The organism is Lelliottia sp. 489, from assembly GCF_050435885.1.
GTDB classification, from domain to species: domain Bacteria; phylum Pseudomonadota; class Gammaproteobacteria; order Enterobacterales; family Enterobacteriaceae; genus Enterobacter; species Enterobacter nimipressuralis.
Genome location: NZ_JBNDLC010000003.1, coordinates 459,692 through 516,645 on the forward strand (window position 1 = coordinate 459,692; position 56,954 = coordinate 516,645).

Here is a 56,954-nt window from a genome sequence, read left to right on the forward strand (position 1 = left end):
AGCAGTGTGTTGGACATCAATAGCGGCTGATAGACGTAAATAAAGAACGGCGCCATCAGGGCCGACATGGCCACCACAAAATAGAGCAGATATTTGCTCATCCCGATTTTATCGAGAATATAGCCGTAAATAGGTTTAAGAATAACGGAGAAGACACCGTTAACCGCAAATACCGTACCAATCACCGAACCGCTCAGGTTCGCTTTTTGGCCGAGCCAGATGGCCAGCAGGCCAATACTGGCCGACCAGGTAAAGAAATAGAGAAAAATAAAGGTACTGATTTTGTAATATTCGGTTTTATTCGTTGAGCTGATTTTCATAGAATCCTCGCCAACAGGTAGGGTCCAGAGTGTTTATATAAAGAACGACAACTGACGTTCGCTGCCCGGTTCGTGAATCACGACCTGGTTATTGTTTATTTTCAGCTGCGGCGTGACCGCGTAGTTTTTCTGCTCTCCGGAAGCGGTGACAGCGCAGCAGAGCCAGCTTTCCCCGACCGGGAGTTGTGTGGCAAGCACAGGAATCGATGCGCATTGCGCAAACATCACGCTGCTGTTCGGCGGCGTAACGATGCTGTCGGGCTGGCGCGAAAGATCGGGCGACAGATCGACAATCACGCTGCTGCCATTTTCCGCATTCAGAACACAGCCGCGCGCCTGCAGGCGATGCGCCGTTTTGATCACAGCAAAGCCCCCTTCCACCGTCTGCAAGGTGCGCGCGCTATTGATGCGATGCAGACGCAGATGCCACTCGCCGAACGGCACCAGCCAGGTGTCGATCTGCACGTCGTGCCACGGCGACCAGCGCGAGAAAATGAAGTTCTCATCAACGCGCACCGCGTCGCAGTCGCGCCGACCACGGAAATAGTTATCGCCATCACTGAGCAGCAGCATCGAGTCGCAGGCCGCGTGTTTAATGCCGTAGCGTCCGCGCTCAATGGTGAAACCAAAGCGGCTGGAGTAGGCAAATTTGGTGTACTTCGCCTCGGTGTTGACGTAATTGTTCAGCTCCAGCTGTCCGGCGGTGAGCAGGGTCGCGTGCTGTGAATTGTCGGCGTGGATCAGGATCTGCTGCGCGTTGGGGATAACGTGTTTTTCAGCGCGTTCCGGCAACGGTTGTTCCTGTGCCTGCCAGAACGGATGATCTTCACCCAGCGCAAGGATCAGGTAGGTTTTCAGCGCCCAGTACGGCGATCCCGGCGAGTTGTAATCCTCGCACATCGCCAGATTGGGATAGGCAAAACCGAGCGTCAGAATGCCGTCGCGATCGAGGATCGGCTGCTGCTGCCACCAGCGCAGATGACGCAGAATGATCCCTTTCACAATGCCCGGTGTGAACACATCCAGTTCAGAAAACGCCACCGCGCTCCAGAACGCGACCATTGCAAAACGGTAGGTCAGGCTGCGGCCAAAGGGGATCGATGCCCCGTCGGCTGCGGACATAAAGATAAAATCGTCGGCAAACTGGCGGGCGCGATCGCGCAGCACTGCGGCCCGCGCCTCGTCGCCGCTCAGGGTGGCGTAGATCAGGCCATAGAAGTGGAACGCCATCGAGATGTAATAGTCTTTCGGGCGGCCCACGCCATCGGAATACCAGCCTTCGCCGAGGTAGTAAGCGTCCATCAGCGCAAAGCGACGATCGATGGCAGACTGGTTGAACGGCAGTCCAGCGCGTTTAAAACCAAGCTGGACCATAATGGCAAAATAGTTCCAGTTGCTGTCCGGCATCTGAGCATCGGTGATCTGATTCAGCCAGGCGTGCAGGTTCTGCACCTCCCGCTCGCTGAAGAGATCCGTGAGCCGGTTTTGCAACAGCGCAAGCCCAAGGCCATAGGCCGCCATCTCCACCAGACGCTGATCGTAAGGCGCGGTTTCGCCCCAGTAACCGGCGCTTTGCGGGTCCGTCCCCTGTTTAATCGCAGTGATGTATTTCTCGCTGTAAGGCGTGCGCTCGCCGGAAGCCAGCAGCGGAAACAGCCCCCACAGGGCACGCGACAGCCCTTCCATTTCAGCAATATCCGTCGCGTAGTGCGCGCAGGTATCACCCAGAGAAATGTGTGAACTGCCCGGCGCAAACTGCTTGTCCAGCGAGCCTAACAGGGTATTTAGCTCCGCCACCACATCCTGACGGGAAGACAACGGATTTGATGTTTCTTTCTTTGCCGCCCACATACGCTCGTCCTCGTAATCATCTGCGGCAAAGAATAGTGAATGCATAACCCTCAGAAATGTTAGCCGTGTCACAGGGAAGAGAGATGAATAAACCTGAAGTTGAGAAAATTTAAAAAGGTGGTTTATAACGAGAAAGAGACGGGCAAAAGTTGAGTTTTATTGCACTATGCGCGACACGCCAAAATCCGACCATCTGGAGCTGATCGCCCTGAATGACACCATCGTGTCGTTCAGCCGCCTGTTCGCCAATACGGTGCGCTACCACCACTGGCATCAGTGTCTGGAAATTCTCTATGTCGAAGAGGGATTTGGCGTGGCGATTGTCGATAACCGCCACTACACCATGCGCCCCGGACGGCTGTTTTTATTCCCGCCGTTCACCCTGCATAAGGTGATGGTAGATGAACAGGCCGAAGCGATTTATCGCCGCACCATTATTCATCTCGATCATCACGCCGTACTGAAAGTGCTGCGCGATTTTCCCCAGGCGCAGCAGCGGCTGCAAAAACTGTCACGACGCGGCGGGCCGGCCTGGGTCGCTGATGTTGCTCACTGTCAGGTGCACATCCATCACCTGCTGAGCTGCTACCAGCCGCCGATGAACAGTGAAAGCATCGCCAGCCTGCTGATTGCGCTGTTTGCCATGCTGCCGGACGACAGCGACGGCGCGCCCGGCAGCAGCCACGGGATCGCCAGCCAGGTGATGTTCTGGCTGGATGAGAACTATCAGGTTAAATTTAGCCTTGATGCGCTGGCGGCGGAACTGGGTAAATCCCGCAGCTACGTTTCCCGCAAATTCCATCTGGAAACGGGCGAGAAAATTCATGATTACCTGAACACGCTGCGGCTGCGAAAAGCCTGTGAATGCCTGTTACACAGCGAAGAGAGCGTGCGGGATATCGGTGCGCGGGTCGGGTTTTCTGACGTGACCTATTTTATCAGCGCCTTCAGGAAGGGCATCGGCGAGACGCCCCTTCAGTACCGGAAAAATCATTCGGGCCGTTGAGCGGTATTTTGCCCGGCAGCTTCACGCGCTTTTCTTACCCGGCTTTAATCCACGGTGAAATTCATTGATACGCTTCATGGACTTAATCGTGCGCTGCGGCGCGGTGGAGGCCACCGACAGCACAATCATCTCCAGACACAGCATCACCGTACCATGCAGCGGGATTTTGCCTTTCTCATTGCCGCGCGGAACGTGGATCACCACGCTCGCCTCTTTGCTGAAACGCGAATCGACGGCGTTGGTGAGCAGGATGGTTGGGATCCCCAGACGCCGCGCTTCACGAAGGGTCGTCTGCCCTTCCCGGTGCGCGGATTTTTGCGCCATCATCACTAGCACATCCCCGCGCTGGAGTTCGATCAGCTGCTCGGCAAGGTTAATTCCGGTGCGGTTCAGTGCCGTCGCCGGCAGGCCAATGCGGCTGAACAGTCGCGCGGTATATTCCGCCAGAATTCCCGACGCGCCGATGCCAAAAATCGCCACCTGCCGCGCTTCGCCCAGCAACGCCACCGCCTGCGCCAGGGCGTAGCGGTTGGTCGGTTCAGACAGCACTTCGCAGGTGTGCTGATGCCCTTCGAGGACGAAATCGATGCTGGAATTGACGTCGCTGGTCAGCGCTTTCACCGTGGTGGTGATCTTTTCGCTGGAGCTGAGCGTGGGGCCAAACCAGTGCTCAAGTGTCTGTTTGAGGTCGCGTAAACCGGCAAAGCCCAGCGCCTGAATCGCCCGCACCACGGTGGCGTCAGAGGTTTTCAGCAGCGCGGCAATTTCCATCGCCGTCTGCTCCATCACCGCTTCGCGATTGTCGTTGATGTAGCTGGCCACCAGCAGCAGACGCGGCGTCAGCTGATGCCCGCGAGCACGAAAACGCTCGCCGTAGAGATCGACCCGCGATTTGTCTTTTCTGATCATTTCGCCTCCGGCAGCGGACGCCCGGCGATTTGTGACTGCACCTGCGCCGCCATTAATCCCAGCGAGGCAAAGGAGTTGGAGATTGCCTCCTCGCGTGAGATCAGCACGTAATGCCCGGTGCGACAGGCATTGAGGAACTGACACCAGCCGGGCATCACCGCCTCCATCGCTGCCAGCTCATCCTGCGGTTTACCGCCCGAATCGCCGCGCCAGGTGGCGAAGACGAAATCCGCATCCAGCTCCGGCAGACGCTCAGCGCTGACGTCGATACGCCCGCCTTCAGGAATCGCGTCGATAAGTTTCGGGAAGGTGAATCCGGCATCACGCAGCACGCGCCCTAAAGAGTGATAGCTGTGCATCACGGTGATTTTGCCCTGATTAGCCTGAATCACCGCGACGCTGATTTTGTGCGTATCAATCGTCGCTTTTAGCGCCTTGATCTGCTCCTGATAGCGACGTTCAAGAATTTTCAGCCGCGCCTGCGTGCCGGTTAACTGCGCCAGCTTGCGGTAGATTTCCGGCGCCCCGCCGTCGAGGTGATCGATGCTCACCGTTGGCGCGATTTTCTCCAGCATCGCGACAGGCGTATTGCGGGTTGGCTCGGTGATGATCAGATCCGGCCTGGCGGCGGCGATGGCTTCAATATCGATATCCGCAGTGCCGATAAACTGAATCGCAGAGTTATCAAAATCCACGCCCGTCAGCAGCCCGCCGGAGCGAATAAAATGGCTTCCGTCCGGGCGCGTACGTCCGTGGCTCGCCACCGGCGGCACGCCGAGTTCAATCAGCGGAATGGTGATGTCGAGATCGTGCAGCGAGACGATGCGTTTCGGGTGCAGCGGCACCGTGACCGTGCGCCCCAGATCGTCGGTAAAGATCTGAACAGGTTCAGCGGCGCTTGCGGAAAAGCCCGCCAGCAGCAGCAACATTAACACTACGCGCATAACATTCCCCTTTTAAAACCGGTCCCGGCGCGCCCAGAGCAGCACCAGGAAAAACGGCCCGCCAATCAGCGAGATAACAATGCCCGCAGGCAGTTGCAGCGGCAGAAACGCCAGCCGCCCGACATTATCTGCCAGCAGAACCAGCAGCGCGCCCAGCGCCGCACTGCCCACAAGCAACGTGGTCTGGCCGCCGCGCAGCAGAAAACGCGCCATGTGCGGCGCAATCAAACCGACAAATCCAATGCTCCCGACGCATGACACACAGGCGGCCGTCAGCAGCACCGGGGCCAGCACGCGAATCAGCGCCAGACGTGAGGTGCGCACGCCCAGCCCGGTGGCCGTCTGGTTACCGAGCAGCGCGACATCTGCCGCGCGGGCCGTTAACAGCAGCAGCGCAAACCCGGGCAGCGCCCAGCCTGCCGCCACGCTCACCAGCGGCCAGCTGGCGGCATGCAGGCTGCCAGCCAGCCACAGCAGCGCGGTCTGCACGTCGCGCACGTCTGCCGTTGTCATAAAGACGCCCATTCCGGCGGCGAAGGTCCAGGAGACGCCGATGCCAATCAGGATAAAACGCGGACGAGAAATATCGCGGGCGAGCACCACCACCAGCAGCGCCGTCATCAAGCCGCCCGCCATCCCCACGACCGGACGCCAGAACACTGACATCGCCGGGAATTGGAAAATCAGCAGCAGTACCGCCACGCTACACCCCTCTTTCACGCCGATCAGCCCCGGATCGGCCAGACCGTTGCGGGTGATGGACTGCATCGCTGCGCCCGCCATGCCCAGCATCGCCCCGCAGAGCACTGCCATCAGCAGGCGCGGCAGACGGATATCCTGCACGATGTAGCGCGCGTCGGGGCTAAGAGCGTCAGGAGAAAACAGCGCGCGCGCCACGTCTGAGGTGGGAACCGGAAGTGTGCCGTGGGTCAGGCCCATGACCAGCAGCGCGGAGATCAACGCGGTTAAAACGGCTAACCATGCCAGCGCTTTGGGGCGGATAAGGGTTGAAAATCGGCCCCAACGCAGCGGGCGTAATTCGGCGCGCAGCACAGCCCGGCTCATCGGAACATCCTCGCGGCAATCAGAATAAACACGGGCGCGCCCACCAGCGCGGTCATCACGCCGGTCGCCAGTTCGTGGGGCATAAACAGGGTGCGCGCGGCAATATCTGCCAGCAGTAACACCAGCGCGCCGCAGCAGGCCGAGAGCGGCACCATGACGCGCAAATCCACCGACACCAGACGGCGAATCAGCTGCGGAACGACGAGGCCGATAAACCCAATTGGCCCGGCGATCGACACGGCGGCACCGCACAATAAAGCGATAGCGATCAGCGCGAGTATCCGCGTGCGGATAAGGGACACGCCTAGCCCCTGCGCCATGCGATCGCCCAGCGCCAGCATGTTCAGGGAAGGTGAAATGGCTATGGAAAGGGCCAATCCGCCCGCCGCGACCCAGGCGGCGTTTTGCGTGGCCGCCCAGCTTAAGCCTGCCAGATCGCCCGCCAGCCAAGTGCGCATCGCCAGCAGGGTTTGTTCATCAAGGATCAGCACCGCTGCGGTGATGGATGAGGCGAACGCCGACAGCGCTACGCCGCAGAGCGTCACTTTCATCGGCGTTAGGCCAGTGCGACCGGCAGACGACAGCGCGAGCACCAGCAGGAACAGGAGTGCCGCGCCCGCCGCCGCAATCAGCGGCCGCCCAAACGGCAGCGCCAGCCCGAGGGCGCTGGTTAAAACCACTGCCAGTGCGGCTCCGGCGTTTAGCCCCAGAATATGCGGTTCACCCAATGGATTGCGGATCACCGCCTGCAGCAGTACACCCGCCACGCCGAGCGCAGCGCCGGTAGTAAGCGCTGCCGCCAGACGCAGCAGGCGCAGATTAATGATCACATTGTGATCGAAGTTGTGCGGGTCAAACGCCAGAAACGCCTGCACCACGGTCTGCGGGGCGATAAACCGCGCGCCGAGGCCCAGATGGACAATCGCGCTCATAAGCAGCAGCGCCAAAAACAGAGCAGAAGCCAGTCCTGTGCGCATCATGCTTTTTCGCTACCGCGACGAAACGGGATAAAGAACGGTTTGCCGGTCATCGGGTTGATCGACATTTGCACATCGACATCAAACACCGTTTTGATGAGTTCCGGCGTGCAGACGTCGTCCTCATGAAGCACGCCCTGCACTTTGCCTTCGCGTAAGAAGACCAGCGTATCGCCGTAGTTCACCGCAAAGTTCAGATCGTGGAGGACTACCACCACCGTCCGGCCGTGGTGACGGGTGAGATCGTGCAGGAGTTCGAGGATCTCCACCTGATAGCGCAGATCGAGAAAAGTCGTCGGCTCGTCCAGCAGAATCACTGGCGTTTGCTGCGCCAGCGCCATAGCGATCCAGCAGCGCTGGCGCTGACCGCCCGAGAGACTCTCGACAGGCAGATGGGCGAAGGCTTGCGTGCCGGTCAGACGCAGCGCCTCTTCCACGGCCTGTTCGTCGGCATCGGTCCACTGGCGCATAAAATTCTGCCAGGGAAAACGCCCGCGCGAGATCAGCTCAAATACCGTCAGCCCTTCCGGCAGCAAAGGCGATTGCGGCAGAATGCCCAGTTCGCGTGAAACTGCTTTGGTTGGCTGATCGTGCAGGACTTTACCGTCGAGCAGCACCGCGCCGCCCATCGGCTGCAACAGACGCGCCATCGTACTAAGAAGCGTCGATTTCCCGCAGCCGTTCGCCCCGACCAGCACGGTCATTTTTTCAGAAGGGATAGTGAGGGAAATATCATCGATGATGATTTTTTTCTGATAGCCAGCAGAGAGGTTTTCGACAACCAACCCCTGCTTTGTCGCGTTATGAGCCACGTGTGCGCCAACTTAATCAAATAACAAATAAATAAAAATAAATCTCATTCTCTTTTGTGAGTTTGCCGCTGCGCCATGTAGTAGTCAAGGGGATAAACACCCTGAAAAAACCAGGGATTAGTCGACCGATACGCATGTTCCAAGAAAGTCATTAATTGATTATTTTCAGTGAATTACATTTTTTACAGGCATCTCATATCAGGCGATTTTTTGCTGTAGCCGAATTTTGATTTTTTCCATTTACTACTACATTCCTGCATGATTGAATGATTCTCAATTACATACCCGACTCCGCACAGGCAAACGGGTAGCGCTTTACGGGCAATGACACACCATCTTCACTCGCGACCATGCGCGGGTATTTCGGGAAAACAGATCCAATGGCTATGTACACACCTTCATTCTCTGGGATTAAAGGGCGCGCGCTCTTTTCACTGCTGTTCCTCGCGCCACTGGCGCAGGCGGCTGACAGCACCACCGCGAAAGACGGCGAAACGCTGACCGTCACCGCCGATCCTTCTGCGAAAACCGATGCCACTAACGGCTATCAGCCGCTGAACACCTCCACCGCCACGCTCACGACTATGCCGATGCTGGACATCCCGCAGGTGGTCAATACCGTGAGCGATCAGGTGCTGGAAGATCAGCACGCCACTACGCTCGACGAGGCGCTGTACAACGTCAGCAACGTGGTGCAAACCAACACCCTCGGCGGGACGCAGGATGCGTTTGTGCGCCGTGGTTTTGGCGCAAACCGTGACGGGTCGATCATGACCAACGGCCTGCGCACCGTGCTCCCGCGCAGCTTTAATGCCTCGACGGAGCGCGTCGAAGTGCTGAAAGGCCCGGCGTCGACGCTGTACGGGATCCTCGATCCAGGCGGGCTGATTAACATAGTGACGAAGCGCCCGGAAAGAGAGTTCGGCGGTTCGATCTCGGCGACCTCCACCAGCTTTGGCGGCGGCACCGGGCAGCTCGATGTGACCGGCCCGATTGAAGGTACACGTCTGGCGTATCGCCTGACGGGTGAGTATCAGAGAGAGGATTACTGGCGTAATTTCGGCAAAGAGCGCAGCACCTTTATCGCGCCGTCTCTGACCTGGTTTGGCGATGATGCCACCGTCACGGTGCTCTATTCTCATCGCGATTATCAGACGCCATTCGATCGCGGCACGATCTTCGACTTAACGACCAAACAGCCGGTCGATGTGGATCGCAAGACGCGCTTTGACGAACCGTTCAACATTACCGACGGTGAATCCGATCTGGCCCAGCTGAACGCGGAGTACCGTCTCAATAGCCAGTGGACCGCCAAATTCGACTACAGCTTTAGCCAGGATAAATACACGGATAACCAGGCGCGCGTGATGGCCTACGATTCCGCCACCGGCAATCTGACCCGCCGCGTGGACGCCACGCAAGGCTCGACTCAGCGTATGCACTCCACCCGCGCGGATCTGCAGGGGAACGTGGATATTGCCGGGTTTTACAATGAGATCCTGACCGGCGTCTCTTATGAGAATTACGATCTGCTGCGCACGGATATGATCCGCTGTAAGAACGTTAAAGATTTCAATATCTACAACCCGTCCTACGGCAATCTGAGCAAATGCACGACCGTGTCGGCGTCGGACAGCGATCAGACCATCAAGCAGGAGAGCTATTCCGCCTACGTACAGGATGCCCTCTATCTGACGGATAAATGGATCGCCGTCACCGGCCTGCGCTATCAGTCCTACACGCAGTATGCGGGGAAAGGCCGTCCGTTTAACGTCAATACCGACAGCCGCGACGACCAGTGGACGCCGAAAGCGGGGCTGGTTTACAAGCTCACGCCGTCGGTGTCGCTGTTCGCCAACTACTCGCAGACGTTTATGCCGCAGTCGTCCATCGCCAGTTACATTGGCAACCTGCCGCCGGAAACATCCAATGCCTACGAAGTGGGCGCGAAGTTTGACCTGTTCGACGGCATTACCGCCAATATCGCGCTGTTTGATATCCATAAACGCAACGTGCTCTACACCGAGAGCGTCGGTGATGAGACGGTGGCGAAAACTGCCGGGCGCGTGCGTTCGCAGGGCGTGGAAGTGGATCTGGCAGGCCGTTTAACCGAGAACACCAATGTGATCGCCAGCTATGGCTACACGGACGCAAAGGTGCTGGAAGATCCGGATTACGCCGGTAAACCGCTGCCAAACGTACCGCGTCACACAGGTTCTCTGTTCCTGACTTACGACATTAACAATGTGATCGGCGGGAATACCCTGACGCTCGGCGGCGGCGGGCATGGCGTGAGTCGTCGCTCCGCCACTAACGGCGCGGATTATTATCTGCCGGGCTACGTGGTGGCCGACGCTTTTGCCGCGTACAAACTGAAGCTGCAGCATCCGGTGACGCTCCAGCTGAACGTGAAAAACCTGTTTGATAAGACTTATTACACGTCGTCGATTGGTACCAATAACCTGGGGAACCAAATTGGCGATCCGCGTGAAGTGCAGTTTACGGTGAAGATGGATTTTTGATGTAAAAAAGCCCGGTAGCGCGCTACGCTTACCGGGCTTAGAATTTATTCCCACTCCCTTTCGGGAGTGAGTCAGCATGAGGACATCAGGCCTCAATATCCGCCATATCGCCTTTTTCCTGCAACCAGTTACGTCGGTCTTCGGAACGCTTCTTGGCTAACAGCATATCCATCATTGCGTTGGTCTGCTGCTCGTCTTCGTCGCTGATAATCAGCTGCACCAGACGACGAGTATTGGGGTCCAGCGTGGTTTCACGCAGCTGCATCGGGTTCATTTCACCCAGTCCTTTAAAGCGCTGCACGTTAGGTTTGCCTTTCTTGCGCTTCAGCTGCTCCAGCACACCCGCTTTCTCTTCTTCCGTCAGGGCGTAATAGACCTCTTTGCCGAGGTCGATACGGTACAGCGGCGGCAGCGCAACGTGAACGTGACCGTTCTTCACCAGCGCGCGGAAGTGTTTCACAAACAGGGCGCACAGCAGCGTGGCGATGTGCAGACCATCGGAGTCCGCATCCGCGAGGATACAGATCTTGCCGTAACGCAGCTGGCTTAAATCGTCGCTGTCCGGATCGATGCCGATCGCAACCGAGATGTCATGCACCTCCTGAGACGCCAGTACCTCATCGGAGGAGACTTCCCAGGTGTTGAGGATCTTACCCTTCAGCGGCATGATCGCCTGATATTCACGGTCGCGCGCCTGCTTGGCTGAGCCGCCCGCCGAGTCACCTTCGACGAGGAACAGTTCGGTGCGATTCAAATCCTGCGCCGTGCAGTCGGCCAGTTTACCCGGCAGAGCCGGACCGCTGGTCAGCTTTTTACGCACCACTTTCTTCGCCGCGCGCATACGGCGCTGGGCGCTGGAAATCGCCATTTCAGCCAGCATTTCTGCCGTCTGAATGTTCTGGTTCAGCCACAGGCTGAAGGCGTCTTTGACCACGCCGGAGACAAAGGCCGCGCATTGGCGCGAAGAGAGACGCTCTTTGGTCTGACCGGCAAACTGTGGGTCCTGCATTTTGACCGACAGGACATACGCGCAGCGATCCCAGATATCTTCCGCCGACAGCTTCACGCCGCGCGGCAGGATATTGCGGTATTCGCAAAACTCACGCATCGCATCCAGCAGCCCCTGACGCAGACCGTTGACGTGCGTACCGCCCTGCATTGTCGGGATCAGGTTGACGTAGCTTTCTGTCAGCAGTTCGCCGCCTTCTGGCAGCCACAAGAGCGCCCAGTCGACCGCTTCCGTATCACCGGAGAAGTTACCGAGGAACGGTTTTTCTGGCAGGGTTGGCAGGCCATTAATCGCTTCGCCCAGATAGTCGTTCAGACCATCCTGATAGCACCAGCGCTGCTCGCTGCCGTTCACTTCGTCTTTGAAGGTAATTTCAACGCCAGGGCACAGCACCGCTTTCGCTTTCAGAATGTGCGTTAAGCGCGAAACGGAGAAACGTGGGCTGTCGAAGAAGCTTTCGTCGGGCCAGAAATGGACGCTGGTCCCGGTATTGCGTTTGCCGCAGGTGCCGATGACCTGCAGGTCCTGAACTTTGTCGCCGTTTTCAAAGGCGATGTTGTAGACCTGGCCGTCGCGGCGCACGGTCACTTCCACGCGCTTAGAGAGGGCGTTAACCACGGAGATCCCCACGCCATGCAGGCCGCCGGAGAACTGGTAGTTTTTATTGGAGAACTTACCGCCCGCGTGCAGACGGCAAAGGATCAGTTCAACAGCAGGGACACCCTCTTCCGGGTGAATATCGACCGGCATACCACGCCCGTCGTCGATCACTTCGAGGGACTGGTCGGCATGCAGGATCACATCGATGCGTTTGGCATGGCCTGCCAGCGCTTCGTCCACACTGTTATCAATAACTTCCTGGCCCAGGTGGTTTGGGCGAGTGGTATCGGTGTACATCCCAGGGCGGCGGCGAACCGGCTCAAGCCCGGTGAGTACCTCAATGGCATCAGCGTTATAGGTTTGCGTCATGATTTAGCTAGCAATTCGCATTGGTTGTCAGAGGCTGTGCAGCCCAAGAAAATCGACAATCTGGGTGAAATGATTCTCAAAGTCCGTGAAAGCATGGTTTCCGCCTTCTTCTACAGTCTGGCGGCAAGAGGCGTAATACGCCACCGCCTGGCGGTAATCCAGCACTTCATCACCCGTCTGTTGCAGCAGCCAGAGGAGATCCGGCGCGTCAAGCGGGTCTATTTGCATCACTTTGAGGTCGTAAATATGGCGAGACTCTAGCACATATTGCTGCCCGGTGTAGGGGTTCTCGTTCTGGCCGAGAAAGTCCGTCAACAGCTCAAACGGGCGTACCGCCGGGTTGACGACGACCGCTGGCAGCATAAAGCATTGGGACAACCAGGTGGCGTAATAACCACCGAGCGACGAGCCGACAACGCCGAAGGATTCCCCGCCGTGTTCCATCACGATGGACTCCAGCATCTCTGCCGCATCCGCCGGATACGGCGGCAGCTGCGGGACTATCATCTCGATATGCGGATGATGTTCGCTGAGCCACTGGCGAAACTGGGTCGCCTTCGCGGAGCGCGGCGAGCTGTTAAACCCGTGCAGATAAAGGAGCGTAGACATCAGTATCCTTCTGAAGCGGTATCTGGACGGAACTGTGCCCCTTCCAGACGACACACTTCCGTGGTCAGCCGGCCATCCGCATGGAGTTCCAGCCAGCGCCATCCCGGCGCGATGGTATCTAAGGTGAAGTTGGCGCAGTGCGGTTTAAACTGCACACAGGTCGACGGCGTCGCCAGCAGACGGCGGCCATTCCAGTCGAGATCCTGTTCCTGATGAATGTGTCCGCACAGCAGATTGTTCACATGGGGATATTTCGACAGCACGCGGTCGAGCGCGGCAGAGTTGCGCAGGCTGTGCTGATCGAGCCAGCTGCATCCCGCCGGGAGCGGATGGTGATGCAGCAAGAGCAGGGTATGGCGTTCGGGTGCGTCGATGAGTTTGCTTTCGAGCCACTCCAGCTGGAAATCGCTCAGCTCGCCGTGCGGCACGCCGAAGACCTGGGTATCCAGCAGCAGAATTTGCCAATGATCGCCCACGAACACACGCTTGGCCGGTGAAATACCCGCGTCCTGAAGCGCGCTGTACATGGCGGGCTGAAAGTCATGATTACCCGGTAACCAGACGCAAGGCACGCTGAAGCTCGCGATCCCTGTAGCAAAATGCTGATAGGCCGCGGCGCTTTGATCCTGTGCCAAATCCCCCGTCGCAACGATCAAATCACAGTCGCGATTTTCGAGGTGAATGGCATCAAGTACAGCCTGATAACTCTCCCAGGTATTCACACCCAGCAGCGTTTCATGCTTTTCGGCGAACAGGTGAGTATCAGTAATTTGTAATATCCTGACTGGCGCCCCACCAGCAACAGTCAGGTTCAACAGGCTTTCCAAATGGTGTCCTTAGGTAGGTTTATGACGCTAACAAACCGGAATAGCCATTGCTCCATGTGCTAAACAATATCTTAGCCAGTCAGCTAAAAACTGGTTAATTTGATGCTTTTCGTCGCGTTGATGCAACTTTTTATTAGGATAATCATATCGCGCTTTGAAGCGAAAGATCTGCTGACTCGAACACACTTCAGCCACCATCGCGTCGTGATAAAGCCTGACGGTCATCGACGGCAGGCTCCAGTAGCTGACGGACGGCGCCGTTTGTTTAATCTCGACCAGCGTAGTGTAGCGAGTGGATTCCACAATCGTTAATCGATATTGCGCATTGCTCACCTGATAGCTCACCGTTTCGCCGGCCGCATCGGTGCGCGGCAACAGGCGACGTAATTGTGCGAAGTTGGTCTCGCACAGACGCATCATTTCTGGGAAGTCAGGTGTATAACGCTTCATTTTTTCCACTCTTTTCGTAAGTCTTGATAATGCAGCTGTAGCCATTGCAAAGCGATGACAGACGCTGCGTTGTCGATTTTCCCCTCATTGACCCATTGATAAGCCTGCTCCCGACTCACCACATGAACACGAATGTCTTCGTTTTCATCTGCCAGACCGTGAATACCTTGTGCGGTCGTGGCGTCCACTTCACCCACCAGAATGGAAGAGCGCTCGGTGGTTCCACCTGGGCTTGCCAGGTAGCTCAGCACCGGTTTGGTCCGGCCGACAATCAGCCCGGCTTCTTCCTGCGCCTCGCGGCGGGCGACCTCTTCCGGCGTTTCGCCCTCTTCGATCATTCCCGCGACGATCTCCAGCAGCCATGGGCTTTCGCTGGTATCCAGCGCGGCAATCCGGATCTGTTCAATCAATACCACTTCGTCACGCACTGGGTCAAAGGGTAGCAAGACTGCGGCATGCCCGCGCTCAAAAATTTCACGTCGAACTTCGCCACTCATTTCACCGTTAAACAGGCGATGCCTAAAACGGTAAAGTTCCAGTGAAAAAAAACCGCTATAAAGCGTTTCCCGTGCAATAATTTCTACATCGTTTTTAGAGAGCGTCACTGGCAACTTATCTGGTTTTTGCATGGCGATATCCTGGTCACAATTGTGTTGAAATCATGAATTTCAAGGCTGTTTGGCTGCCGTTTGACAGGCTATATGATAGATTGGTGCAAATTACCGCCAGATGGCACGTAACGCCAACCTTTTGGCGTGGATGATTCTGTTAGAATCGGCAATTATTTTTAATTAGATCAGCGCTAATACTGCTTCACAACAAGGAATGCAAATGAAGAAATTGCTCCCCATCCTTATCGGCCTGAGCCTGACGGGCTTCAGCGCGATGAGCCAGGCAGAAAACCTGTTACAGGTTTATCAGCAAGCACGTCTGGGCAACCCTGAGCTGCGTAAGTCAGCCGCCGACCGTGATGCTGCGTTCGAAAAAATTAATGAAGCACGTAGCCCGCTGCTGCCGCAATTGGGTTTAGGTGCAGATTATACCTACAGCAATGGATTCCGTGACAGCAACGGTGTGAACTCCAATGTCACCAGCGCCTCACTGCAATTAACGCAGACCTTGTTTGATATGTCCAAATGGCGTGCCCTCTCCTTGCAGGAAAAGAGCGCCGGTATTCAGGACGTAACCTATCAGACCGATCAGCAAACGCTGATCCTGAACACCGCTACCGCTTACTTCAACGTGCTGAGCGCGATCGACTCGCTCTCCTACACCGAAGCGCAGAAACAGGCGATTTACCGTCAGTTGGACCAAACCACCCAGCGTTTCAACGTAGGCCTGGTCGCCATCACTGACGTGCAGAACGCCCGTTCACAGTACGACAGCGTGCTGGCGAACGAAGTAACTGCCCGTAACAACCTCGACAACGCACTCGAATCTCTGCGTCAGGTGACCGGCAATTACTACCCAGAGCTGGCGTCTCTGAACGTTGATAACTTCAAGACTGACAAACCGCAGGCGGTTAACGCCCTGCTGAAAGAAGCTGAAAACCGTAACCTGGCGCTGCTGCAGGCTCGTCTGAGCCAGGATCTGGCGCGCGAGCAAATCCGCCAGGCGCAGGATGGTCATCTGCCAACCGTGGGGCTGACCGCATCGACGGGTGTTTCTGATACTACCTACAGTGGCTCAAAAACCAACACCACCCAATTCGATGACAGCAACCAGGGACAGAACAAAATCGGCCTGAACTTCTCTTTGCCTCTGTACCAGGGCGGCATGGTGAACTCTCAGGTGAAACAGGCACAGTACAACTTTGTTGGCGCAAGCGAGCAGCTTGAAAGCGCGCACCGCAATGTGGTTCAGACCGTTCGTTCTTCCTTTAACAACGTGAACGCCTCCATCAGCAGCATCAACGCTTACAAACAGGCCGTTGTGTCTGCGCAAAGCTCCCTGGATGCGATGGAAGCAGGTTACTCCGTCGGTACGCGTACTATCGTTGATGTGCTGGATGCGACCACCACGCTGTATAACGCGAAGCAACAGCTCTCCAGCGCTCGTTATAATTACCTGATTAACCAGCTGAATATTAAATCCGCGCTGGGTACGCTGAACGAGCAGGATCTGCAAATGCTGAACAGCACGCTGGGTAAACCGGTTTCAACAACGCCTGAAAGCGTTGCTCCGGAAAACCCACAGCAGGACGCCAGCGCTGATGGCTACAATGGCAACAGCACCGCCCCTGCCGCTGAGCCAGCCGCGGCTCGCACCACCACAACAAATAGCACCGGAAACAACCCGTTCCGTAACTAATTGTTGAATAATCCCTCTCCCTTTCGGGAGAGGGTCACATTTGAACGTAAGCCAACGTAAAGATCCCCCCGAATCCCCCTCTGCGCTTCATTTTCGACCACTCATCCTCTATCCTGAGCCTTATTTACTTCGTTCTACCACTGGGTCCTGGAAGACAAAATGAAACGGACAAAAACGATTAATCACGCTTCGTTCCGCAAAAACTGGAACGCTCGCCATCTCACCCCTGTCGCCCTGGCGTTCACCGCCGTATTTATGCTGGCAGGCTGTGAGCAATCCGATGAAACAGTATCGATGTATCAGAATGCCGATGACTGCTCGTCAGCCACCGGTAAAAGCGCGGAATGTACCACTGCCTATAACAATGCCCTGAAAGAAGCAGAACGAACCGCGCCGAAATACGCCACCCGTGAAGACTGTATCGCCGAGTTCGGTGAAGGTCAGTGCCAGCAGGCACCGGCTCAGGCTGGCATGGCACCTGAAAACCAGGCGCAGGCCCAGTCCAGCGGCAGCTTCTGGATGCCGCTGATGGCAGGCTACATGATGGGCCGCATGATGGGCGGCGGAATGGGCTTCCAGCAGCAGCCGCTGTTCAGCTCCAAAAATCCGTCCAGCCCGGCCTACGGTAAATACACCGATGCGAGCGGCAAAAACTACGGCGCAGCGACGCCAGGCCGTTCGATGACGGTTCCGAAAACCGCGATGGCGCCAAAACCTGCGACCACCAGCACCGTGACGCGCGGTGGCTTTGGCGACTCCGTAGCGAAACAAGCGACCATGCAGCGTAGCGCGACAGGTTCCACCACTCGCTCAATGGGCGGCTGATAATGGAACGAGTCAGTATTGTCGAGCGCCCGGACTGGCGCGAAAAAGCCACCGAATATGGTTTCAACTTCCACACCATGTACGGCGAACCGTACTGGTGTGAAGATGCCTATTACAAGCTCACCCTCGCCCAGGTCGAAAAACTGGAAGAGGTAACTGCCGAACTGCACCAGATGTGCCTCAAGGTGGTGGAAAAGGTGGTTGCCAGCGATGAGCTGATGACCAAATTCCGCATTCCAAAGCATACCTGGGGTTTTGTACGTCACGCCTGGCAGACCCACCAGCCTTCACTCTATTCACGCCTCGATCTGGCGTGGGACGGCGTAGGCGATCCTAAGCTGCTGGAAAATAACGCCGATACGCCGACCTCCCTGTACGAAGCGGCGTTCTTCCAGTGGATCTGGCTTGAAGATCAGGCGGCGGCGGGCAACCTGCCGGAAGGCAGCGATCAGTTCAACTCCTTGCAGGAAAAATTGATCGAGCGCTTCGCTGAACTGCGCGAGCAGCACGGATTTAATTATCTGCATCTGGCCTGCTGTCGCGATACCGTTGAAGATCGCGGGACCGTGCAGTATCTGCAGGACTGCGCAGCCGAAGCGGAAGTGGCGACTGAGTTCTTGTATATCGAAGATATCGGTTTAGGCGAGCGCGGCCAGTTTACGGATACGCAGGACCAGGTGATCAGCAACCTGTTCAAGCTCTATCCGTGGGAATACATGCTGCGTGAAGTATTCTCCACCAAGCTGGAAGACGCGGGCGTGCGCTGGCTGGAACCGGCCTGGAAGAGCATTATCTCTAACAAAGCGCTGCTGCCGATGCTGTGGGAGATGTTCCCGAATCACCCTAACCTGCTGCCTGCGTATTTCGCCGAAGATGATTATCCGCCGATGGATAAATACGTCATTAAGCCGATCTTCTCCCGCGAAGGGGCGAACGTTTCCATTATTGAAAACTGTAAAACCCTCGAAGCGGCGGAAGGCCCGTACGGCGAAGAAGGGATGATCGTGCAGGAGTTCTATCCGCTGCCGAAATTTGGCGACAGCTATGTGCTGATTGGCAGCTGGCTTATCAACGATCAGCCTGCGGGGATTGGGATTCGCGAAGATCGCGCGTTGATCACCCAGGATCTGTCGCGCTTCTATCCGCATATTTTTGTGGAGTGATGGATTTGCCGGGTAGTGGCTTCGCCTTACCCGGCCTGCAAATCGCACGAACCTGAAGCCCGGTAAGCGCAGCGCTACCGGGCTTTTCGTTAGCCAATTTGCACCGACAGCATACTCAAACTGCCCATCTCGATCCCATCCACCGGCACGGTCACCGGTTCACTGCCGTCCCACGCGCCCAGCACGTACAGCAGCGGCAAGAAGTGCTCCGCCGTTGGATTAGAGAGCGAACCGCCCTCGTGATCCAGATAGTTCACCAGCGGATGTTCTTCCGCAGGTCCTTGCCAGGTGAGATTGGCTTTTACAAAATCATTGAACGACGTGGCCCATGGGTATGGCGTGTTTTCACCGTGCCAGCGGGCCGTGCGCAGGTTGTGCACCACGTTACCGCTCGCCACCAGCATGATGCCTTCATCGCGCAGTTTTGCCAGCTTGCGACCGATCTCAAGGTGCCACGCCGCCGGTTTGGTGCTGTCGATGCTCAGCTGCACCATGGGGATATCGGCGTCCGGATACATTTTGATCAGCACGCCCCAGGAGCCGTGGTCGAAACCCCAGGCCTCTTTATCCAGCGTCACCGGAACAGGCGCCAGCAGCTCCACCAGTTGTTGTGCCAACGCTGGCGAACCCGGTGCAGGGTAATGGGTGTCATACAGCGCCTGCGGGAAGCCGCCAAAATCATGAATGGTTTTCGGTGCTTCCATGGCCGTGACGCCGGTGCCGCGCGTAAACCAGTGTGCAGAGATCACCACGATGGCTTTCGGACGCGGCAACGTCTCGCCCAGGTGACGCCAGGCACGCGTATAGACGTTATCTTCCAGAACGTTCATCGGACTACCGTGGCCCAAAAACAGTGCTGGCATACGAGAAGAAGTCATGGTGATATCCTTACATAGGGTGTTTATTTAATGTCACTACATTACCCGCTATCTGCACAACAAGAACTCAAATAAGCGTGATGAAGATCTTCAGAAAATTTGAATGTAAGAAATATGTAAAGCCGTGAATGCCCTCTCGCTTTGCAGCAGATTAGTCATTAACATTAATGAGAATCATTATCATAAGGAGCATTGAATGTCAGTACCCTTGATTCTGACGATACTTGCGGGTGCCGCCACCTTCATCGGTGCCATTCTTGGCGTGCTCGGACAAAAGCCTTCGAACCGCGTGCTGGCGTTTTCTCTCGGCTTTGCCGCCGGGATTATGCTGCTGATCTCCCTGATGGAGATGCTGCCTGCGGCACTCGGTACCGAGGGGATGTCGCCGGTTCTCGGCTACGGCATGTTCGTCGTGGGCCTTCTGGGGTATTTCGGTCTCGACCGGATGTTACCCCATGCGCATCCGCAGGATCTGATGCAGAAAAGCGTCAAACCGTCGCACGGCAACATCAAACGCACGGCCATTTTGCTCACCCTCGGCATCAGTCTGCACAACTTCCCTGAAGGTGTCGCCACCTACGTGACGGCGAGCAATAACCTTGAACTGGGCTTTGGGATTGCGCTGGCGGTGGCGTTGCACAATATTCCTGAAGGACTGGCCGTCGCTGGCCCAGTTTATGCGGCCACAGGCTCAAAACGCACGGCGGTCTTTTGGGCCGGGATTTCGGGTCTGGCGGAGATATTAGGCGGCGTGCTGGCGTGGCTGATTCTGGGTAGCATGATCTCCCCGGTGGTAATGGCCGCAATTATGGCTGCGGTGGCGGGGATTATGGTCGCGTTGTCCGTAGACGAACTGATGCCGCTGGCGAAAGAGATCGACCCTAACAATAACCCCAGCTACGGCGTGCTATGTGGAATGTCGGTGATGGGATTAAGTCTGGTACTGCTACAAACAGCAGGAATTGGATAAAAAAACGCCGGGATAACCCGGCGTTTTTTATTTAGCTGGCTTTACGTTCATGCGCCTGGCGGTAGGCCACCAGATCTTCGATGGTCACCACAGCCATATTGTGTTTCTTCGCAAACTCGATGCACTCTGGCGCGCGCGCCATGGTGCCGTCATCGTTGGTCAGTTCACACAGCACACCCGCAGATTTAAAGCCTGCCAGCGTCACCAGATCGATGGTCGCTTCAGTGTGGCCGCCGCGCGTCAACACGCCGCCCGGCTGCGCGCGCAGTGGGAAAACATGGCCAGGACGGTTCAGGTCTGATGGCTTAGCATTATCCGCGGTGGCGGCACGCACGGTCGTCAGGCGGTCAGCAGCAGAAACGCCGGTGGTCACACCGTGCGCAGCTTCGATGGTAACGGTAAAACCGGTACCGAATGCGCTGGTGTTGTTTTCGACCATCATCGGCAGATCGAGCTGTTTACGACGTTCGTCGGTCAAACAAAGACACACGATGCCACTGCCGTGACGAATGGTCAGCGCCATCTGTTCAACGGTCATGGTTTCAGCGGCGAAAATCATATCGCCTTCGTTTTCACGGTCTTCATCATCGAGAACCATCACACCGCGATGTTCACGGAGTGCGGTAAGAGCAAGCTCTACACGGTCAGTAGAGGTGCCAAAAGCGGAAAGTAGCGTCTGATTCATGGTAAAAAAAACCTCATTAAAATTATGGTTACCAGAATCAGGGCAGTCTTAGGAGCACCGCGTAAGCGGTAAAAAAATAACGTGAGCGGGCCTTGCCCGGCTTGATCGTTACTCTCTCCCATCCGGACTCTAACCGTCGGCTCCGGAATTACACCGGATCTGCTGACCTTTGAGTTTTCACCCAAAGCGCTCGCGGGCTTTCAGCGCAAGGCTGATTTACCGCCGGTGGGGAATTTCGCCCCGCCCTGAGAATAAGCGAGATAACTATAACGCTATTGATTATGCTGGGCAATGCATAAGCATCAAACAATTCTGGATTTGCATTTCATCATCCAAATTGCCTCTGCGTCGACGGCCCCCTCAACCCCCGTTCACATCGTTAATGTGACTTTGGGTGGATTTCACGCTTACCGCATCGCAAATGATTTTGTGCAAAAGATCGCGGGTAACGCGCTACAATGTTCGCTAACACCTTCTGATCAAGGGAAACGACCATGATTGACCCGAAAAAAATTGAACAAATTGCCCGTCAGGTTCATGAATCTATGCCGAAAGGTATTCGTGAGTTTGGCGATGACGTCGAGAAGAAAATCCGCCAGGTGCTGCAGTCGCAGCTGACGCGTCTTGATCTGGTGAGCCGTGAAGAGTTCGACGTGCAGACGCAAGTGCTGCTGCGCACCCGCGAAAAGCTGGCGCTGCTGGAGCAACGCCTGACCGAGCTGGAAAACCGCAGCCAGCCCGCAGAAGTGAAACCGGCACCGGCGATTCCGCCCGTCGACGAAGCATAAAAAAGCCGGGTGGCGCCTGCGCCTAACCCGGCCTGCAAATCGGAAAACAAAACGGCAACCTCAGTTGCCGTTTTTTGTATTTGCACCCTCTCACTGTGGAGAAGGTTAAGTGGGAGCATCAGCCCGCACCAATCCCATTTTACTGGCTGTCTTTCTGGATCTTCTTAATGATGTTGGTGGTGGAACACCCGTCCTCAAAATTGAGTACCATCACTTCGCCGCCGTTGGCCCAGACCTCTTCACTCCCCGCAATCTGCTCCGGCTTATAGTCGCCGCCCTTCACCAGCAGATCCGGCAGAATGCCAGCAATCAGACGCTGTGGCGTGTCTTCTTCAAAAGAGACCACCCAGTCGACCGCTTCCAGCGCGCCGAGCACAATCATGCGCTGCTCCAGCGGGTTCACCGGACGCGTTTCGCCCTTCAGATGTTTGGTAGACGCATCGCTGTTCACCGCGACAATCAGACGATCGCCAAGCTTACGCGCATTCGCCAGATACGAAACGTGGCCGGCGTGCAGAATGTCGAAGACGCCGTTGGTCATGACCACTTTCTCGCCGCGCTTGCGCGCCGCAGCCACCGCAGTTTTCAGCTCGTCTTCGCTCATCACACCAAAACCGGTATCCGCACGTCCGCGTACCGCATTTTCCAGCTCGATCGGCGAAACGGTAGACGTCCCCAGCTTACCGACCACGACGCCTGCCGCCGCGTTGGCAAAGTAGCAAGCCTCTTCCAGTGAATTGCCCGCCGCCAGCGTCGCCGCCAGCACGCCAATCACCGTATCGCCTGCACCGGTCACGTCGTACACTTCCTGCGCCTGGGTCGGCATATGCAGCGGCGCTTTGCCCGGCTGCAGCAGCGTCATGCCCTGCTCAGAGCGGGTCACCAGCAGCGCGGAGAAGTCGAAATCGGCGATGATTTTCATCCCGCGCTCGACGATCTCTTCTTCGTTTTTGCACTTGCCCGCCACCGCTTCAAATTCGGAGAGGTTTGGCGTCAGCAGCGTCGCGCCGCGATAGCGTTCAAAATCGGTCCCTTTCGGGTCGATCAGCACCGGCACACCCGCTTTACGCGCCAGCTGAATCATCTGCTGTACGCTAGCAAGCGCGCCTTTGGCGTAGTCAGACAGCACCAGTGCGCCGATATTGCCCAGCGCCTGCGCGATACGCTCGTGCAGCGGCTCAGGATCCACGCCCTCAAAACCTTCTTCAAAGTCGAGGCGGATCAGCTGCTGGTTGCGGGACAGCACGCGCAGTTTGGTGATGGTTGGATGCGTTGGCACAGAAACGAAATCACACTTCACGTTCACGTCGGCCAGCGTTTTGCTGAGCGCGCGTGCCGCATCGTCAATGCCGGTTAGTCCTACCAGACGCGAATGCGCGCCGAGAGAAGCAATATTCATCGCCACGTTTGCCGCGCCGCCGGGACGCTCTTCAATGGTATCGACCTTGACGACCGGGACCGGTGCTTCCGGGGAGATGCGGCTTGTCGGCCCGTACCAGTAGCGGTCCAGCATCACATCACCGACAACCATAACCCCAGCACGTTCAAACTCTGGCAGTGTTACTTTCATTCCTGACTCCAGAAAGATTCACAATTTGCGCGCGATAATATCACACTTGTTTTGTTACGCACGGTTCCACCAGCCACTTCTGCCAGCTGGTTCGAACGCGTTCTCGCTCAATGCTGAAACATTCCGCCGCCACATGGCCCGGCTGCTCCTGTAACGCCAGATGATGCAATTCATCGCGAAGCGTGGTGTAGGCGTGGGTTAACGCCTGCGCTTCTTGCTCATCCATAATGTCGTTTTGCGCCAGCAGTTCCAGAATGCGCACGTTATCAGACCAGCGCGTCAGCTTCGGCTTGTCGTGTGCATGACGAAGCACCAGATACTGAGTAATAAACTCGATATCGGTGATCCCGCCCTCATCGGCTTTGATATCAAAGCGATCGCGATGCTTGTTTCCGAGATGAGCGCGCATCTTCTCACGCATCTCTCGTACTTCGGTTTGCAGGGTTTGGCCCTCACGCGTTGCGGTAAGCACATCACGGCGAATGGCGTCGAACTGCGTTTTCAGCTGCGGATCGCCGTACACCACGCGGGCACGCACCAGCGCCTGATGCTCCCACGTCCAGGCTTCGTTTTGCTGGTAATCCGCAAACGATTCGGTGGACGTGACCAGCATCCCCGCCGCGCCGGACGGGCGCAGGCGCGCATCCACTTCGTACAAAATCCCGGAGGAGGTGCGGGTGCTGAAGAGGTGCATAATGCGCTGCGCCAGTCGCAGGTAGAACTGACGCCCGTCGATTTCGCGATCGCCATCGGTCATGACATCCACCGGGCAATCGTGCAGGAAAATCAGATCCAGATCGGAGCTGTAGCCCAGCTCCCAGCCGCCCAGTTTGCCGTAGCCGACCACGGCAAAACCCCGTCCTTCGCGATCCGCCAGGTGTTTTGGCTGACCGTAGCGCACGACCATTTGGCTCCAGGCCTGCTGGACTACCGCGTCGATGATCGCTTCCGCCAGCCAGGTTAAATGGTCGCTGACTTTCATCACCGGCAGGGTGCCCGCGATATCGGCCGCCGCCACGCGCAGCATCTGGGCCTGTTTAAACTGACGCAGCGCTTCGAGCTGTTGCTCTTCGTCCTCTTCCGGCACGCGCAGCAGATACTGACGCAGTTCGTCGCGATACGCATCCATCGCTGTCGGTTGATAGAGGGTGTTAGGGTCAAGCAGCTCATCCAGCAGCAGCGGGTAGCGCGCCAGTTTGCTCGCCACCATCGGCGACGCGGCGCAGAGTGAAATTAAATGTTTGAGCGCACCGGGGAATTCACTCAGCAGCTCAAGATAGGTCGTGCGGGTGATGATGCCGGTGAGCAGCGGCGTCAGGCGCGACAACGGGATCGGCGCATCCGCCCGCGAGCAGACGTTGCTCAGCAGGTGCGGCATCAGGTGGTCGAGCACCTGCCGTCCGCGCGGGCCGATGGCGCGTTTGTTCATCTCCATGCGGAAATCGGCGATCAGCGCCACCACACGATGACGGTCGTCGTCGCTCAAATGCGCCAGCACTGGCGTGGTGTCATCTTCCTGCAGCGCATCCTGCCACAGCTCGCGCCAGTGTTCGGACAGCGTGTCGTCCGGCGATTCGCTCTCGTCATCGCCAATCAAATCATTAAAGATGCGTCGAACGCCCGCCATATGGGCGTCCAGCGTCTCCGTCAGCCTCTGCCAGTCGTCAACGCGCATGCCCCAGGCCAGCCGCGCGCGGTTCAGATCGTCGCCCGGCAGCGTCTGGGTCTGTTCGTCATTGATGCTTTGCAGCAGGTTTTCGAGGCGACGCAGATAAAGATAGGCATCGTGCAGAGTCTGCGCGTCACCCTCCGGCAGCAGATGCAGCTGTTCGATGGCGTTCAGCGTCGGCAGCAGCGAGCGGGACTGCAGGGACGGCTCACGCCCACCGCGAATCAGCTGGAACACCTGCACGATAAATTCGATTTCACGGATACCGCCCGCGCCGAGCTTGATGTTGTCTTTCAGACCCCGGCGGCGCACCTCGCGGGCAATCATCCCTTTCATATTACGCAGGGACTGAATAACGCTGAAATCGATATAGCGGCGGAACACGAACGGGCGCAGCATGGCGCGCAATTCGCTGGCGTAGATGTCGTCTTTGTCGCCCATGATCCGCGCTTTGACCATCGCGTAGCGCTCCCAGTCGCGCCCCTGCTCCTGGTAATAATCTTCCAGCGCGGCAAAGCTCAGCACCAGCGGGCCGCTATCACCGAACGGGCGCAGGCGCATATCCACGCGATAGACGAAACCGTCCTGGGTTGGCTGATCCAGAGCTTTGATCAGCCGCTGGCCGAGACGGGTGAAGAACTGCGCGTTATCCAGTTCGCGGCGGCCCCCACGGGTCGCGCCCTTTTCCGGCCAGGCGAAGATCAGGTCGATATCCGACGAGAAATTCAGCTCACCGCCGCCCAGTTTCCCCATGCCTAAAATCATCAGCGGCTGCGGCGTGCCCTCTTCACTGCACGGCGTGCCCCACTCTTTGCAGCAGGCGTCGTACAGCCAGTCGCGCGCGGCGACAATCAGCGTTTCCGCCAGACAGCTCAGCTGCTGCAGAGTGCTCTCTTCGCTCACCAGCGCCAGCGACTGCGCCCAGGCAATACGCACCATCACGCGACGGCGGAACTGGCGTAAAACGCGCATCAGCGTCGGCTCGTCTGCCACCTCTGCCAGCGCGTCGTTCAGCCACTGAGCATAGTGCTGCCACTCGTCGGCCTGCGGCGGTGCCACTTCCAGTTCAGCCAGCCAGTCAGGATTCGCGGTGATGCTCTCCTGCACAAAATCACTAAAAGTAAGCACTTGCTGCGCCTGCTCACTCAGTGAGGCGGCGGGTAATGACTCCGGCAGACGCGCACAAACCGTCTGCCAGTGCTGCTGAAGCTGTGAAGAAAGCGGCATCATGGGGTTCCTTGCCTGAGTTAACGTTTTCCGCTGTGCAGCCAGAACGGCTCTTGCGAAATAGCCTCGTTACGGAAATGTTCGATTTCAATACGCTGGCGCGTCTCAATGGCATGGCGAAGCCCCTGCCAGTTCTCCAGCCACGCCTGCGCTTTCGGCCCATCGTAGCTTCCCGATAACAGCAGAACGCTGTCGATATCACGATTCAGACGTACCAGCTGATCGCTGTACTGATCGCCCAGCGGGCGGTCAAAAATGGTTTTCAGCTCGGAGTTGCTGCGGGACAAATGGGTATCCGCAAAACGCTTAAACGACTCGGCGATTTTCTTCTGGGTTTTATCATCCAGAAAACGCTGCCAGCCGCGCGTCACCAGGAATTCCGTTAACGCCAGTTTGGCGGCCGCGGTTTGCGGGCTGTAGACCGCAGTTTCGGCAGAGACGTCAGTGGCCATCAGCGTTTCGGTCTGGGTCAGGAAATCACGTAAGTGAGTGCTCGCTTTACGCGGTACGACGCCGCCAAACAGCGTCAGGGTGCTGCGTACCAGGCCCATCGCCGCAATCACATGTTTTTTCGCGTCGCTTACGCCGCGTACCCACAGCTCCTCGTGGTACTGCCACTGGCTCAGGGCCAGCTCCAGCGAGGCTTCCAGACCCTGCTCAACGCTTGATTTAGGTGCCACGTGCAGGATGGTGGTGGCTTTCACCTGACGCGGCGCATTTCCCGCCGCCAGATGGTAGCCGCGCGCGGCCTTGCTCAGGCTGCCCTGACGCAGACCCGACTGGCCCACCAGCTTACGTGCCAGTTTGAGCACGTCGTCAGCGCTGCCTTCCAGCAGTTCAAGCTCCAGCTCGCAAATCGGTTCCTGGAACTCGCCCGCTTTCACTTCGCCCCGATCGAGGGCAATTTCGATGCGGCTTTTACCTTCGTTCACCAGCCATTTTTCACGCCAGAAATCGGTGCTAAACAGCGGCTGAACCTGCGCTGACAGACCGTCCGGCAGTTCACCGTTCGGCCAGACTTCCGCCGGAAGACGATTCAACTCAAGTTCTGGCTTTTCAATGTCGATATTGTATTCAGGACGCTGATGCAAACCACCTACCACACGCCCGGCAATTTTCATCGTCATTTCATAGCGCCCGTTCGCACCACGGATGCGCAGCCCCATATCGTGACGACGCAGCCAGTTATCCGCCGTTTCGTAATAGATATTGAGGAGTTGCACCGGCTCGTGGTGCTCGCTGGTCAGTTGATTCAGATGGTTACGCAGCGCATCAACGCTGCCCGTTTCGACGATAAATTTTAATTCGATCTCTTGTGCCATAGCCCTGTACTTTCGGTTGCGTCACAGCCGCGTCAATGAAGGCGAACTTCCTCGCCATTTGTTTGTCAGTACATAGTATTTTGCGCCAAATTGCCACGCAATGAGCAATTTGAGGGGTGTAAAAGTCTGATGCCGTGACACAGATGATTCCGATTGCTGACGAATGCTTTGCGTGGAGACACTGTTGCCACTACTATCGTTCCACTTTTTATGAAAATAACGACTAATGATGCTTAAATTACGCCTGATTGGACTGACTTTACTTGCTTTCAGCGCCGCGACTGCGGTCCACGCTGAAGAGAAACGTTATGTTTCCGACGAATTGAACACCTGGGTACGTAGCGGCCCTGGAGATAATTATCGCCTCGTGGGTACGGTGAATGCCGGCGAGGAAGTGGTTCTGTTACAAACAAATCAGGACAGTAATTACGGTCAGGTGCGCGACAGTACCGGCCGTACTTCATGGATCCCGCTGAAAGAGCTGAGCACCGTGCCAAGCCTGCGCACCCGTGTGCCGGATCTGGAAAATCAGGTGAAAACCCTGACCGATAAGCTGACTAATATCGACACCACCTGGAACCAGCGCACGGCTGAAATGCAGCAGAAAGTGGCCCAGAGTGACAGCGTGATCAACGGCCTGAAAGAAGAGAACCAGAAGCTTAAAAACGAGCTGATTGTGGCGCAGAAAAAAGTGAGCGCCGCCAATCTGCAGCTCGATGACAAACAGCGCACCATCATCATGCAGTGGTTTATGTATGGCGGCGGCGTGCTGGGCGTAGGTCTGGTACTCGGTCTGGTTCTGCCACATCTGATCCCAAGCCGTAAGCGTAAAGATCGCTGGATGAACTAATTCGTCTTATTCACCATACTTACGTATTATCAGGTGAAAAGAGAATTGGGGAGTTTACGGCGTGAAGATTTATCTGGTCGGTGGTGCGGTTCGTGATGCGTTGTTAGGTCTGCCGGTCAAAGATAAAGACTGGGTCGTGGTGGGCGCCACGCCAGAAGAGATGCTTAACGCGGGCTACCAGCAGGTAGGCCGCGATTTTCCTGTGTTTCTTCACCCTAAAAGCCGCGAAGAGTACGCCCTGGCGCGCACGGAGCGCAAAGCCGGTTTTGGTTACACCGGTTTTACCTGCTATGCCGCGCCGGACGTTACGCTCGAGCAGGATCTGCTGCGCCGCGATCTGACGATTAACGCCCTGGCACAGGACGACGACGGTCATATCGTCGACGCCTACGGCGGCCTGGACGATCTGCACAACCGAATTTTACGCCACATCTCCCCGGCCTTCTCTGAAGATCCGCTGCGCGTCCTGCGCGTGGCGCGCTTCGCTGCCCGTTATGCCCATCTGAGCTTCCGCATCGCCGACGAAACCATGGACTTAATGACCGCCATGACCGACGCGGGCGAGCTGGAACATCTCACGCCGGAACGCGTCTGGAAAGAGACGGAGAACGCCCTTACTACCCGCAATCCGCAGGTCTTTTTCCAGGTGCTCCGTGACTGCGGGGCGCTGAAGGTGCTGTTCCCGGAAATCGACGCCCTGTTTGGCGTCCCGGCTCCGGCGAAGTGGCATCCGGAAATCGATACCGGCGTTCATACCCTGATGACGTTAAGTATGGCGGCGATGCTCAGCCCGGACGTGGATGTGCGTTTCGCTACGCTCTGTCACGATCTGGGCAAAGGATTAACGCCGAAAGCGCTCTGGCCGCGCCATCACGGGCACGGCCCGGCGGGCGTCAAACTGGTAGACAATATTTGCCAGCGCCTGCGCGTGCCCAATGAGATCCGCGATCTGGCGAAGCTGGTCGCTGAATTCCACGACCTGATCCACACCTTCCCGATCCTCAAACCGGCCACCATCGTGAAGCTGTTCGACAGCATTGACGCGTGGCGAAAACCGCAGCGCGTCGAGCAGATCGCTCTGACCAGCGAAGCAGACGTACGTGGGCGCACCGGCTTTGAAGCCTGCGACTATCCGCAAGGACGTTTGCTGCGCGAAGCGTGGGAGATCGCCAGAGCGGTGCCGACGAAAGACGTGGTTGAAGCCGGATTTAAAGGCCCGGCAATCCGCGACGAGTTAACTAAACGGCGGATTCAGGCGGTAACGGACTGGAAGGAAACGCGTTGCCCTCAGCCAAAAGACTGAGGGCAGTGAGTGGCTTAGAAGAAGACCACGTAAACGGCCGCTGCGACGATAAAGCGGTAGATCGCAAACGGGATGAACGAGATACGTTTGATGATCTGCAGGAAGGTTTTGATCGCTACCAGCGCGACCAGGAACGCGGTCACAAAGCCCACGGCGAACATCGGAATGTCACCCACCGTCAGGAAGTGGAAGCTCTTATAGAGATCCAGCGCGGTGGCACCCATCATCATCGGCACTGCCAGCAGGAACGAGAACTCGGACGCCGCATAGCGGCTCACGCCCATCAGCATCCCGCCGGAAATGGTCGCCCCTGAACGGGAAAAGCCCGGCCAGAGCGCCAGACACTGGAAGCAGCCGATGATAAACGCCTGGCGGTAGGTCATATCGTCCAGACCCGGCGCTTTCGGCTCTTTGGGTTTCAGCAGTTCCGCCGCTATCAGCAGCACACCGCCGACCACCAGCGCATACATCACGTTAATTGGGTTAAACAGCGATTTGATCGTGTCGTGGAAAACCAGCCCCAGCACCACCGCCGGAACCATCCCAAGCAGGATGTGAATCAGCGTCAGACGCCCTTTCCCCTCGCCTTCGTGCTGCGGCGGGCGGCCAAAGTGAATGCCGATAAGACCGAACAGGCGACGCCAGAACATCACCACCACGGCCAGAATGGAACCCAGCTGAATGACCACTTCAAACGTCTTTGCCGTTTCGCCTTCAAAGCCGAGCAAATGACCGACAATGATCATGTGTCCGGTACTGGAAACGGGCAAAAATTCCGTCAATCCTTCGACCACACCCAGTATTGCCGCCACCAGCAGCGAGTGTACATCGCTCATCTATTAACCCTTCTAAAAATGTAAAAAACGGCGAACCTCAATGGACGCCGTGAAAGAGACAGCTTTAAGACCGGTATAACCGAAAATGGTTTAGCGATTATGACGTTAAATCTTTGCTTTAAGATTTTTGCCACGCTCAATGATCACGCCGACGTTCGCCGCGCGCGCCACGGCACCCGGTTTGCTGAGTTTAATGCGCACCCACGGCGAATTAAAACGGCTTAACAGCAGTTCGGCCACCTCTTCCGCTACGCGCTCCACCAGCGCGAAACGTTGCCCTTCGACATGCTTCACCACCGTTTCGCTGATATCCGCATAGCTCAGGCAGTCTTTAACATCATCACTTTTTGCGGCCAGGCGGTTATCCCAGCCCATTTCGATATCGAACACCAGCTTCTGCTCGATGGTCTGTTCCCAGTCGTAAACACCAATTGTGGTGATTACCGAAAGTTGCTCTATAAATACAATATCCATCACGACCTGCCTGCTTTTTGGCTAAACCGGATACCACTTCCGGCGAATTATGCGTATTATCCACAGATGCAGAGAATACAGATACATTTTCAAAACGGAACAGCGTTATGAGTGCAATCGCGCCTGGAATGATCTTCCTCGCTTACCTTTGCGGCTCAATCTCCAGCGCCATTCTGGTCTGCCGCATCGCCGGATTGCCTGACCCTCGCGTCAGCGGTTCCGGGAATCCAGGGGCGACCAATGTATTACGAATTGGCGGCAAGGGAGCAGCCGTAGCGGTATTGATCTTTGATGTTCTGAAAGGGATGTTACCCGTCTGGGGCGCCTATGCGCTGGGCGTCACGCCGTTCTGGCTGGGGCTTATCGCCATCGCTGCCTGTCTGGGCCACATCTGGCCGATATTCTTTGGTTTTAAAGGCGGCAAAGGTGTCGCCACTGCGTTTGGCGCAATCGCCCCCATCGGCTGGGATTTGACCGGCGTGATGGCTGGCACCTGGCTGCTAAGCGTATTGTTGAGCGGCTACTCGTCGCTGGGCGCAATTGTCAGTGCGCTGATCGCCCCGTTTTATGTCTGGTGGTTTAAACCCCAGTTCACCTTCCCGGTCTCCATGCTCTCCTGCCTGATTCTCCTGCGTCATCACGACAACATTCAGCGTCTGTGGCGCCGCCAGGAAACAAAAATCTGGACCCGATTTAAGAGAAAGAAAAAAGATCCGCAATAGTTCGGACCACGAGAATCCCAGAAACCGGCTCAGAAATGAGCCGGTTTTTTTTCATCTATCCATAAGCGACTCATATGACAGGGTTCATTTCTGCCAGGGCATACTGAAGCAGAAAATGGCGAGCGGATGGATGCAGCATGTTAGCAACCCAGGTGACTGATAACGCGTATAAAGGCTGGCAGGCGTCGCTTGCGTTGCAGTTTCGCCACACCCCGCAAAAAACCGTCCTGCACTCGGCGCGACACATCGGCCCCCTTACCGTTCAGCGTCCGTTTTATCCCGAAGACGAAACCTGTCATCTCTATCTGTTGCACCCGCCCGGTGGCATTGTCGGCGGCGATTCGCTTGATATTTCAGTCCAGCTCGCAGCGAACAGCCATGCGCTGATCACCATGCCGGGTGCCAGCAAGTTTTACCGTAGCGGCGGCGCGCAGGCGCATCTTAATCAGCATTTTTATGTTGAGGAGCAGGCGACGCTTGAGTGGCTGCCGCAGGACACGATTTTTTTCCCCGGCGCTGACGCCCGGCTTCGCTCGGTGTTCCATCTGCATCACTCCAGTACCCTGCTGGCGTGGGAGCTGCTGTGCCTGGGCCGTCCGGTGATCGGTGAAACCTTCAGCCACGGCAACCTGGAAAGTCGGCTGGAGGTGTGGCTCGACGATGAACCGTTGCTCGTGGAACGTCAGCATCTGCGCGACGGCGATCTCACGCCGGTGGCGGCTCATCCGTGGACAGGCACCCTGCTCTGTTATCCGGCGAACGAAGCTCTGCTGGACGGCGTGCGCGAACGGCTGGCAGCCCTTGGGAATTTTGCCGGAGCAACGCTCACCGATGGCCTGCTGTCGGTGCGTTTTCTCTCTCACGACAACCTGATTTGCCAGCAGGCGATGCGCGACATCTGGCGATACCTGCGACCGCAGGTTACTGCTAAAGCGCCTCACGCCCCCCGAATCTGGCAGACCTAAGAGAATCCTATGGAACTGACTCCCAGAGAAAAAGACAAGCTGTTGCTGTTCACCGCCGCGCTGGTCGCGGAGCGCCGCCTCGCACGTGGCGTCAAACTTAATTACCCGGAATCGGTCGCGCTGATCAGCGCCTTCATTATGGAAGGGGCGCGCGACGGGCAAACCGTGGCGGAGCTGATGGAAGCGGGTCGCCATGTGCTGACGCGCGCGCAGGTGATGGAGGGCGTGCCGGAGATGATCCCGGATATTCAGGTGGAAGCCACCTTCCCGGACGGCTCTAAGCTCGTCACCGTTCACAACCCGATCCTGTGAGGGGAAACCGATGATCCCAGGCGAATATCAGATTAAACCCGGCCAGATTGCCCTTAACGTGGGGCGCAAAACCCAGCGCACGATCGTCGAAAATCACGGCGATCGACCGATTCAGGTGGGATCGCATTACCACTTTTACGAAGTGAACCCGGCCCTGAAATTCGATCGCGAATCCACAAAAGGCTATCGCCTTAACATTCCGGCGGGCACTGCGGTGCGCTTCGAACCGGGGCAAAAGCGCGAAGTGACGCTGGTACAGGTCGCCGGGGCGCAGCGCATTTTCGGTTTTCGCGGGGAAGTGATGGGCGAACTGGAGGACCACAATGGCTGAGATTTCGCGTCAGGCGTATGCCGATATGTTTGGCCCTACCACGGGCGATAAAGTGCGGCTGGCCGACACCGAACTGTGGATCGAGGTGGAAAACGATCTCACGATTTACGGCGAAGAGGTGAAATTTGGCGGCGGGAAAGTGATCCGCGACGGCATGGGACAGGGGCAGATGAAGGCGCAGGCGTGCGTGGATCTGGTGCTGACTAACGCGCTGATCGTCGATCACTGGGGGATCGTGAAGGCGGATATCGGCGTCAAAGATGGCCGGATCTTCGCCATCGGCAAAGCCGGGAACCCGGATATCCAGCCCGGCGTGACGATCCCGATTGGCGCGGCGACAGAAGTGATCGCCGCCGAAGGTAAGATCGTCACCGCCGGCGGGATCGACACCCACATTCACTGGATCTGTCCGCAGCAGGCGGAAGAGGCGCTGGTCTCCGGCGTCACCACCATGATAGGCGGCGGAACCGGCCCCGCGGCAGGCACCAACGCCACTACCTGTACGCCGGGGCCGTGGTATATCGCGCGGATGTTACAGGCCGCCGATACCCTGCCGGTGAATATCGGCCTGCTGGGCAAAGGCAACGCGTCTAATCCTGACGCCCTGCGCGAACAGGTTGCAGCGGGCGCTATCGGGCTGAAAATCCACGAAGACTGGGGCTCGACGCCCGCGGCGATTAACTGCTCGCTGGAGGTTGCCGAAGAGATGGACATTCAGGTGGCGCTGCACAGCGACACGCTGAACGAAGGGGGCTTTGTCGAAGATACGCTGGCGGCGATTGGCGGGCGAACCATTCACACCTTCCATACCGAAGGGGCGGGCGGCGGCCATGCGCCGGATATTATTACCGCCTGCGCGCATCCGAATGTTTTGCCCTCCTCCACCAATCCGACCCTGCCGTACACGGTCAACACCATCGATGAGCATCTCGATATGCTGATGGTTTGCCATCACCTCGATCCGGATATCGCCGAGGACGTGGCTTTTGCCGAATCACGTATCCGCCGGGAAACCATAGCCGCCGAAGATGTGTTGCACGATATCGGCGCTTTCTCGCTGACCTCTTCAGACTCCCAGGCAATGGGCCGCGTGGGCGAAGTGATTATCAGGACCTGGCAGGTGGCGCACCGCATGAAAGTGCAGCGCGGGCCGCTGGCGGAAGAGTCCGGGGAAAACGACAACTTCCGCGTCAAACGCTATGTCGCCAAGTACACCATTAACCCGGCACTGACCCATGGGATCGCCCACGAGGTCGGTTCGATTGAAGCGGGAAAACTGGCGGATCTGGTGGTCTGGTCACCCGCGTTTTTTGGCGTTAAACCCGCCACCATCGTTAAAGGCGGAATGATCGCCTGTGCACCGATGGGTGATATCAACGCATCAATTCCCACGCCGCAACCGGTGCACTATCGCCCGATGTTTGGCTCGCTGGGCGCCGCACGCCACGCCACGCGGCTGACGTTTGTCTCCCAGGCCGCAGCAACCGGCGGCATCCCGCAGCAGCTTAACTTACAAAGCGCCATCGCCGTGGTGAAAGGCTGCCGGACGGTGAAAAAGGCCGACATGATCCACAACAGCCTGCAGCCGAACATCACCGTGGATGCGCAAACCTACGAGGTGCGCGTGGACGGTGAACTGATAACCAGCGAACCGGCAGATGTCCTGCCGATGGCGCAACGCTATTTCCTGTTCTGAGGAGAGATGATGATCTACTTAACCCAACGCCTTGATCACCCGCACCCGGTCACCGCAAGCGTCACGCTGCCGATTGATGTGCGGGTGAAAAGCCGCGCCCGCGTGGCGCTGAACGACGGGCGCGAAGCGGGGCTAATGCTGCCGCGCGGGCTGCTGCTGCGAGGCGGCGATCTGCTCACCACCGATGACGGTCTGGAAGTGATCGAAGTGATTGCCGCGCCGGAGTCGGTGTCGGTAGTGCGCTGCGCCGATCCCTATCTGCTCGCGCGCGCCTGTTATCACCTCGGCAACCGCCACGTTCCGCTGCAAATCATGCCCGGCGAGCTGCGCTACCACCACGATCACGTGCTCGATGACATGTTGCGCCAGTTTGATCTCGACGTGACTTTTGCTCATCTGCCGTTTGAACCGGAAGCCGGGGCCTATGCCAGCGAAACCCACGGTCATGCGCATGCACATTCCCATTAAGGTGCCCTGAAGGAATGGAGCACAACCGCCAGCAGTTACGCCTGATGCAGCTCTCCAGCAGCAGTCTGCCGGTCGGCTCTTTCACCTGGTCCCAGGGGCTGGAGTGGGCGGTGGAAGCGGGCTGGATTTCCACCGCGGCTGAGTTCAGGCAGTGGCAAATTCAGCAGATGGAGCGGAGCTTTTTGTGCGTCGATCTGCCGCTGTTTATCCGTCTGTACCGCGCCTGTGAGCAGCACGACATTGCCGCCGCAAAACGCTGGACGGCGTATTTGCTCGCCTGCCGCGAAACGCGTGAGCTGCGTGAGGAAGAGCGCAATCGCGGCGCGGCCTTTACCCGGCTGATTAAGAGCTGGGAGCCGGAGTGCCCGCCCGAGTGGTTACCGCTGTTTTCCAGCAGCCAGCTGTGCGGCATGGCTTGGCTCGGTGTGCGCTGGGACATTGACGTCCAGTCTTTAGCGTTGAGCCTTGGCTACAGCTGGATGGAGAGCGCCGTCATGGCGGGCGTAAAACTGGTGCCGTTCGGACAGCAGGCCGCGCAGCAGTTAATTATCGAATTGAGCGACCATTTTGCTGCAAAGCTCGGTCAGGCGTGGGAGCGCAGCGATGACGAGCTGGGGGCGGCGACGCCGCTCTCGGCCATCGCCTCTGCGCGTCACGAAACACAATATTCACGGTTATTCCGATCCTGAGGATTTTTTATGGCTGAATACAAACATCCCCTGCGCGTGGGCGTGGGTGGCCCGGTCGGGTCGGGTAAAACCGCTCTGCTGGAATCCCTGTGCAAAGCGATGCGCGACACCTACCAGCTCGCCGTTGTGACTAACGATATCTACACCAAAGAGGATCAGCGCATCCTGACGGAAGCCGGGGCGCTGGAGCCGGATCGCATTGTCGGCGTGGAGACTGGCGGCTGCCCGCATACCGCGATCCGCGAGGATGCCTCCATGAATCTCGCCGCCGTTGAGGCCTTGAGCGAGAAGTTTGGCAATCTGGATCTGATTTTTGTTGAAAGCGGCGGCGATAACCTGAGCGCCACCTTTAGCCCGGAGCTGGCGGATCTGACGATCTATGTGATTGACGTTGCCGAGGGGGAAAAGATCCCGCGCAAAGGGGGGCCGGGGATCACCAAATCGGATTTCCTGGTGATCAATAAAACGGATCTGGCGCCGTACGTCGGGGCGTCTCTTGAGGTGATGGAGCGCGACACAAACCGGATGCGCGGTGAACGCCCGTGGACCTTTACCAACCTGAAAGCAGGCGACGGATTAGCGAAGATTATAGATTTTTTAGAAGTGAAAGGGATGCTGAAGGTTTAAGCGGGATTCGCAGGCATTGCAGGCCGCACATTTGTTGGCCCGGTGAGCGTTGCGCCACCGGGCAAGACAGACACTTACGCCGCAGGCAGCTCCGCCAGCGGCCAGCGTGGGCGCACAGAAACGCTCAAATCCGCCGTCGCGCCTGCTTTCGCACGCACCATGCCCGCGTAAGCGATCATCGCGCCGTTATCGGTGCAAAATTCCGGACGCGCGTAAAACACTTCGCCGCGACGTTTTTGCATCATCTCCGCCAGCTTCGCGCGCAGCGTACGGTTAGCGCTCACGCCCCCCGCCATCACCAGGCGCTTAAAGCCTGTCTGATCCAGCGCGCGTTTGCACTTGATCATCAGGGTATCCACCACCGCATCCTCGAAGGCGCGAGCGATGTCAGCGCGAGTCTGATCGTCATTTTCATTGTTGCGAATGGTATTCGCCGCAAACGTTTTCAGGCCTGAGAAGCTGAAGTCCAGCCCGGGGCGGTCGGTCATTGGACGCGGGAAAACAAAACGTTTTTCAACGCCCTGAGACGCCAGTTTCGACAACATTGGGCCACCCGGATAATCCAGGCCCAGCAGTTTGGCGGTTTTATCGAAAGCTTCACCGGCGGCGTCATCAATGGACTCGCCCAGCAGTTCGTACTCGCCAATACCGGTCACGCTGATCAACTGGGTATGACCGCCGGAAACCAGCAGCGCCACAAACGGAAACTCTGGCGGATTCTCTTCCAGCATCGGTGCCAGAAGGTGCCCTTCCATGTGGTGAACCGCAATCGCCGGAACATCCCACGCAAACGCCAGCGAACGCCCTACGGTGGCGCCAACCAGCAGCGCACCGACCAGACCCGGGCCTGCAGTATAGGCAACCGCATCGATATCTTTTGGGGTCAAACCGGACTCTTTCAGCGCCGCCTGAATCAGGGGAACTGTTTTACGCACGTGGTCGCGCGACGCCAGCTCCGGCACCACTCCGCCGTAATCAGCGTGTAATTTCACCTGACTATACAGTTGGTTGGCTAACAGACCTTTTTCGTCGTCGTAAATGGCGATGCCGGTTTCATCGCAGGATGTTTCAATACCCAGTACACGCATGGCTTAATTTACCTCTTTTCTGTACCGCGCAGTGTAGGGCGAATGCGGGTCGATGTATACCCTGAGGGGTGAGTTCGTGTATACTCTTACCCCTTACAAAAGTCCCGTTCAAAAACGGCATTGGTGCTTTACAAAGCAGCATGAGTTGCAGTAAAATTCCGCACCATTTTGAAATAAGCTGGCGCCGATGCCAGCGGCAAACCGAATTTATCAAAGGTGAGAGTTACATGCCGGTAATTAAAGTACGTGAAAACGAGCCGTTCGACGTAGCACTGCGTCGCTTCAAGCGTTCATGCGAGAAAGCAGGTGTTCTGGCGGAAGTTCGTCGTCGTGAGTTCTATGAAAAACCGACTACCGAACGTAAACGCGCTAAAGCTTCTGCTGTGAAACGTCACGCGAAGAAACTGGCTCGCGAAAACGCACGCCGTACTCGTCTGTACTAATCTGTTGAGGGCATACGCCCTCAATGGTCAGACTGAGTTATAGTCGTAAGGCCGTGCTTCCGGAAGGAATGCGCGGCTTATTTTCGTTTATGCGTTAGCAAATACACAAAATCATTCAAGACGCATCACGGCGGCAAGGGAGTGAATCCTCAGCGCTTACATCAGTAAGTGACAGGGTTAACGAGCGCAGCCAACGCAGAAGCAGCTTGAGGGATAAGGTGTAATTTTACGGGGCCTATGGCTGGACGAATTCCACGCGTATTTATCAATGACCTGCTGGCCAGAACCGACATCGTCGATCTTATCGACGCGCGGGTAAAGCTCAAAAAGCAGGGCAAGAACTACCATGCGTGCTGTCCGTTCCATAACGAAAAAACCCCCTCTTTCACCGTAAACGGTGAAAAACAGTTTTACCACTGCTTTGGCTGTGGCGCCCACGGGAATGCTGTCGATTTCCTGATGAACTACGACAAACTCGAGTTCGTGGAAACCGTCGAAGAACTGGCGGCGATGCACAACCTTGAAGTGCCTTACGAAGCAGGCAGCGGTCCGAGTCAGATAGAACGCCATCAACGACAAACGCTTTACCAGCTGATGGACGGTCTGAATTCGTTTTACCAACAGTCTCTTAAGCAACATGCAGCTGAACCTGCGCGTCAGTATCTGACACAGCGCGGATTGAGCGACGATGTGATTGCGCGTTTCGCTATTGGTTACGCCCCGCCCGGCTGGGACAACGTATTAAAGCGTTTTGGTGGCAATAGCGAAGATCGTAAATCTCTGATCGATGCCGGCATGCTGGTGACAAACGATCAGGGACGAAGCTATGACCGTTTCCGCGAGCGGGTGATGTTCCCCATTCGCGACAAACGAGGCCGGGTAATTGGTTTTGGTGGACGCGTGCTGGGTGACGGCATGCCGAAATACCTCAACTCCCCGGAAACCGATATTTTCCACAAAGGTCGCCAGCTGTATGGCCTTTATGAAGCCCAGCAGGATAACGCTGAACCCCGGCGTTTACTGGTGGTCGAAGGCTATATGGACGTGGTCGCGCTGGCGCAGTACGACATCAACTACGCGGTTGCGTCGTTGGGAACGTCCACCACCGCCGACCACATTCAGCTCCTGTTCCGGGCGACGAACAATGTCATCTGTTGTTATGACGGTGACCGTGCCGGACGCGATGCCGCCTGGCGTGCGCTGGAAACTGCACTACCTTATATGACCGACGGGCGCCAGCTGCGCTTTATGTTCCTGCCCGACGGTGAAGACCCGGATACGCTGGTGCGTAAAGAGGGCAAAGCGGCGTTTGAAGCGCGGATGGAGCAGGCTCAGCCACTCTCCACGTTTCTGTTTAACAGCCTGATGCCGCAGGTGGATTTGAGCACACCAGACGGACGCGCCCAGCTGAGCACGCTGGCACTGCCGCTGATTTCTCAGGTTCCGGGAGAAACGCTGCGCATTTACCTGCGCCAGGAGCTCGGCAACAAGCTCGGCATTCTGGATGACAGTCAGCTTGAACGTTTAATGCCTAAACTGGCTGAAAGCGGTGCGGTTCGCCCCGCGCCACAGCTAAAACGCACAACCATGCGTATACTGATAGGGTTACTGGTGCAAAACCCTGAGCTGGCGCCGCAAGTCCCGCCGCTCGCGGGGTTGAACCATGAAAAGCTGCCAGGACTTGGCTTATTTTCAGAACTGGTCAACACGTGTCTGTCGCAACCAGGTCTGACTACCGGCCAACTGTTAGAGCACTATCGCGGCACAAAAGAGGCCGCCACCCTTGAAAAACTGTCGATGTGGGACGATATAGCTGATAAGGACATTGCAGAAAAAACGTTCACCGACTCACTCAACCATATGTTTGATTCGATGCTTGAACTGCGCCAGGAAGAGCTGATTGCTCGCGAGCGTACACATGGCTTAAGCAGCGAAGAGCGCCGGGAACTCTGGATGTTAAATCAGGAACTGGCAAAGAAATAAACGGAACAAAAACCGTTCACGTTGTATCAAAGCAGAGACAACGTGAAGGATGCAGCATTTAACGGCTTAAGTGCCGAATATCGATCGGGAAGCCCCCGGCAGCCGCACTGAGAGGCAGCGGCAAAAATATAAGTACGCCCTCGCTTCAAAGGTTGGCAGCGACACCGCCGACACCAATTAAACGAATTAAGTGTGGATACCGTCTTATGGAGCAAAACCCGCAGTCACAGCTGAAACTTCTTGTCCAACGTGGTAAGGAGCAAGGCTATCTGACCTATGCCGAGGTCAATGACCATCTGCCGGAAGATATCGTCGATTCAGATCAAATCGAAGACATCATCCAAATGATCAACGACATGGGCATTCAGGTGATGGAAGAAGCACCGGATGCCGATGATCTGTTGCTGGCTGAAAACTCCAACAACACCGACGAAGATGCAGAAGAAGCCGCTGCACAGGTGTTGTCCAGCGTTGAGTCTGAAATCGGGCGTACCACTGACCCGGTGCGCATGTACATGCGCGAAATGGGCACCGTTGAACTGTTGACCCGCGAAGGCGAAATCGACATCGCGAAACGCATCGAAGATGGGATCAACCAGGTTCAGTGCTCCGTTGCCGAATACCCTGAAGCGATCACCTATCTGCTTGAGCAGTACGATCGCGTCGAAGCCGAAGAAGCGCGTCTTTCTGACCTGATCACCGGTTTTGTCGATCCGAATGCTGAAGAAGATCTGGCGCCAACCGCGACCCACGTCGGTTCTGAACTGTCTCAGGAAGAGATGGATGATGACGAAGACGAAGAGGAAGAAGACGGCGACGATGACAGCAGCGATGACGACAACAGCATCGATCCTGAGCTGGCGCGCGAGAAGTTTGGCGAACTGCGTACCCAGTACGAACTGGCTCGCGACACCATCAAAGCCAAAGGTCGCAGCCATGCCGCCGCTCAGGCCGAGATTCAGAAACTGTCTGAAGTTTTCAAACAGTTCCGCCTGGTGCCGAAACAGTTCGACTACCTGGTGAACAGCATGCGCGTCATGATGGACCGCGTTCGTACTCAAGAACGTATCATCATGAAGCTGTGCGTTGAACAGTGCAAAATGCCGAAAAAGAACTTCATCACCCTGTTCACCGGCAACGAAACCAGCGAAACCTGGTTCAACGCGGCTATCGCGATGAACAAACCCTGGTCTGAAAAACTGCACGACGTGGCTGATGATGTTCAGCGCGGCCTGCAGAAACTGCGTCAAATCGAAGAAGAGACCGGCCTGACTATCGAGCAGGTTAAAGATATCAACCGTCGCATGTCCATCGGCGAAGCGAAAGCCCGCCGTGCGAAAAAAGAGATGGTTGAAGCTAACTTACGTCTGGTTATTTCTATCGCGAAGAAATACACCAACCGTGGTCTGCAGTTCCTGGATCTGATCCAGGAAGGTAACATCGGTCTGATGAAAGCGGTTGATAAGTTTGAATATCGTCGCGGTTACAAATTCTCCACCTACGCAACCTGGTGGATCCGTCAGGCGATCACCCGCTCTATCGCGGATCAGGCGCGCACCATCCGTATTCCGGTGCATATGATTGAGACGATCAACAAACTCAATCGTATCTCCCGTCAGATGCTGCAAGAGATGGGCCGCGAACCGACGCCAGAAGAGCTGGCTGAGCGCATGCTGATGCCAGAAGACAAGATCCGTAAAGTGCTGAAAATTGCCAAAGAGCCTATCTCCATGGAAACGCCAATCGGCGACGATGAAGATTCGCATCTGGGTGATTTCATCGAGGATACCACCCTCGAGCTGCCGCTGGACTCTGCGACTACCGAGAGCCTGCGTGCTGCCACTCACGACGTTCTTGCGGGCCTCACCGCGCGTGAAGCGAAAGTCCTGCGTATGCGTTTCGGTATCGATATGAATACCGACCACACGCTGGAAGAAGTGGGTAAACAGTTCGACGTTACCCGCGAACGTATTCGCCAGATCGAAGCGAAGGCCCTGCGCAAACTGCGCCACCCGAGCCGTTCTGAAGTTCTGCGTAGCTTCCTCGACGATTAATCGGCCCTGAAAAGTAAAAAGCTCCCAACCGGGAGCTTTTTTTTCATCTTTTTTCAGCACAGCAGAACCACAACCCCCTAGCGCCCTCGCACCATCAACGCCTCATCGAGTTCGCGATAGGCTTCGACCAGCTTGTCGAGCGTCGCCCTGTTTAGCCCACTCGGATTTGGCAGCACCCACACCTGCGTCATGCCAATCGTAATCCTCTGTTTTCCCCACTGCGCACCGCGCTGGCTAAAGGCCTGCTCGTACGCCTGCTTGCCAAGGATCGCTAGCGCCGAAGGCTGGTAATCTTCTATTTTCTTCACCAGTTCCCGCCCGCCGCTGCGCAGCTCATGCAGATTCACCTCTGTAGCCTGGACTGTCGGGCGCTCCACCAGCATGGTAATCCCGCAGCGGGTATCCAGCAGATGCTGCTCCTCTTCAGGCTTGAGCAGCCGATCGGTGAATCCTGACTGATGAATGACCTTCCAGAAACGATTTCCCGGATGGGCGAAGTGAAAACCCGTATGGGCGGAGGACTTGCCTGGGTTGATCCCGCAGAACACCACCCGCAGCCCCGGTGCCAGAATATCGTTGATCATCTCACTCCCCAATGAATGTATCTTGTAGTTAGTATAAAGGATTGATAATGCGTTGTTTATAAAAACAGCAGGCAGGAGGGAATGGCTGGATTGCAGCAGGGAGTTACTTTATAATTCACCGCCACGGCCCCTTAGCTCAGTGGTTAGAGCAGGCGACTCATAATCGCTTGGTCGCTGGTTCAAGTCCAGCAGGGGCCACCAAATTTAAGCAGTAAATACATACAGTTAGGCCACTTCCGCGAGTGGCCTTTTTGTTATCTATCAGCCGTGTGTCGCAAAAGTGTCGCAGCAGTAAAAATCCTTCCATCGCATAAGCTCTTTTTTTAGCGCCCTAAAAAACAAGAAACCCGCACAAGGCGGGTTTCGGTTACATCCACAATTGTCTCTGACCACTAGATGACGGATGGGGTGGTACTGGAGTGATATCACCGGGAGTGACAATAAATCGCTCAATTGACTCCATTGTGACAAACGTACAACTGCAATTTATGTTTGTACATTGGTGGTATCGCTCTTTGGTATTCTCGCTAAGGTAGCGACTGGTTCGCGCATGTGCCGCGTACTGACATTTTGGGCAATGGAACATGAACACCTCGAATTCTCAAAAAGAGAAACAATAATACCTAAAATTCTCTTTTTGCGAAATCAATTTAATCGAGATCTTCAGCCAAGTATTCAACATCTGAAATCTTCACCTCAAGCTCTAAGCCCGTCGTGTAGCCGTTCCCGTTGAGGTTATGCACCACCCGGCTGATTATCCACGCCTGCTCGTCTATAACGCGCTTAAAGCCTTTCACCGCAACCGGCGTTTCAGGAAATAAATCTGCCCGCCCAGTGGCGAGCGTAATCGAAAACTCCGCCACCCCGCGCTGCAATTTATCCCACTTCGCCTGAGCCGCGCGCATCGCCTGCGCCTTTGAAGCAAAAATGGTCGTGAGCTCCAGCACGTTGTCAGACTCACCGGCCATATACTCCCCCTCTCGCGCCTCCTGCTCCTTTTTCACCTGGCTCTTTGCCGGTGCTTTGACGGCTTTCGGGTGTTGCAGCGCGCGCAGGTGTTTCTCTTTCGGTTTGCGTTTCAGCTTCACCTTTTGCTTTTGCGGTTTCGGGTCTTTGGTATGCAGCCATTTCGCCGTCACGCCGGAGTACGCCTCCCGGTCAGCAATAGCGAACTGATGCCGGTCGCCGTCGCCACGTTCGACGGTCATTTGCGGGATAGACCTGCCGCTGGCCGTCATCGCGCTACCGGCTTTCAGGAATAACAGTTTCCCGTATTTCATCGAGACCGATGCGCCGTTACGCTCCGCCAGCCTCGCCATAAACGCCGCGTCGGATTCCTGCGACTGGTCGATATGCGGCACGGCGATCGCTTTCAGGGTCTCAGCGACGTAGGCCGTGAGTTTGTTACGCTGCGCGATGGTATCGACAATTACCCCGAGCGTGGTGTCATGCCATGACTGCTCGCGGCGTGAATTCAGCGTCCCGCGAAAATCTGCGCTGCGCCCCCGGATGGTCAGCGTATCGGGCGCGCCCCGGTGCTCGATTTCATCGACTGTAAAGCTCCCCTTGTTCAGCAAGGCCGAGCCCTCCCAGCCTAACCACAACGTCAGCGATGCGCCGCGCGGCGGCAGCTCGACCAGTCCGTCAGCATCATCGAGCTCGATATCGAGCTGGTCAGCCTCGAATCCGCGATTGTCGGTCATGGTCAGACTGATGAGCCGGTCGCTGAAATTCTGCGTAATATCCGCGCCATCGAGCGTGAGCATATACCCAGGCGCTATCTTCGCCCCGGCCTGTACGTTCATTCCCGTTATCATCCCGCCAGCCCTCCGAGCAAGTTACCGGAAGACGTGACCAGATTGTCGGCCTGCGTTTTCAGGTCGCCATAAATGGCCGCGACAGAATCATCGACGCGTTTCAGCGACAGGCTAAAGTCGATTTTGCGCGCCTGGCCATCGCTGAAAAACTCGGTGTGCGTATGGGTTACTTTCTCGATGACATACATCCCGAGGATTAGACCCGTCCCGTCAATCAGCGGCCACGCGCGCCCCTCGTTCGCCATCAGTTCGACCGCCGTCAGCGACAGGCGACCGCCGGTGATTTCAGGGTAAAGCGTGCCTGACAGGGTGCGGGAGGTTTCCCCCTCCCCGAGAAACTGATACGCCGGTGACTTGCCGATGCGGTCATTAGACGCCCAGCGGTAATCCTTCGAATACTGCATAGACTGATACGGCAGGGTATGCCGTTCAAACACAAAAAAGCCCAGCACCATTAGCATGTGTTTCCCTCCCTTAATCGTGTCTCATGCTGGAGCGCTGGCGTGCCCGTTTTTCACGGTCGACTTTTTCGACGGCCTCGCGTAGCTGGCGGTCGAGGTCACTGCCCGGCGCTGCCCCACCCTGCAGGTTAAAGTGGTACTCGCTTTTGCTCTGGTCGATATAGGACTGCCCGGCAGAGGCCGTCACTGGCCGGTAAGCCTGATAACCACCATACCCTGCGGTCTGCGGGATGTACCCGCCACCCGGTGCAGCCTTGTCTGCTTTCGCCGCCGTCTGGTCAAGGTCGCTGGATTCCTTTTTCACCACCCCGAGCTTTTCCAGCAGCCAGCTGACTTTGCCGCTTATGCTGTTAAAGATATTGAGCGGTAACATCAGCGCATCCGCCAGCGCCTTACCAAAGGCCACCCCGACATTTTTGCAGCTGTCGAGCGTCTCCTGCGTGGCTTTCACTGGCTCAAGCAGGTCCTTAAACCACTTCCAGACGACACCGAGTTTTTCGGCGATGGTGTCAAACACCGGCGCGAGCGGGGCAAACATTTCCCCGACCGGCGCAAAGGCCGCTTTGAGCCCCTCCACCACACCCGAGAAAAAGGCGCTAATCGGCTCCCAGTATTTACGAATCAGCAGCGCACCCGCCACGACAGCCGCGACAACGGCCACCACCGGCAGAGTGATTGCACCAAGAGCTGCGACAATCGCGCTACCCACAGCCGAAAAAATCCCACCCAGCAGACCGGCAGCGGCGATGATGCCGTTAATCCCCGCGATGACCGGCCACGCAATCAGGCCAATCCCGCCCATCACGCCAATCAGCGCCAGCGCACCACCCACCACCACACCGATAGTGGTCGCCAGTCCCTTGTTTTTCGTTATCCAGCCATCGAGCCTGAGCACATACTGCGTGGCCGTCTGCGTCAGCTTACGCAGTGAACCCTCCTGCTGGTCAAAAAGGTCAGTGCCGACCGCCTCATACGCCGACTGGAACTCTTTAAAGTCGCCGCCGAGGTTGTCCTGCATCACCTTGACCAGTTCCTCCGTCTTGCCGTCCGAGGCTTTAAACGCAGCGGTAAGCTGGTCGAGTTTGCCGGTCGACGCGGCCGCCATTAGCACCGCTGCCGACGAGCTGGCTTCCTCACCGAAAATGGTTTTCATGTATTCGGCTTTTTGGCCGGTGCCGAGATTGTTCTTCTCAAAACTGCGCTGCATTTCTTTCAGGATGGAAAAGATCGGGCGCGTGTTTCCCTTGCTGTCAGACGTTTTAACCCCGAGCTCCTTGATGGCGTCATAGGCTTTACCGGTCGGTGCCTGCAGGCGACTCAGCACGGCACGGCTCCCCGTTCCCGCCATTGAGCCGGTGATTTTCGAGTCGTGTAATGCACCCACCATCGCAGCGGTTTCCTCGATACTCACCCCGGCATTTTTCGCCACCGGCGCGGCATACGTCAGCGCGTCGCTTAACCCGTCAAAATCGGCGGCGGTTTTGTTCATCGTCATCGAGAGCACGTCACCAATGTGTGCGACTTTGTCGTTGGAAAGCTGAAAGGCGGATTTCATCCCGGTCAGCAGCGCGGCGTTTTCTTCCATCGAGCGCTGATTCGACAGCGCCATATTCAGCGTGACCGGCGTCGCCGCCTGAATGGCCGCCGCATCGCCGCCACTTTTGGCAATGATGATTTGCGCACTGGCCGCGTCATCTGCAGAGGCGGCAGTATTGTCGCCGAGCTGTCGCGCCTGTTTGCGCAGCGCCTGCATTTCGGACGACTGTTTTTCGACACCCAGCACCGCCTGCAGCTCAGAGTTTTTCTGCGCAAAATCGAAGCCCGGCAGCATCAGTTTCACCCCGGCGAGCGTTCCTGTCGTGGCAATACCAACACCCGCAGCACCCGCAGCCGCCATACTTCCGGCCATCGATTTACCGGCCTGATATCGCGCTTTTACCTGGTTAAGCTTTGCCTGCTGCGCGCTGACTTTCGCCAGTGCCTCACGCTGACGGTTGAGCTGTGCGGTGGTCTCGCTGATGCGCGACTTAAGCCCACGTTCATCATTCGCCAGATTGCGGGTATTAATCCCCACCGCGCCGAGCTCGCGTTGCTGGCGTTTAATGGATTCGGTGAGGCTGTTGTATTTCGTCTGCAGCCCATCGGCGGCACGTTTAGCCGATTCGAGCACCTGCGCCTGCGCGCGTGTCGGGCGCTCGGTGTTTTTAAACTGAGTCGCAAGGGCCGCCGCCTCCTGCTTTGCCTTTTCCAGTGACTGACCGGTCACGGCAAGCTGTGCGCTGGCTTTCCTGAATCCGTCAATGCGGGATGCCTGCGCGTTAAGCTCGCGCAGGTTTTTCTGTGAATTGCGGATATCGCCAGACAGGGATTTACTGGCGTTCTGGATAGCCTTAAGCGGTCGGCTTGCCCGATCGACTGCGTTCAGCAGCACCTCAAGTCTGACGTTATTGCTCATGATGGTTTCCGCTACGTTGCAGCGCTTTCTCGCGCCACGTAAAGAGCTCGGTCACGCTCAGGGAATTCAGCTCTGATAGCGGCCAGTGAAAAACCACCGCGATATCCGCCATCAGGTCATCGACCGACAGGTTTTCGGGAAATTTTAGCGTTCCGAAACAGGAGACAAAAAACCGACCACCTTACCGGCGAGCGAAATCAGGTCGGACACATCCAGACGCGAGACCTCATGTTCAGTGAGTGACGGCCAGGTCATGCGCGGCAGTACCTTAATCAGAGCATCGACGTCAGACTGCGCCAGCGCCGCCAGCGACACACCGCGCAGGGTTCCCGCGTTCGGTTTGGTCAGGGTGATTTGCCCGATTTTCTGCTCGCCGCGCATCAGTGGCGTATCGAGGATCACAACGTTCGGGTTTTCGGTTTTGGTAACGTCGGTTTCTTTGGTGTTTTCCATGATATTTATCTCTTCAAAGTTAAGTGACCGGCCAGCCTTGCTGACCGGGTCAGGGATTACAGGCCAATCGCCCTGCGGTGCTCCGCCAGACGGTCGACGCCGTCGACTTTCAGCACCATGTTAATCACGTCAATCTCGATGACTTCTTTCCCGTCAATCGTGAGCTGGTAGTAGCTGCATTCGGTCGACATTTTGGTCGTCCCGCTTTCGCCCTGCTTGTTTTCGCCGCCGTCGTATTCTTTGTGACGACCACGCATCACCACCTCAACGGCAGAAATCGCGCCGGTGTCGTCGCGCTGATACGAGCCGGTAAAGCGCAGCGGTACGCTGTCAGCACCCGGCGAGGCGTACTGCGCCCACAGGTCAACGTCGGGCAGACCGCCGAGCGTCCACTCAAGCGACAGCGCGTCGTCATCGAGACCGAGATCAATCGATACCGAGCCCGGCATCCCGCCGCCGCGATACTTCTCAAATTTGCGGGTCAGCTTTGGCAGGGTGACGGATTCCACGACGCCCATGTAACTGAGGCCGTCATTGAACATGTTCAGATATTTAAGTTTGCGCGGTAATGCCATGCTTTCAGCTCCTTAGCTGTTGACCGAGTCCGACAGGTTCGCCAGATAGGTATCGGTGATACGCTGGCGCAGGGTCAGGTTTTCCAGCGGCGGGACGGGGGTGTAGTCGTAATCGATATACAGTTTCCCCACTTTCAGGGTCGCGGTGTCGTTCGACTCCGGGTCGTACCAGCAGGAGCCATCGACGATATAGCCGTTGTTTTTCAGCTCGCGGAATTTGGCATTGATACCGGCGACGATGTCGCGAATCAGCGTCGGGGTAATGGGTTTATCCATCGCCCACGCGTGCGCCTCCGCCATGGTGTCGGCCAGCACCTGCGCGGTACGGGTGTAGTTCTCAAACAGGAAAAGCGGGTCATCCGAGCAGGTGCGGTTTCCCCAGAACTTAAAGCCGTCGTTGCGAATAAGCGTGGTGACACCGGCCTGATTAAGCAGGTTGGCGTCGGTCGCTGGCTCCTGCAAATCCCATGAGACCGAGGCACTGACGCCGGTAACGCCATTCACGCCGACGTTTGACAGGGTTTTGTGCCAGCCGGTCGTCTGGTCGATTCTGGCACGCAGACCCAGCGCGCGCGCCGTCGCCCAGGCGGTGTCCGTCGCGTTCGCCGTCGTGTCCCACGCCAGAAAATCAGGGAAGATAACCATCAGCTCACGCTGGCTGAAATTCTCGCGATAATCGATGGCCTCGGAAATGGTTTTACAGTTCCACGCACTGATATAGCCAAAGGCGCGCAGGCTCTGACAGGTCGACGCGAGCGCGGTCGCCACTTCCTGCGAATCCAGCCCCGGCACGCCGAGAATACGCGGCTTAACGCCGGTGACGGTCTGGGCCGTCAGCAGCGCTTTCAGCCCGGTATATTTCCCGTTTTCGTCAGTCGTCCCGATGATGTTGGAAATAGTCTGTTTCTGCGCCGCGTCAGGGTCGTCGGGGTCGTCGACGCCTTCTGCCACGCGCACGACCACAATGACCGGTTTGCACTGGTCGGCGATGGCCTGCAGGGATTGTGAAAGCGTGCCCTGTTTACCGGCTTTACCGATAGCGGTTTGCACGCTGGTAATCAGCACCGGCTGATTGAGAGGGAAAACCGTCTCGTCAGCATCGCTGGCCGTGCAGACCATGCCGATGATGGCCGTTGAGACGGTGGAAATGGTGCGCACGCCATCATTAATCTCGATGACCTGCACGCCGTGATGATAGTCGCTCATCCGTTAAACTCCGTGGTGTAAGGGTGCAACTATTTTCTGTTGTGTACACGACTGGCGCGATGAAATGGCGTTGGAGGAGGGATAACACAACAAACAAAAAGCCCTCCGGGTGGAGGGCTCTGGTCATTCTGGTTTAACCGGCCAGTCAATATCTGGCGCGCTGGCGGGCTCTACCCGGCCTAACAGGACGCGGTATGTTTTCATCGCTGTCAGGAGCGCTAATTCTTCCTCTGTCGCAATCCCCAGCTCCACCGCATCCTGCAGCGGCGAGATAATCTGCGAGACCTCCGACAAAAGGCTTTGCTTCTTTGCCTCTGCACGTGCCACATGATCCACCGGCGCGGGGATGATTTTTTTGCCGTCATACATCCATTCGCCATCGATATTGAAACCTGCAGGCACGGATTTTTTCGTGACTTCCGCCACCGCCATATTGAACGGCCACAGCGCAGAAACATCGTAGTCCGCCGTGCGGATAATCCCGTCATCGGTAAAAGCAATTTTTAACTTAGTGGCTGAAAACAGGGACTGACTTGCGTACCAGTCTTTTCCGTCCTCATCTTGCAGATAAAGAATATTGTCAGCTTCTCTGACGACAGGCTCGTAAGCCGTGAGTGTTTTAAGTTCCATATTTACCCCGAAATGGTTCGCCATGCACCGTTAATATTAATTTGCATCGGTTTGTACTGAATAGTGTCATCAACCGGCGCATCACCTTCGACATACCAGCCCGTAAACGCGCACCCGCCCGGAACGTAATTCCAGCCATTACGTTTAAGAACAATGGTGCCGGGACTACCCTGACGAACATCGATCACCGTTGCTGTTTTTAGCGGATAGCGCCCGTCACTTTCGGCTTTGGTATAGGCTCCGGTTTTAGCCATATAACCCGCATCAGATTGCGCTTTGGTGTAATAACGTGAATCAAAGTTACCGTAATCAGATGGTACAAATTGACCAGACCCTGTGATGCCACCATTTACGGAAAGACCATGACCTAACGAAACTTTGCCCGATGCCACGCTCACCGAAAATGGGCGCAGGTTGTTATAACCGCCGTACTGATCCCCGGAATTAGTGAGCATCAGATAATGATTGTTACCGTCATTGCGCCAGAATACGCCGTAATTCCCATAGGCAATTCTGAAACTATTAGCGTTTGAACTTTGGATTTCACCCGTGGCTTTCATGGGGCCACTCACATTAACGGCCCGACCATTAGCCGTGGTTACAGAAATAGAACCATCTTCACCTAAAACTAATCCAGTTCCGCCCTTATAGTTAAAAAGCGAAACATGATAATTTGCGCCTCCCCGCCCCACATAAAATACGTTATCCCCGTTGTAATCCTTGCCCAGAAGATAAGTTGACTGACCATCAGCAAGCGGCCACAGCGCTACCGCTGCGCCATTGCCTTTAACAGCTATGCCTTTCTGGAATGTACCGCCCTGCGATGCCGAAACGGCATCCACATCCGTAGCGGAAGGCTTATTTTTATCGGTGTAAAAATATTGATAATCTTTTCCGGCTGCGCTTGCCCCATCCCAGCGAAACGCAATTTTCCCGTTGGGGTCTGAAGGGATAATCAAATGGCGGCTTTGCCTCACTGCGCCCCCATCCTGGTAAAGCGTAAACGTGTAGGCATAAGGACCACCCGCAATAGCATGCGTCCAGAATCCCGAAGGTAAATCCGCTGGAATATTGTCGTAATTGTTACTCGCTACGGCAGGCGTGCGGGGTGCCACACCTCCCAGCCCGTGCCAGCCCGTCACCGGTACTCGCCCGGCTGTCGTATCTGTCATCGACGTGACGACATCTGCTTTTGCCGCCGTTCCGAGGCTCTCCTTAACTTTGGTCAGGTCATCATTAACGGCCTTTACCGCCTTTGGGGTCGCCGCCAGCGCCTCAGAGGTGCTGTCGGTAGCGCTACTGAGCTGGACAATGCCTTTCTGCTTTGTGGTGGCGTCCTGAGCCGTATATTTTCCCTTTGCGAGGTCATACGCCGCCTTAACCGCGTTCGGCGTCGCTGCGAGCGCCTCAGACGTGCTGTCGGTCGCACTGCTTAACTGCGTGAACCCTTTTTCTTTCAGCGTGGCGTCAGGATGGCGGCGTGACTGCTCATGCTCCGCGAGCTTATCGTCGACATAATCCTGCGTCGCCATCACAAGCGTGGTATCGATGGACAGCTCGACCGTCTCAATATCGCTCACCATGATAACCATGCGCAGGGTCTGCGCGCGCCCTGACCCTTCCGCCAGCTCGGGCTTGTAGCTCTCCGCCATATTACCGACCGCAATCAGCGTGCCGGTGTCGTCGTAAAGCCCCATTTCACGCAGCCAGAAACCGCCGGTCTCTGGCGGAATCACCAGCTCCGCGACGACATAGTTTTTGTGCTTTTTGTCCTGGCTGATTTTATTCAGCGCATGACGCCAGACCTCATTGACCAGTTTTGTCTGACTGGCGTTCGGCTCGGGCAGTTTACCGCCGCCATCCCCGACGGCCATCGCCGCGAAATTCACTTTCTTGCCGTTCGGGACGCTCGCCGCCGCCAGCTTTTCCGCACCGGCTTTGGTGATAACGGTTTTATATTTTACTGTCATTGTGCTCTCACTTATCCGGGGTAAACCGTGGTGATATCGCCGTCATAGGTCAGGGCTCCGTAATACAGATGACCCGGAATATCCTGAATAATGTTCAGGCCGATAAGATGGCGGCTGGCGGGTTTGGCATCGGCAATCAGCCGCTCCATTTCGTAATACATTTCCTCGGTGATGCCGGTCTCTAATACACCGATATCGAGGCGGAATGTGCCGGGCGGGTCGTTGGTTTCCCACCACTCAGACACGTTAATCAGATATCCGAGCGGCTCGACCACCCGGCGCACCGCACCAATCGTCCCTTTGTGCGCATGGATAAACCACGCCGCGCGGATCACCTCGCGTTTGGTCTCTTCCGGCCAGCTCTCATCCCAACGATCGACCGAAAACGCCCAGGCAAGCCACGGCAGCAGATTTGCCGGGCAGGTGTCGGCGTTCCATAGACGGCGCAGCGGGACGGGGGTATTTTCGATATCCGCACAGGCGCGTGCCGCCGCCACCTCAAGCGGTGACGAGCCGACCGGCAGCAGTCGGTTATTACTCATCGTTACCCCCGACTGTCACGCTGTACGCGGTGCAATAAGACGCCTGCGCATCATCGAGCACGATATCGGCCACCGGCGCGACCAGTTCGACACGCTGCACACCCTCGACATGAAGCGCGGCATAGATGGCTGACTTGCGAATATCCCGACCGAGCCGGTGCTGTGCGCTGATATAGGTCTGCAGCTTCGCTTTTGCCGCACTGAGCACCGGCTCGCTTTCGGGGCCGGGGTAAAGGTAAAGCGCCGCGTCGATGGTGTAGTCGACAATGGTCGCTGACTGGACGGTTACGCGGTCAGCGACCGGCCGCACGTCCTCGTCATTCAGCGCCGCACGCACCACCGCCAGCAGCTCGTCGGACGCTGCGCCGTTATTCTCGCGGGACAATACCGACACGGTGACGCAGGCAGGCTCGGGGCTGATGACAGAAATATCCGCGACCCGCCCGTCGGCGCTGCGGCCATGAAACTGATATGCACCTGTTGAGCCTGCGGTACTCAGTCCCTCGGGGGCTTGCTGGATACGCAGGCGATAGTCGGTGTCCGATTCCATCAACGCAGGTGTCGGCGGCAGCGTGGTCTCGTCTGCAGGTGTGATAACGAGGCGCTCAACGCTGGAATTAGCCCCTATCTGGTCGAGGTCAGCACCGGCGGCATAGGCCAGCATGACCGCACGCGCGGCCTCGTTGACGCGCTGACGCCAGATGACTTCACGATAAGCGTTCTCCTGCAGCAGCTTCACAATCGGCTCAGATTCAAGCGTCAGCGTGCGCGCGACCGCCTCCTGCTGGTCTTCGGGGTAAAGCGAGACGAGCGTCGTTTTTCGTTCGGTCAGGATGGTTTCAAAATCCAGCTCTTCCACGACATCGGGCGCGGCGAGCTGGCTCAGATCAACAATAGCCATAGCGTTTAACTCAGTGGAATGGTGAGTGAAAAGGACTGGCTCGTCGTCGAGCGCGTGCCGGTGATATCGACATACAGCGCACCGTCAGCCTCCCCGCGCTCAAAGGTGATGGTCGACAGTGTGACGCGCGGCTCCCACTTCTGGATCGCGGAGTAACACGCGGCCATAATCTGCAGGCGCAACGCCGGGGTCTGCGGCTGGTCAATCAGCGCTGAAAGAAGCGAGCCGTATTCGCGGCGCATCACCCGCGAGCCAACCGGCGTGACCAGAATGTCGCGCACGCTCTGCCTGATATGGTCGGCCTCAGAAATACTGAGCCCGGTCTGGCTGTTCATGCCCAGATAACGCACTGTCATTTGGTCTCCTTCGTCCAGCTCCCGCCGCTCTGCACATTGCCGTGTGCATGGTCATCCGCCTGCACGCCGTTAGAGATAAATTTCCCGCCGGTGTGCGTGATATCGCCTTTCATCGTCCCGCCCTTCTGCACTTCGAGTGAGCCGGTTATGAGCTTGTTGGTACACACCACCTCGGGTGTATCGAGGGTGATGCGGGTCGAGGCTTTCACCAGCACCACCGGCACGGTGGCGGTAATGGACTCCGACGCGGTGACGTCGGCGGTTTTGATGCCTGATACGGTGAGCGCCCCGCTGTCGGGTTCGTACTCGATAACCGCCCCGTCGGGAAAGGCAATGTGAAACGCATCAGGCGAGGCAGACGGCGCGGGATTGTCATCAGAGAAAATGGAGGGCAGCACAAACGCGGTGTCGAGCTCTCCACCGATGGCAAGAATCAGCACCTGCTCGCCAACAGAAGGAGCCCACCACACACGCGAGCGACCGGCGCGAGAAGCCAGCCAGTTAAGCCACGTGGTTTGCATCCCGCCGGTCTGGACACGACAAAGACCCTCGACGGTGTCGATGTCGGTCACGACGCCAGTGCGGATGAGGTTGCGGATCGCACGAGCGATATCCTGCAGAGAAGTTAGATTGTTCATGGGGAAAGGATGCCGCCGGGTTAGGCCAGCGGCAATAGAGCACGGTTTGATGGGAGATGAGACAACAATATATGGTTAGACGCGCTATTTAATTTCTACAAGTTGTGAAATTTTGGCGTGAAAACCAATAAATATCTAATCAAGTCAATCATTTAATATTTAGAATATGCTTTCGCCTTTTGAATCTCGACTCTTAGATTATTTTCTAAATAATCAGTAAATCGCCTCCCCCAACGATTTAACAAAGCCTCTGCCTCAGGAAAATCCAACTGTCCGATAGCATGTTTTATTTTTACCTTCGCCAAATTAACTTCAATAATTTTATGATCTTTCTTCTGACCTATCACTATTTGAAGGTCTTTTAGTAACTCTGCGTATTGATAGTCTCTACCTTTGGCAGAAAAAATCTCAAGTAATGATATTTTTAATTGACTATTAAGTTTTGAACTCCTAGAAAGTGAATCCAATAGATTTACACTCTGTTCATCAACAAGAACATCTTTCATTTTTTCTCGAACATGGAAAAAGGTTGTATTTTTCCTTTCATCGGCCACTTTCAATTTATCAAGACACTCCTCGATTTTATTAACCAAAGGCGAAACGCGCTCTTTTCTATAAAGAGACAACAATGCCCACACTTTAATATCGAGAATAAAAGGGTTATCTACATCTATCGACAAAGCTTTATCGGCATAATCAATGGCCTCTTCGAACCTTTCATCAAATGAATAGATCGTCGCTATTTCTCTAAACACATGCGCATCAATATCTTTTTTCTTTTCAATTTTCATCAAATAATTTAGAGCATCTTTCAATTTTCCATTAAGCCTAAACTTAAAAGCATTAACAAAATTATAAATTATATCTTTCTTATAGTTATTAGGTATTTTGCCATATTGTTCTTCAAAAAATGCAAATTGTTCCTCACTTCCAGTTCTTGCTGAAGACAGACCTATTAAGCGCCACGTCTCGATTATTCCCTCGACACTTAACTTCCCTCGCCATTCGTATGCCTCCTTAGCAAGCTTTAAGGAATCAACATAATCTCTTTCATTATACCTTCTTTTAGATGCCCTTATTAACTGCATAGGCATTAAGAAATTCTGGAGATAGTCCGGCAAGGGTTCATTAGTTGTTAAATGAGAAACGATCCTAGCATCCAATATATCAATCGGTACATATGTCTCGCTATCTAATTCACTGTATTTTTTTAACAACAAAGTAACTTTTGGCAATAGCTCATTTCGATGTACATTGGAATACTTCTGAGCCTCATTCTGCAAATAAGAAGACAATCTATAGTCGTTCTTCCTGTACTGGACAAACCCTGAATCGATTAAACGAGACAATCCATTCTCAAATTCCGCCCAATTATTTCCAATTTCTTGGGCCTCGCTGAATGAAATTATTTCAGTCATCCCAAACAAACCAATTACCTTTTCTATTTCTTTATCATTATTAATAAAGTCTTGTATTAATCTACTTACTTCAATCCTAACTTTAGATACAATTGTTCCATGTGTTTTATTCAATTTATAATTGGGATTGGTTTTGAGATAAGTTGCAACCATATTAATTAGACCAGGATGGCCAATAACACTCTGTTCAATGATGCTCATCTCTTGCTTTGGAATGTCAACGCCATATTGATTAATTAACATTCTAAATAAATATATAGAGTCACCTTCAGTTAGTGGATAAACTTGATATGCATAGCCACCGTCCATATCATCTATATCTACATGCCTTTTTGAAATAAAAACAACATGAGGCCAAGAATGTTTATTCAGGCTATTAATCAATGATTTCAAAAGAGAACTTAACTCTCCATCATTGTTGAGACTTATG

At 56.1% G+C, this 56,954-nt stretch carries 56 protein-coding genes, 1 tRNA gene and 1 riboswitch (2 of these 58 running past the window's edge); of the genes, 21 read left to right on the forward strand and 36 right to left on the reverse strand.

From position 1 onward, the window contains the following. Positions 1-320: the start of an oligosaccharide MFS transporter gene (locus ABIE11_RS13385; protein ID WP_100778906.1), read on the reverse strand. It extends 946 nt beyond the left edge of the window; the window shows 320 of its 1,266 coding nt (coding positions 1-320); it begins with the start codon at positions 318-320; its stop codon lies off the left edge, out of view. Positions 321-353: 33 nt separating this feature from the next. Continuing rightward, positions 354-2,171, reverse strand: coding sequence for a DUF2264 domain-containing protein (locus tag ABIE11_RS13390; protein WP_429184716.1), 1,818 nt, complete (start codon positions 2,169-2,171; stop codon positions 354-356). Between the two features lie 166 nt (positions 2,172-2,337). Here ABIE11_RS13390 and ABIE11_RS13395 point away from each other — a divergent pair, with 166 nt between their 5' ends. After that, on the forward strand, positions 2,338-3,177 hold the full coding sequence (locus ABIE11_RS13395; protein ID WP_429184671.1) for an AraC family transcriptional regulator: 840 nt from the start codon (positions 2,338-2,340) through the stop codon (positions 3,175-3,177). A gap of 21 nt (positions 3,178-3,198) precedes the next feature. Here the strand turns inward: ABIE11_RS13395 and ABIE11_RS13400 are convergent, their stop codons facing one another. Genes ABIE11_RS13400 through ABIE11_RS13420 form a run of 5 tightly spaced genes read right to left on the reverse strand, consistent with a single transcriptional unit; the run spans position 3,199 to position 7,884 of the window. Beyond that, entirely contained in the window at positions 3,199-4,086 is an 888-nt protein-coding gene (locus ABIE11_RS13400) for a MurR/RpiR family transcriptional regulator (protein ID WP_429184672.1), read from the reverse strand. After that, positions 4,083-5,030, reverse strand: a complete 948-nt coding sequence (locus ABIE11_RS13405; protein ID WP_429184673.1) for an iron-siderophore ABC transporter substrate-binding protein — start codon at positions 5,028-5,030, stop codon at positions 4,083-4,085. The genes ABIE11_RS13400 and ABIE11_RS13405 overlap by 4 nt, the downstream gene beginning before the upstream one ends. A gap of 12 nt (positions 5,031-5,042) precedes the next feature. Continuing rightward, a complete protein-coding gene (locus ABIE11_RS13410) occupies positions 5,043-6,095 on the reverse strand; it encodes a FecCD family ABC transporter permease (protein WP_429184674.1) in 1,053 nt (350 codons plus the stop codon). Then, positions 6,092-7,075 (reverse strand): FecCD family ABC transporter permease, encoded by a 984-nt coding sequence (locus ABIE11_RS13415; RefSeq protein ID WP_429184675.1) that lies wholly within the window; start codon positions 7,073-7,075, stop codon positions 6,092-6,094. The genes ABIE11_RS13410 and ABIE11_RS13415 overlap by 4 nt, the downstream gene beginning before the upstream one ends. Continuing rightward, positions 7,072-7,884, reverse strand: a complete 813-nt coding sequence (locus tag ABIE11_RS13420; RefSeq protein ID WP_429184676.1) for an ABC transporter ATP-binding protein — start codon at positions 7,882-7,884, stop codon at positions 7,072-7,074. The genes ABIE11_RS13415 and ABIE11_RS13420 overlap by 4 nt, the downstream gene beginning before the upstream one ends. 380 nt (positions 7,885-8,264) lie before the next feature. On the opposite strand from ABIE11_RS13420, the gene ABIE11_RS13425 reads away from it, so the two are divergent. Beyond that, positions 8,265-10,406, forward strand: a complete 2,142-nt coding sequence (locus ABIE11_RS13425) for a TonB-dependent siderophore receptor (RefSeq protein ID WP_429184677.1) — start codon at positions 8,265-8,267, stop codon at positions 10,404-10,406. Positions 10,407-10,491: 85 nt separating this feature from the next. Here ABIE11_RS13425 and parE read toward each other — a convergent pair whose 3' ends face one another. The 5 genes from parE to nudF are packed head-to-tail and all read right to left on the reverse strand — an operon-like array spanning position 10,492 to position 14,899. Next, positions 10,492-12,384 (reverse strand): DNA topoisomerase IV subunit B, encoded by a 1,893-nt coding sequence (gene parE, locus ABIE11_RS13430; RefSeq protein ID WP_102104784.1) that lies wholly within the window; start codon positions 12,382-12,384, stop codon positions 10,492-10,494. Positions 12,385-12,411: 27 nt separating this feature from the next. Beyond that, positions 12,412-12,993: an esterase YqiA gene (gene yqiA, locus ABIE11_RS13435; RefSeq protein WP_102104785.1), complete on the reverse strand. Its 582-nt coding sequence runs from the start codon at positions 12,991-12,993 to the stop codon at positions 12,412-12,414. After that, complete coding sequence (gene cpdA, locus ABIE11_RS13440) at positions 12,993-13,820, reverse strand: 3',5'-cyclic-AMP phosphodiesterase (protein ID WP_100778895.1); 828 nt, start codon at positions 13,818-13,820, stop codon at positions 12,993-12,995. Before cpdA ends, yqiA begins: the two co-directional genes overlap by 1 nt. A gap of 27 nt (positions 13,821-13,847) precedes the next feature. Beyond that, a complete protein-coding gene (locus tag ABIE11_RS13445) occupies positions 13,848-14,270 on the reverse strand; it encodes a DUF1249 family protein (protein WP_102104786.1) in 423 nt (140 codons plus the stop codon). Continuing rightward, the gene (gene nudF, locus ABIE11_RS13450) at positions 14,267-14,899 is read right to left on the reverse strand and encodes an ADP-ribose diphosphatase (RefSeq protein WP_100778894.1); all 633 of its coding nucleotides are present in this window, start codon (positions 14,897-14,899) and stop codon (positions 14,267-14,269) included. Before nudF ends, ABIE11_RS13445 begins: the two co-directional genes overlap by 4 nt. A 202-nt stretch (positions 14,900-15,101) precedes the next feature. On the opposite strand from nudF, the gene tolC reads away from it, so the two are divergent. From tolC to ABIE11_RS13465, 3 genes are all read left to right on the forward strand, one after another. Continuing rightward, complete coding sequence (gene tolC / locus ABIE11_RS13455) at positions 15,102-16,580, forward strand: outer membrane channel protein TolC (protein ID WP_429184678.1); 1,479 nt, start codon at positions 15,102-15,104, stop codon at positions 16,578-16,580. Between the two features lie 159 nt (positions 16,581-16,739). Then, the gene (locus tag ABIE11_RS13460) at positions 16,740-17,405 is read left to right on the forward strand and encodes a DUF1190 family protein (protein ID WP_100778892.1); all 666 of its coding nucleotides are present in this window, start codon (positions 16,740-16,742) and stop codon (positions 17,403-17,405) included. 2 nt (positions 17,406-17,407) lie between these two features. Further along, positions 17,408-18,568 (forward strand): glutathionylspermidine synthase family protein, encoded by a 1,161-nt coding sequence (locus ABIE11_RS13465; protein ID WP_429184679.1) that lies wholly within the window; start codon positions 17,408-17,410, stop codon positions 18,566-18,568. Between the two features lie 89 nt (positions 18,569-18,657). Here ABIE11_RS13465 and ygiD read toward each other — a convergent pair whose 3' ends face one another. Beyond that, complete coding sequence (gene ygiD, locus ABIE11_RS13470) at positions 18,658-19,446, reverse strand: 4,5-DOPA dioxygenase extradiol (protein ID WP_123428408.1); 789 nt, start codon at positions 19,444-19,446, stop codon at positions 18,658-18,660. Positions 19,447-19,642: 196 nt separating this feature from the next. Between ygiD and zupT the strand changes: the two genes are divergently transcribed. Next, entirely contained in the window at positions 19,643-20,416 is a 774-nt protein-coding gene (zupT, locus tag ABIE11_RS13475; protein ID WP_100778889.1) for a zinc transporter ZupT, read from the forward strand. Between the two features lie 31 nt (positions 20,417-20,447). Here the strand turns inward: zupT and ribB are convergent, their stop codons facing one another. Further along, the gene (gene ribB / locus ABIE11_RS13480; RefSeq protein ID WP_095283406.1) at positions 20,448-21,101 is read right to left on the reverse strand and encodes a 3,4-dihydroxy-2-butanone-4-phosphate synthase; all 654 of its coding nucleotides are present in this window, start codon (positions 21,099-21,101) and stop codon (positions 20,448-20,450) included. 106 nt (positions 21,102-21,207) lie between these two features. Next, a riboswitch (FMN riboswitch) is annotated at positions 21,208-21,358 on the reverse strand. Positions 21,359-21,595: 237 nt separating this feature from the next. Between ribB and ubiK the strand changes: the two genes are divergently transcribed. Beyond that, a complete protein-coding gene (ubiK, locus tag ABIE11_RS13485; protein ID WP_100778888.1) occupies positions 21,596-21,889 on the forward strand; it encodes a ubiquinone biosynthesis accessory factor UbiK in 294 nt (97 codons plus the stop codon). A 139-nt stretch (positions 21,890-22,028) separates the two neighbouring features. Here the strand turns inward: ubiK and hldE are convergent, their stop codons facing one another. From hldE to ABIE11_RS13500, 3 genes are read right to left on the reverse strand one after another with little or no spacing between them, the layout of a single operon-like run. Then, complete coding sequence (gene hldE, locus ABIE11_RS13490; RefSeq protein WP_429184680.1) at positions 22,029-23,459, reverse strand: bifunctional D-glycero-beta-D-manno-heptose-7-phosphate kinase/D-glycero-beta-D-manno-heptose 1-phosphate adenylyltransferase HldE; 1,431 nt, start codon at positions 23,457-23,459, stop codon at positions 22,029-22,031. Between the two features lie 40 nt (positions 23,460-23,499). Continuing rightward, complete coding sequence (gene glnE / locus ABIE11_RS13495; protein WP_429184717.1) at positions 23,500-26,355, reverse strand: bifunctional [glutamate--ammonia ligase]-adenylyl-L-tyrosine phosphorylase/[glutamate--ammonia-ligase] adenylyltransferase; 2,856 nt, start codon at positions 26,353-26,355, stop codon at positions 23,500-23,502. Positions 26,356-26,375: 20 nt separating this feature from the next. Next, positions 26,376-27,677, reverse strand: coding sequence for an inorganic triphosphatase (locus ABIE11_RS13500; protein WP_123428404.1), 1,302 nt, complete (start codon positions 27,675-27,677; stop codon positions 26,376-26,378). A 229-nt stretch (positions 27,678-27,906) separates the two neighbouring features. On the opposite strand from ABIE11_RS13500, the gene ABIE11_RS13505 reads away from it, so the two are divergent. Continuing rightward, positions 27,907-28,527, forward strand: coding sequence for a TIGR04211 family SH3 domain-containing protein (locus tag ABIE11_RS13505; protein ID WP_100780817.1), 621 nt, complete (start codon positions 27,907-27,909; stop codon positions 28,525-28,527). Between the two features lie 61 nt (positions 28,528-28,588). Continuing rightward, entirely contained in the window at positions 28,589-29,830 is a 1,242-nt protein-coding gene (locus ABIE11_RS13510) for a multifunctional CCA addition/repair protein (RefSeq protein ID WP_429184681.1), read from the forward strand. Between the two features lie 14 nt (positions 29,831-29,844). On the opposite strand, the gene bacA is transcribed toward ABIE11_RS13510, so the two are convergent. Both bacA and folB read right to left on the reverse strand, forming a co-directional pair. Further along, on the reverse strand, positions 29,845-30,666 hold the full coding sequence (gene bacA, locus ABIE11_RS13515) for an undecaprenyl-diphosphate phosphatase (RefSeq protein WP_100778883.1): 822 nt from the start codon (positions 30,664-30,666) through the stop codon (positions 29,845-29,847). A gap of 105 nt (positions 30,667-30,771) precedes the next feature. Then, positions 30,772-31,140 (reverse strand): bifunctional dihydroneopterin aldolase/7,8-dihydroneopterin epimerase, encoded by a 369-nt coding sequence (folB, locus tag ABIE11_RS13520; protein WP_102104794.1) that lies wholly within the window; start codon positions 31,138-31,140, stop codon positions 30,772-30,774. A gap of 107 nt (positions 31,141-31,247) precedes the next feature. On the opposite strand from folB, the gene plsY reads away from it, so the two are divergent. The 8 genes from plsY (at position 31,248) to ureG (ending at position 36,950) form a co-directional block, all read left to right on the forward strand. Then, a complete protein-coding gene (gene plsY, locus ABIE11_RS13525) occupies positions 31,248-31,862 on the forward strand; it encodes a glycerol-3-phosphate 1-O-acyltransferase PlsY (RefSeq protein ID WP_100778881.1) in 615 nt (204 codons plus the stop codon). Between the two features lie 137 nt (positions 31,863-31,999). After that, entirely contained in the window at positions 32,000-32,827 is an 828-nt protein-coding gene (locus ABIE11_RS13530) for an urease accessory protein UreD (RefSeq protein WP_429184682.1), read from the forward strand. A gap of 9 nt (positions 32,828-32,836) precedes the next feature. Further along, the gene (locus tag ABIE11_RS13535) at positions 32,837-33,139 is read left to right on the forward strand and encodes an urease subunit gamma (RefSeq protein ID WP_039031754.1); all 303 of its coding nucleotides are present in this window, start codon (positions 32,837-32,839) and stop codon (positions 33,137-33,139) included. Positions 33,140-33,149: 10 nt separating this feature from the next. Further along, positions 33,150-33,470 (forward strand): urease subunit beta, encoded by a 321-nt coding sequence (locus ABIE11_RS13540; RefSeq protein WP_102104796.1) that lies wholly within the window; start codon positions 33,150-33,152, stop codon positions 33,468-33,470. Next, positions 33,463-35,166 carry an urease subunit alpha gene (gene ureC, locus ABIE11_RS13545; RefSeq protein WP_429184683.1) on the forward strand — a complete coding sequence of 568 codons (1,704 nt, stop codon included), beginning with the start codon at positions 33,463-33,465 and terminating at the stop codon, positions 35,164-35,166. The genes ABIE11_RS13540 and ureC overlap by 8 nt, the downstream gene beginning before the upstream one ends. A gap of 9 nt (positions 35,167-35,175) precedes the next feature. Continuing rightward, positions 35,176-35,634 carry an urease accessory protein UreE gene (gene ureE, locus ABIE11_RS13550; RefSeq protein ID WP_100778877.1) on the forward strand — a complete coding sequence of 153 codons (459 nt, stop codon included), beginning with the start codon at positions 35,176-35,178 and terminating at the stop codon, positions 35,632-35,634. A 14-nt stretch (positions 35,635-35,648) separates the two neighbouring features. Further along, positions 35,649-36,323 carry an urease accessory protein UreF gene (locus tag ABIE11_RS13555; protein ID WP_429184684.1) on the forward strand — a complete coding sequence of 225 codons (675 nt, stop codon included), beginning with the start codon at positions 35,649-35,651 and terminating at the stop codon, positions 36,321-36,323. Positions 36,324-36,332: 9 nt separating this feature from the next. Continuing rightward, positions 36,333-36,950 carry an urease accessory protein UreG gene (gene ureG, locus ABIE11_RS13560; RefSeq protein WP_102104800.1) on the forward strand — a complete coding sequence of 206 codons (618 nt, stop codon included), beginning with the start codon at positions 36,333-36,335 and terminating at the stop codon, positions 36,948-36,950. 74 nt (positions 36,951-37,024) lie between these two features. Here ureG and tsaD read toward each other — a convergent pair whose 3' ends face one another. Next, positions 37,025-38,038 (reverse strand): tRNA (adenosine(37)-N6)-threonylcarbamoyltransferase complex transferase subunit TsaD, encoded by a 1,014-nt coding sequence (gene tsaD, locus ABIE11_RS13565; RefSeq protein ID WP_100778874.1) that lies wholly within the window; start codon positions 38,036-38,038, stop codon positions 37,025-37,027. A 227-nt stretch (positions 38,039-38,265) separates the two neighbouring features. On the opposite strand from tsaD, the gene rpsU reads away from it, so the two are divergent. The 3 genes from rpsU to rpoD all read left to right on the forward strand — a co-directional run bounded on the left by rpsU (position 38,266) and on the right by rpoD (position 42,518). Then, entirely contained in the window at positions 38,266-38,481 is a 216-nt protein-coding gene (rpsU, locus tag ABIE11_RS13570; protein ID WP_001144069.1) for a 30S ribosomal protein S21, read from the forward strand. A gap of 237 nt (positions 38,482-38,718) precedes the next feature. Beyond that, entirely contained in the window at positions 38,719-40,464 is a 1,746-nt protein-coding gene (dnaG, locus tag ABIE11_RS13575; RefSeq protein WP_100778873.1) for a DNA primase, read from the forward strand. 206 nt (positions 40,465-40,670) lie between these two features. Beyond that, a complete protein-coding gene (rpoD, locus tag ABIE11_RS13580; RefSeq protein WP_100778872.1) occupies positions 40,671-42,518 on the forward strand; it encodes an RNA polymerase sigma factor RpoD in 1,848 nt (615 codons plus the stop codon). Between the two features lie 77 nt (positions 42,519-42,595). Here rpoD and mug read toward each other — a convergent pair whose 3' ends face one another. Beyond that, positions 42,596-43,102 (reverse strand): G/U mismatch-specific DNA glycosylase, encoded by a 507-nt coding sequence (gene mug, locus ABIE11_RS13585; protein ID WP_429184685.1) that lies wholly within the window; start codon positions 43,100-43,102, stop codon positions 42,596-42,598. 125 nt (positions 43,103-43,227) lie between these two features. Here mug and ABIE11_RS13590 point away from each other — a divergent pair. Then, positions 43,228-43,303 (forward strand) — tRNA-Ile (locus ABIE11_RS13590). 166 nt (positions 43,304-43,469) lie between these two features. Here ABIE11_RS13590 and ABIE11_RS13595 read toward each other — a convergent pair. From ABIE11_RS13595 to ABIE11_RS13665, 15 genes are all read right to left on the reverse strand, one after another. Then, positions 43,470-43,688: a DNA-binding transcriptional regulator gene (locus tag ABIE11_RS13595; RefSeq protein ID WP_174348485.1), complete on the reverse strand. Its 219-nt coding sequence runs from the start codon at positions 43,686-43,688 to the stop codon at positions 43,470-43,472. A gap of 64 nt (positions 43,689-43,752) precedes the next feature. Continuing rightward, positions 43,753-44,919 carry a phage late control D family protein gene (locus ABIE11_RS13600; protein ID WP_429184686.1) on the reverse strand — a complete coding sequence of 389 codons (1,167 nt, stop codon included), beginning with the start codon at positions 44,917-44,919 and terminating at the stop codon, positions 43,753-43,755. Continuing rightward, positions 44,916-45,380 (reverse strand): phage tail protein, encoded by a 465-nt coding sequence (locus tag ABIE11_RS13605; protein WP_429184687.1) that lies wholly within the window; start codon positions 45,378-45,380, stop codon positions 44,916-44,918. Before ABIE11_RS13605 ends, ABIE11_RS13600 begins: the two co-directional genes overlap by 4 nt. A gap of 13 nt (positions 45,381-45,393) precedes the next feature. Beyond that, a complete protein-coding gene (locus ABIE11_RS13610) occupies positions 45,394-47,835 on the reverse strand; it encodes a phage tail tape measure protein (RefSeq protein ID WP_429184688.1) in 2,442 nt (813 codons plus the stop codon). After that, a complete protein-coding gene (locus tag ABIE11_RS13615; RefSeq protein ID WP_429184689.1) occupies positions 47,825-47,947 on the reverse strand; it encodes a GpE family phage tail protein in 123 nt (40 codons plus the stop codon). The genes ABIE11_RS13610 and ABIE11_RS13615 overlap by 11 nt, the downstream gene beginning before the upstream one ends. A 32-nt stretch (positions 47,948-47,979) precedes the next feature. Then, a complete protein-coding gene (locus tag ABIE11_RS13620; protein WP_429184690.1) occupies positions 47,980-48,288 on the reverse strand; it encodes a phage tail assembly protein in 309 nt (102 codons plus the stop codon). Between the two features lie 56 nt (positions 48,289-48,344). Beyond that, on the reverse strand, positions 48,345-48,863 hold the full coding sequence (locus tag ABIE11_RS13625; RefSeq protein WP_105475876.1) for a phage major tail tube protein: 519 nt from the start codon (positions 48,861-48,863) through the stop codon (positions 48,345-48,347). 12 nt (positions 48,864-48,875) lie between these two features. Next, entirely contained in the window at positions 48,876-50,069 is a 1,194-nt protein-coding gene (locus tag ABIE11_RS13630) for a phage tail sheath protein (protein WP_429184691.1), read from the reverse strand. 123 nt (positions 50,070-50,192) lie between these two features. After that, on the reverse strand, positions 50,193-50,699 hold the full coding sequence (locus ABIE11_RS13635) for a tail fiber assembly protein (protein ID WP_429184692.1): 507 nt from the start codon (positions 50,697-50,699) through the stop codon (positions 50,193-50,195). 2 nt (positions 50,700-50,701) lie between these two features. After that, entirely contained in the window at positions 50,702-52,669 is a 1,968-nt protein-coding gene (locus ABIE11_RS13640; RefSeq protein ID WP_429184693.1) for a phage tail protein, read from the reverse strand. Positions 52,670-52,680: 11 nt separating this feature from the next. Continuing rightward, complete coding sequence (locus ABIE11_RS13645) at positions 52,681-53,211, reverse strand: phage tail protein I (protein WP_429184694.1); 531 nt, start codon at positions 53,209-53,211, stop codon at positions 52,681-52,683. Beyond that, positions 53,204-54,112, reverse strand: a complete 909-nt coding sequence (locus ABIE11_RS13650; protein WP_429184695.1) for a baseplate assembly protein — start codon at positions 54,110-54,112, stop codon at positions 53,204-53,206. Before ABIE11_RS13650 ends, ABIE11_RS13645 begins: the two co-directional genes overlap by 8 nt. A gap of 5 nt (positions 54,113-54,117) precedes the next feature. Beyond that, positions 54,118-54,468 (reverse strand): GPW/gp25 family protein, encoded by a 351-nt coding sequence (locus tag ABIE11_RS13655; RefSeq protein WP_429184696.1) that lies wholly within the window; start codon positions 54,466-54,468, stop codon positions 54,118-54,120. Continuing rightward, positions 54,465-55,106 (reverse strand): phage baseplate assembly protein V, encoded by a 642-nt coding sequence (locus ABIE11_RS13660; protein ID WP_429184697.1) that lies wholly within the window; start codon positions 55,104-55,106, stop codon positions 54,465-54,467. The genes ABIE11_RS13655 and ABIE11_RS13660 overlap by 4 nt, the downstream gene beginning before the upstream one ends. Positions 55,107-55,258: 152 nt before the next feature. Continuing rightward, positions 55,259-56,954, reverse strand: the 3' portion of a protein-coding gene (locus ABIE11_RS13665; protein ID WP_429184698.1) for a TIR domain-containing protein. 776 nt of this gene lie beyond the right edge of the window; only the last 1,696 of its 2,472 coding nucleotides appear in the window; its start codon lies beyond the right edge, outside the window — the gene reads right to left on this strand; the stop codon is at positions 55,259-55,261.

Bases quoted from the DNA above. Each gene is read 5' to 3' on its own strand.
- ABIE11_RS13390 (WP_429184716.1), bottom strand. From the start codon at position 2,171: ATGTGGGCGGCAAAGAAAGAAACATCAAATCCGTTGTCTTCCCGTCAG.
- ABIE11_RS13395 (WP_429184671.1), top strand. From the start codon at position 2,338: ATGCGCGACACGCCAAAATCCGACCATCTGGAGCTGATCGCCCTGAAT.
- ABIE11_RS13400 (WP_429184672.1), bottom strand. From the start codon at position 4,086: ATGATCAGAAAAGACAAATCGCGGGTCGATCTCTACGGCGAGCGTTTT.
- ABIE11_RS13405 (WP_429184673.1), bottom strand. From the start codon at position 5,030: ATGCGCGTAGTGTTAATGTTGCTGCTGCTGGCGGGCTTTTCCGCAAGC.
- ABIE11_RS13410 (WP_429184674.1), bottom strand. From the start codon at position 6,095: ATGAGCCGGGCTGTGCTGCGCGCCGAATTACGCCCGCTGCGTTGGGGC.
- ABIE11_RS13415 (WP_429184675.1), bottom strand. From the start codon at position 7,075: ATGATGCGCACAGGACTGGCTTCTGCTCTGTTTTTGGCGCTGCTGCTT.
- ABIE11_RS13425 (WP_429184677.1), top strand. From the start codon at position 8,265: ATGGCTATGTACACACCTTCATTCTCTGGGATTAAAGGGCGCGCGCTC.
- parE (WP_102104784.1), bottom strand. From the start codon at position 12,384: ATGACGCAAACCTATAACGCTGATGCCATTGAGGTACTCACCGGGCTT.
- yqiA (WP_102104785.1), bottom strand. From the start codon at position 12,993: ATGTCTACGCTCCTTTATCTGCACGGGTTTAACAGCTCGCCGCGCTCC.
- ABIE11_RS13445 (WP_102104786.1), bottom strand. From the start codon at position 14,270: ATGAAGCGTTATACACCTGACTTCCCAGAAATGATGCGTCTGTGCGAG.
- nudF (WP_100778894.1), bottom strand. From the start codon at position 14,899: ATGCAAAAACCAGATAAGTTGCCAGTGACGCTCTCTAAAAACGATGTA.
- tolC (WP_429184678.1), top strand. From the start codon at position 15,102: ATGAAGAAATTGCTCCCCATCCTTATCGGCCTGAGCCTGACGGGCTTC.
- ABIE11_RS13460 (WP_100778892.1), top strand. From the start codon at position 16,740: ATGAAACGGACAAAAACGATTAATCACGCTTCGTTCCGCAAAAACTGG.
- ABIE11_RS13465 (WP_429184679.1), top strand. From the start codon at position 17,408: ATGGAACGAGTCAGTATTGTCGAGCGCCCGGACTGGCGCGAAAAAGCC.
- ygiD (WP_123428408.1), bottom strand. From the start codon at position 19,446: ATGACTTCTTCTCGTATGCCAGCACTGTTTTTGGGCCACGGTAGTCCG.
- zupT (WP_100778889.1), top strand. From the start codon at position 19,643: ATGTCAGTACCCTTGATTCTGACGATACTTGCGGGTGCCGCCACCTTC.
- ribB (WP_095283406.1), bottom strand. From the start codon at position 21,101: ATGAATCAGACGCTACTTTCCGCTTTTGGCACCTCTACTGACCGTGTA.
- ubiK (WP_100778888.1), top strand. From the start codon at position 21,596: ATGATTGACCCGAAAAAAATTGAACAAATTGCCCGTCAGGTTCATGAA.
- hldE (WP_429184680.1), bottom strand. From the start codon at position 23,459: ATGAAAGTAACACTGCCAGAGTTTGAACGTGCTGGGGTTATGGTTGTC.
- glnE (WP_429184717.1), bottom strand. From the start codon at position 26,355: ATGCCGCTTTCTTCACAGCTTCAGCAGCACTGGCAGACGGTTTGTGCG.
- ABIE11_RS13500 (WP_123428404.1), bottom strand. From the start codon at position 27,677: ATGGCACAAGAGATCGAATTAAAATTTATCGTCGAAACGGGCAGCGTT.
- ABIE11_RS13505 (WP_100780817.1), top strand. From the start codon at position 27,907: ATGCTTAAATTACGCCTGATTGGACTGACTTTACTTGCTTTCAGCGCC.
- bacA (WP_100778883.1), bottom strand. From the start codon at position 30,666: ATGAGCGATGTACACTCGCTGCTGGTGGCGGCAATACTGGGTGTGGTC.
- folB (WP_102104794.1), bottom strand. From the start codon at position 31,140: ATGGATATTGTATTTATAGAGCAACTTTCGGTAATCACCACAATTGGT.
- plsY (WP_100778881.1), top strand. From the start codon at position 31,248: ATGAGTGCAATCGCGCCTGGAATGATCTTCCTCGCTTACCTTTGCGGC.
- ABIE11_RS13530 (WP_429184682.1), top strand. From the start codon at position 32,000: ATGTTAGCAACCCAGGTGACTGATAACGCGTATAAAGGCTGGCAGGCG.
- ABIE11_RS13535 (WP_039031754.1), top strand. From the start codon at position 32,837: ATGGAACTGACTCCCAGAGAAAAAGACAAGCTGTTGCTGTTCACCGCC.
- ABIE11_RS13540 (WP_102104796.1), top strand. From the start codon at position 33,150: ATGATCCCAGGCGAATATCAGATTAAACCCGGCCAGATTGCCCTTAAC.
- ureC (WP_429184683.1), top strand. From the start codon at position 33,463: ATGGCTGAGATTTCGCGTCAGGCGTATGCCGATATGTTTGGCCCTACC.
- ureE (WP_100778877.1), top strand. From the start codon at position 35,176: ATGATCTACTTAACCCAACGCCTTGATCACCCGCACCCGGTCACCGCA.
- ABIE11_RS13555 (WP_429184684.1), top strand. From the start codon at position 35,649: ATGGAGCACAACCGCCAGCAGTTACGCCTGATGCAGCTCTCCAGCAGC.
- ureG (WP_102104800.1), top strand. From the start codon at position 36,333: ATGGCTGAATACAAACATCCCCTGCGCGTGGGCGTGGGTGGCCCGGTC.
- tsaD (WP_100778874.1), bottom strand. From the start codon at position 38,038: ATGCGTGTACTGGGTATTGAAACATCCTGCGATGAAACCGGCATCGCC.
- rpsU (WP_001144069.1), top strand. From the start codon at position 38,266: ATGCCGGTAATTAAAGTACGTGAAAACGAGCCGTTCGACGTAGCACTG.
- dnaG (WP_100778873.1), top strand. From the start codon at position 38,719: ATGGCTGGACGAATTCCACGCGTATTTATCAATGACCTGCTGGCCAGA.
- rpoD (WP_100778872.1), top strand. From the start codon at position 40,671: ATGGAGCAAAACCCGCAGTCACAGCTGAAACTTCTTGTCCAACGTGGT.
- mug (WP_429184685.1), bottom strand. From the start codon at position 43,102: ATGATCAACGATATTCTGGCACCGGGGCTGCGGGTGGTGTTCTGCGGG.
- ABIE11_RS13595 (WP_174348485.1), bottom strand. From the start codon at position 43,688: ATGTTCCATTGCCCAAAATGTCAGTACGCGGCACATGCGCGAACCAGT.
- ABIE11_RS13600 (WP_429184686.1), bottom strand. From the start codon at position 44,919: ATGATAACGGGAATGAACGTACAGGCCGGGGCGAAGATAGCGCCTGGG.
- ABIE11_RS13605 (WP_429184687.1), bottom strand. From the start codon at position 45,380: ATGCTAATGGTGCTGGGCTTTTTTGTGTTTGAACGGCATACCCTGCCG.
- ABIE11_RS13610 (WP_429184688.1), bottom strand. From the start codon at position 47,835: ATGAGCAATAACGTCAGACTTGAGGTGCTGCTGAACGCAGTCGATCGG.
- ABIE11_RS13615 (WP_429184689.1), bottom strand. From the start codon at position 47,947: ATGGCGGATATCGCGGTGGTTTTTCACTGGCCGCTATCAGAGCTGAAT.
- ABIE11_RS13620 (WP_429184690.1), bottom strand. From the start codon at position 48,288: ATGGAAAACACCAAAGAAACCGACGTTACCAAAACCGAAAACCCGAAC.
- ABIE11_RS13625 (WP_105475876.1), bottom strand. From the start codon at position 48,863: ATGGCATTACCGCGCAAACTTAAATATCTGAACATGTTCAATGACGGC.
- ABIE11_RS13630 (WP_429184691.1), bottom strand. From the start codon at position 50,069: ATGAGCGACTATCATCACGGCGTGCAGGTCATCGAGATTAATGATGGC.
- ABIE11_RS13635 (WP_429184692.1), bottom strand. From the start codon at position 50,699: ATGGAACTTAAAACACTCACGGCTTACGAGCCTGTCGTCAGAGAAGCT.
- ABIE11_RS13640 (WP_429184693.1), bottom strand. From the start codon at position 52,669: ATGACAGTAAAATATAAAACCGTTATCACCAAAGCCGGTGCGGAAAAG.
- ABIE11_RS13645 (WP_429184694.1), bottom strand. From the start codon at position 53,211: ATGAGTAATAACCGACTGCTGCCGGTCGGCTCGTCACCGCTTGAGGTG.
- ABIE11_RS13650 (WP_429184695.1), bottom strand. From the start codon at position 54,112: ATGGCTATTGTTGATCTGAGCCAGCTCGCCGCGCCCGATGTCGTGGAA.
- ABIE11_RS13655 (WP_429184696.1), bottom strand. From the start codon at position 54,468: ATGACAGTGCGTTATCTGGGCATGAACAGCCAGACCGGGCTCAGTATT.
- ABIE11_RS13660 (WP_429184697.1), bottom strand. From the start codon at position 55,106: ATGAACAATCTAACTTCTCTGCAGGATATCGCTCGTGCGATCCGCAAC.